This window comes from Pseudomonas oryzihabitans (assembly GCF_007665395.1).
Lineage (GTDB): Bacteria > Pseudomonadota > Gammaproteobacteria > Pseudomonadales > Pseudomonadaceae > Chryseomonas > Chryseomonas psychrotolerans_C.
This window is the reverse complement of record NZ_VDND01000001.1, coordinates 672519-730189: the sequence shown is the minus strand read 5'-3', so window position 1 is coordinate 730189 and position 57671 is coordinate 672519. Positions and strand designations below refer to the sequence as shown.

Below are 57671 nucleotides of genomic sequence, written 5' to 3'. Positions count from 1 at the left end.
CGGCCAGATGGCGATGATGGGATCGCCCGGCATCAGGGCATTGTCCAGCCCGGTCAGCGGCGGCAAGTCGAAGCGCTGGCGCAGTTCGTTCAGCTTGCCCACTGTCCGGGCGCTGGGTGGGCGCAGATAGCCGGAGAAGGCCACCACCTGGATGACCCCACCACTACGGGCGATGAGTTGTAGCTCGCGATCCGAGAGATTGCGTTTGATATCGACCAGCGCCCGCGGCGCCGAATGGGAGGCGACGAAGGGTGAACGCGACAGCTGAGCGACCTGTTCCAGCGCCGGGGTCGACATCTGCGAGACGTCGATCACCACACCCAGGTCGTTGAGCCGGGCCACAGCGGCGCGGCCCAGCGGCGAGAGGCCTCCCAGGGCGTCGGGTGAGTCGTTGAAGAAGGGCAGTGGGCGGGAGGAGTCGGACCAGCTGTTGTTGCCGGTATAGTTAAAACCGAACATCCGCATGCCACGGGCATACCAGACATCCAGGCGGTCGAGATCCTCACCCAGCGGATAGGCGTTGAGCAGGCTCATGACGATGGCGAACTTGCCTTCCATGGCCAGCCGCCGGACGTCGTCCGGGCTGTAAGCAAAGGCCGCACGCTCGGGGAAGTCACGCGCCAGGCCGCTGAGGATGCGATAGCGCGTCTCTTGCTGCTGCTGGGCCTCGGCGACGAAGCCGGGCGTAGGATGGTGCGGGGCGTTAGGGCCGTTCCATAGTTCCGGCCAACCGAAGATCGCCAGGGCCGCTCCCGAAAGGCGTCCCCGCGCAGCCTTGACCAGATCGAATTGGCCCGACCCGTCGCGATCCGCTTCCTGGCCGTGGGTGCCAAAATCCAGGGGCACCGTGATGCGGCTGTCGAAGGCGATGATGTGCTCGTGCAGCTCCCGGGCATGGGTCAGGACCTGCGGCGAGTAGCCCAGCGGCCCCATCCAGCGCTGCCAGCCGAGCAGCGCCGCAACTATCAGGAAGGCGAGCAGGGGCAGGACCACCAGCAGGGCTTTGACACGGTAGGACATGGGGCGTCTCGTTAGGCTCGAAAGACTCCCGCCGGCAGGCCGGCGGGTCGTCACGGAGAGACGAGACAACTGGCCTGGAATTTAGCGGCAACCACTCTGCGCCGGTAAATTTGCCGAAGGGCGTTACGTTCTAGCGGCATGTCATTCCTGGAACGTGTAGCTGGCCGATGAAGGTTTCCCGCAGACACCTATTGGGCGCCTTGGTCGTCACCAGTGCGGCCGTCCTGCCAGCGCGCGATCTGGCACGCTGGACGGCGCCCGGCGAGCCGCCACCGACGCCCGGGGAGGCGAGCCTGGACCTAGCGCCCAATGCGCTGGCTCGCTTTGGCGACCGGCTGCGCGGCCTGTGGGAGCTGGGTCCGCTGGCAGAGCCCCTGCCAGGCCTGCCGGCTGCTGGGCTGGAAATGGTGCTGGACGTCGGTGCCCAGGGGCGCGCAATCCAAGGCTTCCTGGGCTTGCCGGAACAGCTACGGGGCGCGGCTACGCCACCCTATCGCCTGCTCGGTGATCTGCGTGGCGATGCGGGAGGCCCCTTCACCTGTAGACTCTATCCAGGCGAGGCGTCCGTTCCTGCCTACGAATTCAGGCTGCTGTTTGACGAAGTCTGGGCCGCCGCGGCTGATACCGGTGCCGGCAGCCTGAGCGGCCGCCTGCTGCCCCTGGCGCTGCCACCCTCGGCGCCGCAGCCGGCGGGCACCTTCGTCGCCGTCAAGCGCGCCTTTCCCCTGGCGCGGGAGCGCTTGCAACTGCAGCCGGCTTTGCTGGCGATGCTGGCGGCCCCTGACCATCGGCTGTTCCATCAACTCTGGCATGCGACCCGCGACCGCTGGCATCGCCTGAGTGGGCGCCAGCGCGATGCGCTACGTAGTCTGAGTTGGCAGCCCGGTCCGCTGGACCGGGAGCGGGACGCTCGCGGCGCACACAAGGATCGCAATGGATCAGGCGTCGATTTTCTGTTCATGCACCGGCACATGCTGCAGCACACCCGCGCCATGCAGGACCTGCCCTCCTGGCCGCGGCTGCCCCGTACTGCGCCGGCACTGCAGCAAGATCGCCTGGCCTTTTTGCGCCAGCTCGACAATCTCGATGGCTTCGCCGTGCCTCCGGCCTGGGTGGCCGAGGATGACGAGGAATACAGCCTTTGGCTGCGCGGCCTGAAAAGTGACGAGGCCTATGAGAGCAACTTCCTCGCCTGGGAATCGCGCTATCAGGATCCCGAGTACCTGGCCCGCCTGACGCTGGGGCAGTTCGGTTCCGAGGTCGAACTGGGCATGCACGACTGGCTGCACATGCGCTGGGCCAGCGTGACCCGCGATCCCGCCAATGGCGCCGCGGTGATCGGCGATCGCGATCCGCTGGACTTCAGTCCGCGTTGGTTCGGTGCTGAGAACGACTTCCTCGGCGATCCCTTTTCCTCTCATGTCAATCCGGTGTTCTGGTACTTCCACGGCTGGATCGACGACCGTATCGAGGACTGGTATCGCGCCCACCAACGCTTCCATCCCGGCCAGGTCGAGCGGCGCCAGCAGCACGGCGTCCTGTGGTTCGCTCCGGGGCGTTGGGTCGAGGTGGACGACCCCTGGCTCGGACCCAGTACCCATGGTTGCGGCCTTTCCGCCGTGCAGGCCGCGAGCAACCAGCCGGTGCTGGACGTGGAGACTATGAAGCTGGCGCTGCGCACCGTCTTCAGCGAGACCGACCTGCTTGGACGCTGGCTCGACCGTACCCCGCCGCGGCCTTGGTACGCCAGACATGCCAAGTGGCCGTTGTCGTCCTGAGACGGATGACCGGCATACCTGGCCGGTAAATTTTCGTCCGGGTGTTTCGTAAGTTCAGCACAGGTGCGCGTTTCCGCGAGCGCCACTATCTTTCTCCAGAGGATTCCTGCATGACCGCCCACGCTGAACCCCAAGACCTGCTCGGTATCGGCTTCGGACCTTCCAACCTGGCCCTGGCCATCGCCCTGCACGAACTGGCGCCGGGCTGGGGTCAGCGGCCACGGATGCTGTTCCTCGACCGCCAGGAAGACTATCGCTGGCACGGCAATACCCTGGTCAACCAGAGCGAACTGCAGATCTCCTTCCTCAAGGATCTGGTGACCCTGCGCAATCCCACCAGCCCCTTCAGCTTCGTCAATTACCTGCGTGAGCAGGGCCGCCTGGTGGACTTCATCAACCTGGGCACCTTCTATCCCTGCCGACTGGAGTTCAACGATTACCTGCGTTGGGTCGCGGGCCACTTCGCGGGCCAGGCGGCTTACGGCCAGACGGTAGTCGCTGTGGAGCCGGTTCCCGGCGGGCAGGGCGTGGATACCCTGCGTGTACGAGCCCATGATGCCGAGGGCCGAGAGCAGGAATACCTGACGCGAGCCTTGGCCCTGAGCACCGGCGGAACCCCGCGGTTTCCAGAACAATTTGCCGCCCTGCGTGAGCATCCCCGGGTGTTCCATCACGCCCACTACCTGGAGCGGATGGCCGATCAGCCCTGCACCCGCCATCAACCCATGCGCATCGCCGTCATCGGTGGCGGCCAGAGCGCGGCGGAGGCCTTCATTGACCTCAACGACAGCTTCCCCTCGGTTCAGGTCGACATGATCCTGCGCGCCGCGGTGCTCAAGCCGGCCGACGACAGCCCCTTCGTCAACGACATCTTCTCGCCGAACTACACCGACCTCGTGTTCAACGAGCCGGCCAGCGAGCGGCAGAAGCTGATCGCCGAATTTCAGAATACCAACTACTCGGTGGTGGACTTGGACCTCATCGAGCGCATCTACGGCATCTTCTATCGGCAGAAGGTCGCGCGCCAGGCACGTCATGGCTTCCTCTGCCGGCGCCAGATCGATCGCGCCGAGGCCGATGCGGAGGGCGTCGAACTGACCCTGAGGGACACCGCCACCGGCCATGTCCATCGCCATCGCTACGACCTGGTCATCCTGGCGACCGGCTACGAGCGCACCTCCCACCAGCGCCTGCTCGCTCCACTGCGCGACTTCCTAGACGAGACCCCCAGCGTGGCCCGCGACTACCGGGTCCAGGCTGATCCGCAGCTGCGTACACCCATCTACCTGCAGGGCTTCAGCCAGGCCAGCCACGGCCTGAGCGATACCCTGCTATCGGTGCTGCCGCTGCGCGCCGAAGAGATCGCTAATTCGCTATTTTCCCACTGGCAGGGGGCGGGCGTTCACCGCCCTCAACTGGCGCAACGCACGGCGTGAACCGATCAGGGAGCCCGCTATCGAGCGCCGGCTAAATCCCGGCGCTTGCCCTTCGTCTAGCCAGGAGACCTCAACGTCAACTGGGAAAAACGGAGCTCCCATGTCGTCCAATCGCTTCAAGATCCCTGCGCTAGGTATAGTGATCGCCTCTCTCGGACTGGGTGGCTGTGCCTCGACCACTACCGCGCACGCCCCAGCACGTACCCTGGCCCACTCGTCTATGGCGTCCACCACCTTTTGGCGCCAGGACGGTTATCAGGGGCTCTATGAAATAGTCGGTGATTTCTCGCACGACGAGTTGTTCGTCGCGGCGAGTCCCTCGTTCGACGAGCAAAGCAGCGGGGTGGTCTATCGGCTGGATCCTGGCACGCTACGTGCGGTGCAAACCATCCAGCTCCTCGAACGGCCATTCGCCTTGGCCCTTGATGCCCGGACTCGCACCCTGTACGCCGGTCTCACCCTGGATGGTAGCCTGGCCGAACTCGATGCCGACAGCGGCCAGATCAAGCGCATCCTCAAGCTCACGCAACCCGAGCGCGATGCTGATGGCGTGGTCGCTACACCGCATACCCGCAAGGTGGTAGTGGACGAGGCCAGTGGGCTGATCTTCATCAGCAGCCCAGGCGAGCGTGGTCGGGTCTGGATCGTCGATGGCAAGACCTTCACCCTCAAGCATACGGTGATGACGGGGCTGTGGACGGCAGGGCTGGCGTACGACGCTGCCAGCGGATTGCTCTACGCCAGCCAGGGGGGGCGCGACGAGTTGGTGGCCATCGATCCGGCTAGCGGTCAGATCCGCACGCGCTATCGCACGGGCGACACCAACAGCGATGAACCCAAGGCGTCCCGTCACTTCCTGCTTAACATGGCGATGGACGCCAAGGCCCGCCGGCTCTACATGACCGATTCCAATAGCGGTGACATCCTGACCTTCGACCTGGCCAGCGGTCGCTTCGGCGCGCCCATCGCCACCGGAGTCAAGGGACTGCTGGACATCAAGGTACTGCCCACGACCGGTCGCCTGGTCGCTACCTACCGTGGCAGTGGTCACGGCGAACCCCAGGGCTCGGGCGGAGTCCTGGTATACGACCTCGCAAGCGGACGCCTGCTGCGCAACGTTGCCCTGCCGGTGCACCCCAACAGCATGGCCGTTGCCCCTGACGAGAAGGCCATCTACCTGACCGTGAAGGCACCCCTCGACCGCAAGCATGAGCTATGGCGGGAGAATGGGAGCGATGGGGTAGTGCGGTTGGGGCTTTGAGGCGTCGAGGTCTAACCACAGATTAAGGATGACCTCGTTGACGGCAGAACGTTTGCTTAAGCTCTGCCGCCTTAAGACCAGTCTATTTCCAACGACTTGCCGAAAATGCCGTTCGATCAAATAGTCTAGAACGACGGCTTGTAAAACGTTTCGAAAAAAGTTCAGAAATATTACTGGGCAGGTACGGCAGCAACACTTAGAGGGAGATGCCGTACTTGCCAGTATCAGGTTAAAAGTCCCAGCGGGTAGTGAGCATCAGGTTGCGCGGTTCGCCATAGAAAGACGTACCAAAGTTGCCGACGCCCAAAAGGTACTTTTTGTCGAACACGTTGTTCGCATTGAGTGTGAAGCTTAGGTGGTCGTCAAATTGGTAGCGTCCCATCAGGTTAACCAAGGTGTAGCCTTCTTGCTTGAGGCTCCGGTCAGCCTCTACCGCTGGGTCATAGGTATTGCCGTAGAAGGAGCTTTGCCAGGTCAGGCCGCCGCCCAGGGTGATGGGAGAGAATTGCCCAGGCAGACGATAGGTGCTGAAGAGTCGGACCAGATGCTCGGGCTTGGTTGAAGCCAGCGGGTATCCGAATACAGGCTGACCTCTATAGTCTCTGGTCCGCGCATAGGTGTAGCCTGCGCTGAGATTCCACGCCTCGGTCAACTGACCCGCTATCTCGAGTTCGACGCCCTTGGTGGTGGCCCCCTGGATGGCGCGGTAAACGTCTTCACTGGTCTGGGTGTCGGTCGTGACGTACTCGGCAAGGTTGTCCTGCTCGATACGGAAGAAGGCAAGAGTCGCATTGACTCGACCATTAAGATATTCCGCCTTCAGCCCAGCTTCGTAGCTGTCCCCTTCTACCGGATCCAGGGTTTTTCCTGAGGCGTCTTTATTGGTCTGCGGGTCGTAAATTCGGGTGTAACTTGTGTAGAGAGAGTAGGTGTCATCTAGGTCATAGACCAGCCCGGCGTAGGGGGTAACCACACCGTGCTGCTCGTAGCTGGTGCGACTGCTGGACCCGTTGTAATAGCTATAGGTCTGATCATATTTGAAGGTACTGACGCGAGTACCGAGGATGATCGAAAGATCATCTGTGGGCTTGAGGCGAGTAGCCAGATATGCGCCGTTTTGCCGCTGGTTGCTCTCGTACTTGCCGTTGCTTGGGAAATCCGGCATTGGAAAGTTGCCATTCCAATCCAGAATATTGCCTGGTACAGCGGCGGACGCTCCGTTATCGAACGTCGCGCCTGTCTGCCGTGAGGCGGCGTATGTGTAGCCAGCGACCAAGTCATGCTCGCGACCAAGCAGGGTGAAGGGGCCGGAGACATTGGCATCCAGGGTATTGATGATCCTGTGGCCTTCCCAACGCCCCCAATAGAAGAAGGCGCCTTCCCCGGTAAGGGGATCCGGATTGCCGCCGCTTGCGGAACCCAGGCGGGTATCGTGATCGCTGAGGAGTTGGTTTGCGCTGACCTTGAGTTTCCACTCACCATCCAGATTCTGCTCGACCGAGCCGAAGAAGGTCTGGTTCTCGAACTCGCGGCGGCTCCAGTCGGTACCCGGGTTGAAGTGGCGGGGTAGGTCTATGCGACTGCCATCGCTGTACAGCACAGGATTGCCGGTCCAGGAGGTCCCGCGCGGGGTGATGGTCTGGCGGTCATAGCCGAGGGTGACTAGCGTATCGGGGCTGACGTCGGCTTCGACGATGCCATAGAAGACGTTCTTTTTCTGCTTGTAGTGATCCAGATAGGATTGGCGATCCTGATAGGCACCCACCACTCGCCCGCGCAGGGTACCGGTATCGTTGAGACTACCGGACAGATCCGCCTCGGTTCGGTAGTTGTCCCAGGTGCCCGCGCTACCGCTGAGGTGTCCCTGGAAGTCATGGGTGGGACGCTTGCGTATAAGATTGACGGTTGCTGAAGGGTCGCCGGCACCGGTCATTAGGCCAGTAGCTCCCTTGATGATGTCGACACGGTCATAGGTGGCCATGTCGACCTGAGTAGTGCCGTTGTCATAGACGCCGTCATAGATCGTGTTGACGCCGTCGTATTGATAGTTGGTGATGGCCATGCCTCGTGTGGAGAACTCCAGCCGATCACTGTCGTAGGCTTGCGCGACAACGCCTGGTGTGCGGCCAAGGGCTTGGGCAATGTTGTCAACGGATTGATCATCGAGCTGTTGGCGCGTTACTACGGTCACCGATTGAGGAGTTTCCCGAATGGATAGTGGTAGGCGCGTAGCGGAGCCAGTGAGGGCCGTGGCGTAAGACCCTGTGCCTTCGGTAACCGACGTGGGCAGGCCCTGCGCGCTGATTTCCGTCACACCTAGTTCGTAGGGCCCTTTTTCCGTCGCCACCAGCACATATCCCTCGTCGCCACCCTGGGCCTCGAGCCCACTGCCTTTCAGTAGGCGGGCGAAAGCCTCATCGAGGCTGTAGCTACCCTGCAGAGCCGGTGCGCGGAGGTTGCGCACGCGGTTGGCATCGAAGGAGAGGGCGATGCCGGCCTGGCTGGCGAGGCGGTTGAGGGATTCGCCCAGGGGGCCGGCGGGCAGGTCGTAACGCTGGACGTGGCTCTGGGCCTGGGCAGGTGCGGCGGGGAGACCCAGGGCAAGGGGCAGACCCAGCTGCAGGGCGATGGTCAAGTGGGCGAGGCGAGGGTGGAAGAAGCGCATGGACGTACCTGTCTGGTTGGCGTGTGCTAACCAGGACGGATGAGCGCGCCAAAGCGGAACCGCCGGCGGCATTATTTTTTCTCGGCGAGGGTAACGCGGGTCAGCCAGGGGCCGTAGTGCTTCACGTTCAGGGGAAAACTGCGCGCCAGCAAGGTGAGGGCCGCCCTCGGGTCGTCCTGGGGAAGCACCGCGGAGATCTTGAAGGCGGCCAGGGCTTGGGCGTCGTAGCTGAGGTAGCCTGGTTGGGAGCGGGAGAGAGTCGCCAGCACCTCTGGTAGGGGGCGGTCCCAGACCACCAGTTGCCGTCGCTGCCAGGCCTGCTCCCGCGGCGTGACATCCAGGTGCTGGGGCGAGCCCGGTCCTTGGGCATCGAGGCGCAGGCGCTGGCCGGCGGCCAGGGTGACGCGGGCGCCGGTAACGGTGCTACGGATGTCGGTGCGGGACTCGAGCATGGTCACCCAGGTGGCCGAATCGCCTTGTTCGACGACGAAGCGGGTTCCCAGGGCGCGGATACTGGCGTAGGACGTCTCGACGATGAAAGGCCGGTCGCTGTCTTGGGCGACGTCGACCAGGATGTCGCCCTGGATGAGCCTCAGACGGCGTTGCTGGGTGTCGAATTCCAGATCCACCGCCGACTGGGCGTCGAGGAGCAGGCGGCTGCCGTCGGCCAGGCGCGTCTCGCGCCACTCGGCGGTAGCTGTCCTGAGGTCGGCCATTAGATAGGCAGGAGGATTGGCCTGGAGCCAGAGGGTCGTGGGTAGCAGCAGGCCCAGGGTGAGCGCCATAGCGGTGAGAGCGCGACCTCGACCGCTGTGCTCGGGCGCAAAACGTTGTGCCGCGTTCAGGGCCGCCTGGGCCGGCATGGCGGCCAGGGGCTCGAGGCGTTGCAAGGTGCGCTGCAGGCTGTCGACCGCTGCCTGGTGGCGCGGATCCTGAGCACACCATTCGCTGAAGGCTTGGTGGTGTTCAGGGGCGTCTTCCAGGCGTACGAGCCAGTCGGCCGCCCTGGCCAGGATGGCCGCTTCGTGACGGCTCATGGCGCCTCGCCCAGTTGCTGATGGCAATGCAGCAGGGCCTGCACCAGGTATTTGCGCACCATGCGGGTCGAGACGCCGAGCCGCGCGGCGATCTCCTCCTGGGCCAGCCCCTCCAGTTGCCGGAGCAGAAAGGCCGCGCGGACCCGGGGCGCCAGGCCCTGCAAGGCCGCTGCGAGCTGTTCGAGCAGCTGCAAGGCACTGGCCACGGCCTCGGCCGAGGGCATGCTGTGCCCGGCGTCCACTTGGCGCTGCAACTCCTCCAGGTAGGTGCGTTCAAGGACTTCGCGGCGGGCGCGGTCGACCAGCAGGCGGCGGGCGACGGTGCCCAGAAAGGAGCGGGGCTGCTGCAGTTCGAGTCGCTCGGGGGCGGAGAGGATGCGCAGAAAGGTGTCGTGGGTGACATCGGCGGCATGCTGTGGGCAGCCGAGGCGCTTGCGCAACCAGCCCTGGTGTTCGCGGTAGAGGTGATCGATAAGGGCGCGATCATCGTGGGAGGGAAGGGCGGGCGGTTGACTGGTCATGACCGTTATCGTCATTGATAATTGTTATCAACAATACGGGCGAGGCTCTAGGTCGGCAATCCTCAGCGAGTCTTTCCCTCCTCCCAACCCCCTCCCAATGCCTTGAAGAGCGCGACGCTGGCCTTGAGCCGCTGCAACCGCAGGGTTATGGCATCGTCCTGAGCCTGGTAGAGGCTACGCTGGGCGTCGAGCAGGGTCAGCAGGGTGTCGGCGCCGGCGCGGTAGCGGGTCTGGGCCAGGGTGAAGGCTTGCTGGGACTGCTCCAGGGCCTGCGCCTGCCAGTGCAGTTGTAGATCCAGCCCGCTGCTGTCGTTGAGCGCCCGGTCGACGTCGGCGAAGGCGTCGAGCAGGGCCTTGCGGTAGTTTTCCAGCAGCTCCTGCTGGCGTGCTTGGCTGGCCTGGTAGCCGGCCCGCAGGGCGCCGGCGTTGAAAATCGGTGCCAAGAGTGCGCCGCCCAGGTCGTAGTAGCGGTTGGCAACCAAGTCGGCCAGGTGGTCCGCGCCTACCGCCAGGTTGGCCTTGAGGGTCAGCCGCGGCAACATCAGGCTCCGCGCTACCTGGACATCGGCCTGAGCCGCCGCCAGGCGGGCTTCGGCACGGGCCACATCGGGGCGGCGGGCGAGCAGTTCACTGGGCAGGCCCGCGCCCGTTTCCGGTACCTGTAGTCGGGCGAAGTCACCGGCGGTCAGGTGCAACCGCTCCACCGGCTCGCCCAGCAGGGTGGCCAGTGTCAGCCGGGCATTGGCGGCGTCCTGCCGCAGGCTTTCGAGTCGTTGGCGCTGGCGGGCGACCAGCCCGCGCTGCTGAGCCTCTTCCAAGGGGCTGGCGGCGCCGGCGGCCTGGCGGGTGCTGACGAGCGCCAGCACCTGCTCGGCGTTGTCCAGGTTGCGCTGGGCGATGGCTGCACGCGCGTTGATGGCGCTGAGGTCGAGGTAGCTTGCGGCCACGGCAGCGACCAGGGCCAGTTCCAGGGTGTCACGGTCGAAGGCACTGGCCTGCCAGGTGGCCACGCCACTTCGCGCCCGAGCGGCCACACCGCCCCAGAAATCCACCTCATAACTGGCCGCCAGACCGAGGCTGAAGACTTCCAGGCGGCGATCATCGCGGTAGGTATCGATGCCGCTGTAGCCTGGACCGTGCAACAACCGTTCGTGGTTGCCGTTGAAGCTTGCCTGCAGGGTCGGCAAACGGTTGGCGGAGGCGACCTGCGCCTGGGCGCGCGCCTGTTCCACCCGGGCGAGGGCGGCGCCGAGATCGGGGCTATTGCGTCGGGCCCGCTCGATCAGGGGGGCCAGTGCGGGATCGGCGAAGCCCTGCCACCAGGTATCCAACCGCTCAAGTGGTGGCTGGGCGCCTGCCTGCCACTGGACGGGGGCTTCTGGGGTAGGGGGCAAGGGTGACGGTGGATTGGTGCAGGCGGTGAGCAGCAGGCACAGCGGTAGGCAGCGCGGCAGGATGGGATTCATTGGCTGGCCAGGGCAACGACGGGATCCAGGCGGGCCGCCTGGCGGGCCGGCATGAAGCCGAACAGCACCCCGGTGAGCAGGGCGCAGCCGAAAGCACCAAGCACCGCGGGAAGGGTGAAGACCAATGCCACGCCGGCCAGGTGCAGGGCAGCGCCTACGGCCAGGGCCAGGGTCAGGCCAATGAGGCCGCCGACCAGCGCCAGCAAACCGGCCTCGGTGAGGAATTGCCGGAGAATGTCGCGCTGGCGGGCACCCACGGCGACGCGAATGCCGATCTCGCGGGTGCGCTCGCGGACCGTCATCAACATCACGTTCATCACCCCGATGCCGCCCACCAGCAGGGAGATGGCGGCGATGGCGCCCAGCATCAAGGAGAGGGTGCCCTGGGTGCGCGCCTCGGCCTGGATCATGGCGGCATCGTTGGTGAGTTCGAAATCAGGACGACCGTTGTGCAGGCGCAGCATCAGCCGCTCGATGGCGGCGCCGGCGCGTTGCACCTGGCTGCCGTCGCTGGCAGCGATGATCACGTATTCCGGCTGATGGCGGCCGAACAGGCGGATGCTGGCGGCGGAGTAGGGGATGGCGATGCGATCATCGGCGTTCTGGTCGCCGGAGCTGGCACCCTTGGCGGCCAATATCCCGACTACGCGGAAGGGCACGTTCTCGATGAGGATCTGCTGGCCGATGGGATCGCGCTCCTCGAACAGGGTGCGGCGCACCCGATCGCCGATCACCGCCACGGTGGCGGCCTGGGCTTCGTCGGCCTGGCTGAAGTAGTGGCCTCGGACTACCGGCCAATTGAGGATCATGGGAAAGTCCGGGTTGTTGCCGCCCACATAGGCCTGCATGTCCTTGTTGCCATGGCGCACGATGAGTTCTGCGCCATTGACCGGCATGATCCGGCGGACCTGGGGCAGGGTCGCCAGGGCGGCTACGTCGTCCAGGGTTACTACGCCCTCGGGTGCCCGGGGCGCGGGCGATCGTCCGCCCAGGTAGATGATGTTGGAGCCGAAGGCACCCATCTGCGCCATCACTCGGCGCTTGCTGCCTTCGCCCACCGCCAGCATCACCACCACCGAGGCCACGCCGATGACGATGCCGAGCAGGGTCAGCACGGTGCGCACCCGGTTGCTCCAGAGGGTGCGCCAGGCACCGCGCAGGGCGTCGAGGCCTTCGGCGAGCAGCAGGCCGCGGGGTGCTTCCTGGCGACGCGTCGGATCTATGGCCGCACGTCCAGGCCGGCCTGCTGGCCGTGACCGGCGATCCGCGACGATCTCGCCATCGCTGATCTCGATCACCCGGGCGGCACGCTCGGCGACCTGGCGGTCGTGGGTGATGAGGATGATGACATGGCCCTCCGCAGCCAGTTCGTCGAGCAGGGCCATGACCTGCTGTCCGCTCTGGCTGTCGAGCGCCCCGGTGGGTTCGTCGGCGAGGATGATGTGTCCGCCGTTCATCAGCGCGCGGGCGATGGATACCCGTTGTTGCTGGCCGCCGGACAGTTGATGCGGTCGGTTGGCGGTACGCTCCGCCAGGCCCAGGCGTTCCAGCAGGGCGTTGGCGCGGCGACTGCGCTGGCTGGCCGAGGTGCCGGCATAGAGGGCCGGTAGCTCGACGTTTTCCTGCGCCGAGGCAGCGGGGATCAGGTGGTAGCCCTGGAAGACGAAGCCGAAGGCTTCGCGGCGCAGCCACGCCAGGGCATCGCGGTCCAGGGCAGAGACGTCCTGCCCCGCAAAACGGTAGTGGCCGCTGCTGGGGCGGTCCAGGCAGCCCAGGATGTTCATCAGGGTCGACTTGCCCGACCCGGAGGCCCCGACGATGGCGACGAATTCACCCGCGTCGATGCGCAGGGAGATACCCTTGAGCACCTCGATGCGCGGCGTCTCGCCGCCGCCATACGCCTTGCGTACGCTGTCCAGTTCGATCAGCGCTGCGCCACTCATGGCGTGGCCTCCTGGGGAGGATCCACCAGGACTCGTTCGCCCTCGACCAGACCGTTGCGAATCTGGATGCGTTGGCGATCGCTCAGGCCAACGTCCAGGCGCCGCGCTTCGGGCTTGCCATCGGTGTTCAGGACCCAGGCCAGGCGCCCACCCCGACCGTCGTCCTGGACGGCGGCAATGGGCAGGCTCGGTACCGCCATGGCCTGGTCCACCACGAAGGAGACCTGGGCGGTCATGTCGGCCATCAGGGCGCGATCCTCGTTGTCGACATCGATCAGCACGGTGTAGAGCACCACCCGGTGCTGGCCGCCCTGGCTACCGAGCGGACTGCCGCCGCCCTGGTTACTCTGCTCCAGCGGCCGGGGCGGGACAGGCAGTATCTGCCGCACCTTGCCTTCCCAGCGGCGCGGATCGCCACTCAGCAGGGTGAACCAGGTGGTCATGCCGGGCTTGATGCGCGAGATGTCGGCTTCCGAGACCTGGGCCCAGAGCGTCATCGGCGAGAGGCGGGCGATGCGCAGGATCAGCGGGGTCTGCTGCTGGGCGTTGAGGGTCTGGCCCTCACGGGCATCCACGGCCACCACGGTGCCGCTCAGGGGCGCATAGATGCGGGTGTAGCCGAGTTCGGCCTCATCGCGACGCAGTCCGGCGCGCGCCTGGCGGATCTGGGCCTCCAGGCCGCGTATTCGGGCGGCGCTGGCGTCCAGTTGTGCCTTGGCACTTTGCACGTCTTCCTCTCGCGTGGCGTTGCCGCGCGCGAGTGCCAACTGGCGGCGGTGCTGCTGGCTGGCCAGGGTCTGCAAGGCGCGCTGCTCGGCGAGTTGCGCCTGCAGGGCATCGATCTGGGCGTGACCTGCCTCGACGCGGGCGCGCTGGGTGGCCGGGTCGATTTCCACCAGCAACTGACCGGCTTCCACTTCGCTGCCCGGCTCGACGTGCAGGCGCAGGATCTGCCCGGAGGCCTGGGCACCGACGTCGACGTAGCGCCTGGGCTGCAGGGTGCCCAGGGCGGTTACCTGACTCTGGATGTCGGCACGGCTGACCACCACCGTCGGCCCGTGCTGACCGCTGCGTGGCAGCAAGGCCCAGGCGGCCAGGGCGCTTAGGGTGAGAGCCGCAGCCACGGCCACGGCGGCAAGGGGATGGCGAGAGGGCGTCATGGGTGTCCGAGGGTACCTTTCAGGCTATCCCCCTAGACGAGCGGCATGAATGCGGATTTAAGGGTTTTTCGCGGCTGGCGCACGCCGGGTGATCTTCAGCCGGCCGTCGGCCTCTGCCTGTATCGTCACCGGCAGGATCTGTGGCAGTCCCTTGACCAGGGCCGGCAGATTGCCGGTACCGAATACACCACCGACGCGCAATTGGCCGGTGGTGGCGTCTGCCAGTACCAGAGGACTATCCAGGTAGGGATTGATGAGGGGTAGTGCCTCGGCCAGCGTCAGGTCGTTGAGTACCAGCCGCCCACTGCGCCAGGCCAGGGCGGTATCCAGGTCCACCGCGCCGACCTCGGGCTCGGCCAGCCCCGCTCGGTAGCGGGCCTGGGTGCCGGGGGTGAGGATGGCATCTTCGCCATGGGCGCTGCTTGCCACCTTCACCGAGCCCTCAGCCACCGTCACCCGGACCTCATCGCCCAACTCGCGGACACTGAAGCGAGTACCGGTCACGGTGACTGTCACCTGGCCGGCTTGCACCTGGAAGGGGTGTTCCCGGTCAGGGCTGGCGTGGAAATAGGCGCTGCCCTGGCTCAGCCAGAGTTGGCGGCGGTCCTTGAAGTTGGCGAAGCTCAGGGTGGAGCGTTGATCGAGCTCCAGTTCGCTGCCATCGGGCAGGATCAGCCGACGTAGCTCGTGTTCGGCCTGGTAACGATGATAGTCGTTGGGCAGCCAGCCCAGTTCCCACCCGCCCCAGCCCGCCAGGGAGGTCCCCAGGATTACCAAGGCCACCGCCGCCAGCGGGCCGCGCCGACGTCGCCGGGTGCGCCGCGTGACCGGGCTGGCCTGCGCCGGAATCAGCCCACTGAGCTGCCAGGTGCGCTCCACCCGCTGGTATTCCTGGCGGTGCCGTGGATCCAGGGCGAGCCAGTGCTCGAAGGCCGCGCGGTCCTTGGCGGTGCAGTCGGCGTCGTGGAGCCGAATGCACCAATCGACGGCGGCGTCCGCGATGTCTTGCTCGGAAGGTCCGGCGGTAAGCGTCATGGTCGGAAAGGTCGGGTCGGCGAGGAAAGGGGGCAAGGCTAACCGGTTTCAGGGGGAAGCCGTAAAGGCCTTGTGGCTATTTTTCCGCTTCTTTACACCAGCGTTGCGCTAGAAACGCTAACCGGCTGGCCCAGTTTAAATTTTTCCAGCAAATGCTCGTTTGCTCTGCATCAAGTCGGGCTTTTGCAGGTGTCGCCTCCGTGCTTCTTTCATTTCGGTACCTCCCGCTGGCCGCGCTATTAGGCGTCGGATCCTGCTTCGCGCAAGTCGCGGCGGATCCTGAGGTAGAGATCCGCTGGACCCAGTACGGCATCCCGCACATCCGGGCGGCGGACGAGTACGGCCTCGGCTTTGGCATCGGCTACGCCTATGCCCGTGACAACGCCTGCCTGCTCCTGGACGAAGCCATGACTGCCCGCGGTGAGCGCTCGCGCTACCTGGGCGAGCAGGGGGCCAATTCGGCGGGGCTGCCTAATCTCGCGTCCGACGTCCTCTTCACCTGGGTCAACAGCGAGGCTCGGGTGCGGCGGTTCGACCAGGCGCAACCCGCTTCCCTGACCGCCCGCCTCGATGGCTATGTCGCCGGCTTCAATCGCTATGTGCGGGCGCCTGCCAGTCCGCTGGGCTGCGCCGACCAGCCGTGGCTACGACCGCTGGTGCGCGCGGATCTGCTCCGGTTGACGCGGCGCCTGCTGGTGGAGGGCGGGCTCGGCCAGTTCGGCGAGGCGTTCGCGACGGCGACCGTGCCGCTCGAAGCGGCACCAGTGCAGAAGGCCGTGGCCGATCTGCAGGCCGGCTCCCGTCGGCTGCGCCAGGAGCGCGGTAGCAACGCGGTCGCCGTCGGTAGCGACCGCGCTGCCGGGGCCCGCAGCCTGTTGTTGGCCAATCCGCATTTCCCTTGGCAGGGTGCATTGCGCTTCTATCAACTGCATCTCACCCTACCGGGGCAACTCGACGTCATGGGTGCCGCGCTGCCAGGTTTGCCACTGGTGAACATCGGTTTCAACCGGCACCTGGCCTGGACCCACACCGTGGATACCTCGGCGCATTTCACCCTCTATCGGCTTGCCCTGGATCCGCAGCGGGCACGGCATTATCAGGTCGACGGGCAGTCGCTACCCTTGCGCGAGGACCGGGTGAAGGTCGCGGTACGAGACCCCGGTGGCCAGATCAGCACCCTCGAGCGCAGCGTCTGGGTCTCGCGCTTCGGTCCGCTGATCCGGGTGCCGGGGCAGTTGGAAGAGACCGCGACCCAAGCCTGGGCGTTGCGCGACGCCAACCTGGACAACACCCGGGTGCTCGCCCAGTGGGATGCCATCAACCGCGCCGACAGCCTTGCCGCCTTGACCCGGGCGGTCGCCACCCGGCAGGGCATTCCCTGGGTCAACACCCTGGCGGCGGACGACCGTGGCCAGGTCACCTATCTCGATCTATCGGTGGTGCCCAACCTGGATGCCGCGCAGCTGCAGGCCTGCCTGCTGCCCGAGCTGGCGGCCCATGGCCTGCCGGGACTGCGCGGTGATCTCGCCGCCTGCGCCTGGCGCATCGATCCGCGGGCGCGTCAACCAGGGATCGTCCCGGCGGCCTTGCAACCGCAGCTGTCCGGCACTGGCGTCCTGCAGAACAGCAATGACAGCGCCTGGTTGACCGACCCGGCCCGCCCTTTGGACGGCTTTTCGCCGCTGGTGAGCCGCGCGGGTGAACCCCTCGGCGGTCGCACGCGCTATGCGCTGTCGCGCCTGGCTGCCATGCCACGGATCAGCGCGGCTGACCTGCGCCGACTGGTGACGGCCAATAACGTGGCCAGCCGGGATTGGGTGCTGCCGGATCTGCTGGTCTATTGTGCCCGGCCCGCCCGTGCGCCGGCGGTACGGACCGCCTGCCAGGAGCTCGCCAATTGGGACGGTACCGCCAATGTCACGGCCGGACCGGGGCTGCAGGTCTTCGTCGGCTTCATGCGGCGGCTGGCCGCGGATGCCAGCCTGTGGCGGCGTCCCTTCGACCCCGCCGATCCGCTGCACACGCCCGCCGGTATAGCGCTCGACCGCGCAGGGGCCGACGAGCGCCTGGAGCGCTGGCTGACGGAGGCGCTCGCCGAGCGGACGCCCCGGCCCTGGGGGGAGGTGCAGCGTAGCGCTGGTATTCCCATCCCCGGGGGCGATGGTCAGGTGGGCATCTACAACGCCATCCAGAGCGAGGCGCAGGGCGATCATCGCGAAGTGGTGTCGGGCAGCAGCTATATCCAGTTGGTGAGTTTCACCGCGGCCGGCCCCCAGGCGCGGGGTCTGCTGGCCTTTTCCCAGTCGAGCGATCCGCGGTCGGCGCATTTCCGCGACCAGACGCTGCTGTTCTCCCGCCAGGTCTGGCCAACGCTGCCGTTCACCGAACGCCAGATCCAGGCCGATCCTCAGCTCCAGTTACTTCGTCTCCAGCCTTGATCAAGGATTACCCCATGCTGCTCCGTATCCTCAGCCTCGCCGCCCTAACCACCTTCGCCCTGGGGGCCCAGGCCGCCTCTTGCGAGGCGACGATAGACGGCACCGACATGATGACCTACAGCGTCCAGACGCTCGAAGCCGGCCGCAATTGCCAGACCTTCACGTTGCACCTCACCCACTCGGGCAACATGCCCAAGAGCGTGATGGGGCATAACTGGGTGCTGGCCAAGGCCAGTGATGCCGAGGCGATCGATGTGGACGGCGGCAGCGCCGGGTTCGACCAGGACTATCTCAAGCCCAAGGATCCGCGGGTCATCGCCCATACCCGCCTGATCGGTGGCGGCGAAACCGACAGCGTGACCTTTTCCCTGGCCGCGTTGCAGAGCGACGAGGCCTACGAATTCTTCTGCAGCTTCCCCGGGCATCGCACCCTGATGAAGGGGGTCTTCAAGATCGTCGGCTAGGCGCCTGCCCAGTCTTTACCCGACCGATGTGGCGCTGCGGTTGGCCGACGGGGGAGGCGTTGCTGGGAGGCTGAAGAGGGATCGACGAGCCGACGTCGGCTAGATGACGAACTCAGCCACGACTTCTCTCAAACCAGCGGCGAGCCGGGAGACCTCGCCGCTCGCGCCCGAGGTCTGGCTGGCGCCGGCAGCGCTTTGATCGGAGAGGTCCTTGATACTGACCAGGCCGCGGTCGATCTCCTTGGCGACCACTGCCTGTTCTTCGGCGGCCGTGGCGATGAGCGCGTTGCGCTCGTTGATGCCACCCATGGCGCTGGCGATGGCCAGCAGGGCACCGTTGGCTTCCCGGGCGACGGCGAGGGAGTCTGCCGCCGTCTGGCTGCTGTGCTGCATGGAGGTCACGGCGTCCGACGAGTCATGCTGGATGGTGTTGATCATCGTCTCGATCTCCCGGGTCGACTGCTGGGTGCGATGGGCGAGGGCGCGCACCTCATCGGCGACCACCGCGAAGCCTCGCCCTTGATCACCTGCACGCGCCGCTTCGATGGCCGCATTGAGCGCCAACAGGTTGGTCTGCTCGGCAATGGCGCGGATGACATCGACGACGTTGCTGATGTCCTGGGCCCGGCCAGACAGCGTCTGGATCTGCCCGCTGCTTCGACCGACCTGCAGCGCGAGCTGCTCGATGGCCGCCAGCGTCGAGCCGACATGCTGCAGGCCTGCCTGGGTAAGGGCGCTGCTGTGTTGCGAGGCGCCCGCCGTTTCCTCGGCATTACGGGCGACCTCATCCACGGCGGCGCTCATTTCCGTCACCGCGGTCGCCACCTGGTTGATTTCGTCGTTCTGCCGCAGCAGTCCGCGGTTGCCGTCCTCGATCACAGCATTCATTTCTTCGGCGGCGGCGGCGAGTTGACTGGAACTGTCCGCCAGGTGAGCGACGGTGCCGCGCAAATTCTCCTGCATGCTGGCAAGCGCGGTCAGTAGGCCGGCGGCCTCGTCGCGACCCTCCACCTGAATGTCCTTGGACAGGTCCTTGCTGGCGATTCGCTGGGCGATGCGGAGGGCGTCGCCGATGGGCAGGGTGATGCTGCGGGTCAGCAGGACCGCCAGCAAGGTGGTGACGACCAGGGCTGACAGGATCAGGCCGCTGGTCCAGGCCAGTCCATGGTCGTAGATCCGACTCGCCTCGATTCCCGAGGCCGTGGCGCCCCTATCGTTCAACGCCGCGAGACTTTCGATCTGGTCCTGCAAGCGCTCTGCCGCCTCGCGCATGGCACCGTTGGCCACGGCGGCAGCACCCTGCAGATCACCGCGGCGGTGGAGGTCTTCGAAATTGTCCAGCACGGCGAGATAGCGGGAGGAGCCGGCTTGAACCGCCTGGTAGAGGCGCAGCTCTTCGTCGCTGGAAACCAGGGGAGCGTAGTCCGAGACCAAGCCGGCGAATAGGCGGCGTGAATCGTCCAGCGCCTGGTCCGTTGCCGGACGAAGCGCGGGATCGGAGGTGACGAGACCACGAACACTTTCCAGGCGAATCTTGAGCAGGGCCGAGGTCATGTGACCGGCTTGGCGGACGCTCGGCATCCAATCGGTTTCCACCTCGATTTCGGACTGCCGTAGCAGGCGCATCTGGGTCAGGGCAATGGAACCTAATGCGATTACGATTGCTACGATAATCGAAAAGGCAATGGCCGAGCGTCTACCTACAGTGAGCGTGCGCAGCAGCATGGCGTGTCCCTCGGGATAAGTCCGACCTATAGGTGGCATCGAGTGTGATGTGGGTCACACCTTATGGGGCGGCGGCTTAGCGTCGGCTTAAGACTGGCCTGGCCGCTTGGCCATTCGTCTGACGATGAGATGAAGGGAACCCGGAGCTGAGGATGGAAGTCGGTGCGGACTGCGGATCACTCCAGCTATCGCTAAGGGAGCCTAGCGTAACGTCACGGGTATCTTCGTTGGCCCGGCCCGGCCCCCGCGCTGAGCCAGGCAGGGGGGGGGCAGGATGACTTTTTGCTGGAGCCAGTGCCGGTTTTCGCCTCGGCAGCGCTTGGCCAGCGCCTGCTACCTAGCGAGGCGCCCTTAGAGTCAGCCTCCCGGTGACGGGACGTCACGCCTGACCTGCAGGGCTCAGTGGCTGGGCAGGAAGCGGGCCTTGTTGGCCTCAGCGCCTTCGTCGTCGGCTTGCAGATGCCGCCAGATGATGATGGCCGCGGTGTGGGTGAAGGCCGCGGCCAATTCCAGGTCGACGGCGTCCGGCAGTTGCGGATGCTCGAAATACATCGCCAGGGAGCCGAGGCTGTCGCCTTCCGCGGTCTTGACCGGAAAGGACCAGCAGCCACGGAAATCATAGCGGCGGGCCAGCCAGGACCAGGGCTTCCAGAGCGGCTCCTCCAGCACGTCGCGCGTGATCACGGGCTCGCCGCGGGCGACGGCGAGTCCGCAGGACAGGGAGTCCTCGGAGATGACGAAGCCCTCAACCGCCTGCGCATAGCCTTCTGCCATGCCCACCACGTGGGTCAGAGTGCCGCCTTGGGCCAGATAGAAGGCACAGCGGCGTTGGTCACCTGCCTCGGTCACCAGGGCGCGGACGAGAATGCCCAATGACTGACTCAGGCTTTCGCCTTTCATGGCGGACTGGAAGGCTTCCTTTTGTGCCGTGAGCCACTGCTGATTGCGTTTCAACTGGCGCTCGCGTTCGCGCAACGCCAGCTCCGCCTGGGTACGCAACGTGATGTCGGCGAAGGTCAGGGCGACGCCGATGAGGGCCTGATCGTCGCCGGGATCCGGGCAGATCCGCCGGAGAAACCAGCGCCCGTCGTGGGCAGACACTACCGCGGTGCGGGCTCCGCCGTCCTCCAGCACCTGGCGGATGTCGTCGAACAGCGCAGGGTCGAGAAATTTCGGCACCAGATCCTGCACCTGACGCCCGGTATCGGCCTGCCGCAAGGGCAGCAGCTCGCTCATCGCCGGGGTGAACCAGCGGATCCGCAACGTCACGTCCAGGCACAGGGTCATCACCGACCCCGAGGACAGCACCCGCCGTTGCATCTGCAACTGCTCGATATGTCCCTGCAAGGAGTCGTTGGCCTGGTTCAGGTCCTCGTTGCTCAGTTGCAGGTGTTCATTGGCGTCCTTGAGTTCGTCGTTGAGTGCCTTCAACTCTTCGTTGAGCGCCTGCAATTCTTCCCGCGAGGCTTCGAGTTCTTCCTGGGACAGGCGAATCGCCTCGCGCCAGTCCGCTTCCTCCACGTGCACGGCGTCGCTAGGAGTCGTCGCCAGGGCCGGCGACCCCGGCTCGCTGGTTTGGCGGATAAAGGACACCAGCACCTGATCGTGCTGGCCTGGGCCGTCCAGCGGCGTGAGGCGCAGGGTCACGCTCAGCCGGGGGTCGAAGCGGTCCGGCAAGCCGGCGATCAAGGAGGGTCGGCCACCGTGCAGGGCACGGGTGAGCTGGTGCCGCAGGTGTGCTACCCAGGGCTGCGGGACCAGATCGAGCAGCCGATAGCTCGGTTCTCCGGCGGGCAGGCCGAGAAAGCCCGAGGTATTGCCATACAGCCGGAGCACCTGGCCTTCGACATCGATCAGCGCCGACGGCAGCTTGAAGTGTTCCAGGGCATTGCGCTCGGCTTCGGCGGCGCGCGTCGTCCTCGCGGGTCGGACCGGGTGCGAGAGCGACCGCTGCTCGGCCAGGGAACCCGCCTTGCGATGGAGATTCCAGCGCAGGGACAGGGGCTCGAAACCGCGCCGATGCAAGGAATAGGCTTCACTCCTGCCCAGCAGCAGATAGCCACCGGGGCGCAGGGCGCCGTGCAGGACCTGGAGTACCAGGTCGATGGTCTCGGGCTCGAGGTAGATGAGCAGATTGCGGCAACTGATCAGGTCCATGGACGCGAGCGGCGGATCGAGCAACAGATCCTGGATGGCGAAGACCATGCTCTCGCGCAGGGCGCGCTTGACCCGGAAGGCACCATCCACCGCATAGAAGAATCTTTCCCGGCGCACCGGGGAGAGCGTCGCCAGCTCCGTGCCGCGATAGGCCCCGCGGCTGGCCCTGGCCAGCATTTCCGGGGCCGGCTCGGTGGCGAACAACTGGGCTTCCCTGGTATGGCCGTGAGCGCTGCGCAGCTCATCCAGCAGCATCGCCATCGAATAGGCTTCCTGGCCCGTGGAACAGGCAGGGATCCAGATGCGCAGCGGCTCGGCGTCCGTTTGCTCCAGCAGCGGCAGCAGCACCTCCTCGGCCAAGGTGTCCCAGGCCTCGGGGTCACGAAAGAACTCGGTGACGTGGACCGGGATGCCCTTGACCAGGGCCACCAGCTCGGCGGGGTCGTCCTCCAGCAGGGCGGCGTAGTCGTCGAAGGCCCAGACCCGGCGAACCTCCATGCGCTGCTGGATGCGCCAGAGCAGAGGGGACGTCTTGTAGCCGGTGAAATCGAAGGCGGCCTGGCGGCGGATCAGGTCCAGGATCTGCTTCAGGGTCTCCTCCAGCGCGGTCGGCGGCTGCGCGGCGGTCGGCCAGGCGTGGTCCGGCGCGGCGCATTCGCGTAGATAGCGGGCGATCCCCTCGACCGGCAGGGCCAACTGGTGCAGACCGCGCTGGGAGATGGCATTGGGCATGCTCTCGTAGGCGGCCGTGGCGGGGTCCTGGACGATGACCGTGCCGCCGCACTGGCGAATGTGGATGGCGCCGGCGGTGCCGTCCATACCGCTGCCGGAGAGGATCACCGTCACGGTACGGGCGGCTTCCAGGGGCGAGAGACTTTCCAGGAAGGCATCGATGGCATCCGTTCCCGGACGCCGTTGTCCGCCATCGGCGGGGCGGGTATGGAAGCGGCTATCCTCAAGGGTGAGGATAGCGTCGGGGGAGGGTAGATGGACCCTGGCGGGCCACGGGTGACTACCGCGCTCGGCCGCCTGGACCGGCATCGCCGTCCAGTGCTGGAGCAGCCCGGATAGGCCACTGGGACTGCCCGGTGGTAGGTGCTGGAGCACGATGAAGGCGAACGGCAGCTCAGCGCCCAGCGCCTCGAACAGCTGCTGGATGACGCCGATACCGCCGGCGGAGGCGCCGATCACCACGAGCGGGGGGAGCGGGACAGCCTCCGGTGGGGACTGGAGTCTGGTCATGAGGAATTCCTTGGCGGCGCGCGCGACGGGGCGCCGAAGCGAGGGGCAGCCGCACCGAAGGCGGCCGCGGATCTCTTCCAGCATAACGTGATCGGCCGCTTTCACCAGCGAAGCGGCCCGTCACCGTCCGCGGATCCCCCGCTAGCGTCGCTCGTACAGCAACCCATAGAGCACGGGAATCAGCCCCAGGGTCACCAGGGTACCCAGGGCCAGGCCGCCGATCATGCTAATCGCCATGCCAGTCCAGAGGGGACCGGCAAAGAGCATCAGGGGGATGAGGCCGAGGATGCAGGTGAGCTTGGTCATGATGATGGGTCTGAGGCGTTCGCCGGCGGCATCGAGCAGCGCGGGCGTGAGCGGCTTGCCGGTCTGCAGCTCGGTCTCGATGCGTTCGAGCAGCAACACCGCGTTGTTGACGATGATGCCGGCCAGCGACAGGAGGCCGAAGGTGGCCATGAAGCCGAATGGATGGCCGCTCAGCCAGAGCGCGAGGGCGACCCCGATGAGGATGAAGGGAATGCTGGCGACGATGATCAGTACCTTGCGCCAGGAATCGAATTGCCAGAGGAAGAGCAGCAGCATGGCGACGGCGGCCAGCGGCAGATAGCGCAGCAGGGCGTCGTTGGCCGCGGCGGAGTCTTCGATCTCGCCGCCCAGGTCCAGGCGATAGCCGGGCGGCAGCTGCAGGGTGGGTAACTGGGGCGCGAGGGTGGCGACCAGGGTGGCAGCGGTCATGCCCGGGTTGCGCGCGCTGACGGTGAGGGTCCGTTCCAGGTTTCGGCGCACCTTCACCCCGGCTTCGCTGGCCAGCTCGACCCGGGCGATCGCGGCCAGTGGCAGGGTTTCACCGCCGCCGTGGGGATAGACCAGGACACTGTCCAGCGCGGTGCCGGGCATCCGGCTGCGGGCCGCGATGTCGATGGGATACTGGCCATCGCGCAGCTGTGCGCCGACCAGTCCATCCCCGGCCAGCTGCAGCGCCTGGGCGATATCCCGGCTGTCGATACCGGCGGCACGGGCGCGGGCCTGGTCGACCTCCACCTGGAAGCGCAGCAGGCGCGGCCCCCAATCGTCCTGGATGTCGCGGGTACCGGGCACCGCGGCGAGCAGGTCTTCCAGCTGGGCGCCGAGCTGGCGCAGGACGGCCTCGTCCGGGCCGCTCAGGCGATAGACCGCCAGACCGCTTTCGGTGGTGCCCAGGGAGAAGCGCTTGGGTTGGGCGCGAACCTCGGGGTAGCGCCCTGACAGGTGGTCACCGACCCGGGCCATGACCTGTTGCAGGTCGGCGTCCGGGCGGACCGTCACGGTGAAGTAGGCCACGTTGGGACCGGGCAGCGGCGGATTCAGCCCCAGGACGATGCGGGGACCGCCGTCGGCGACGTAGCCGATGCTCTCGACGATGTCCGCCTCCGTGCCCAGCCAGCGGCTGAAATCCTGCATGAGTTCCAGGGTGCGTTGGGCCGGGGTGCCCGGTTCCAGCTGGATGGGGATCTGGAACTGTTGGCGATCCGAAGGTGGCAGGAAGTCGTAGGGCAGGCTGAGCACCTTGGCAGTGGCCAGGCTCAGGAGCAGCAGCATGGCCAGCAGGTAGGCCAGCTTGTGGCTCAGCAGGGTCTCCAGCAGCCGCCGATAGCCGCGATGCAGGGCGCTGCCGGAGGTCGGGCTGGCCTGGGTGGGGTCCGGCACCAGCCGCAGGCAGAGCAGGGGCGTCACCGTCAGGCTCAGTAGCCAGGAGCCCAGCAACGTGAGCGCCAGGACCACGGCCAGGGATCTCAGGTACTCGTTGGTACTGGTCTGGCCGAGAAAAAAGGGCGAGAAGGCCAGGATGATCACCAGCGAGGAGGTCAGCAGCGGTATGGCCAGGGTCCGGCCGGCCGCCTCGCAGGCGTCCCGCCGGGCTTCGCCGGCGCGCAGCCGCCGCTCGATGTCCTCGGCGATGACGATACCGTTGTCCACCAGCAGACCCAGGGCCAGGATCAGGGCCGCGATGGACACCGTCTGCAGCTCGATACCCAGGGCGCGCATGACCAGCAGGGTAGCCAGCACCGTCAGCGGCACGATGGCGCCGACGATGAGCCCCAGGCGCCAGCCAAGGAACAGCATCACCACGGCCATGACGATCACCATGGTCTCCATCAGCACGTGCTGCATGCGCTCCATGGCGTGGTGCACCACCTCGGGCTGGAAGGTCACCCGGTGCAGGGCGAAGCCGGTGGGCAGCGTTCCCTCGAGTGCCTTGAGCCGGTCGTGCAGCTCGGCGCCGAAGGCTTCGACGTTGCGTCCGGGCGTCATCGCGATACCCAGGACCAGGGCGCGCTCGCCGCGATAGAAGGCCGCGCTGCGCGGGGGCTCCTCCGCTGCGACGCGGATCTGCGCCAGGGCGCCCAGGGGAACGGCGGCGCCATCCGGCAGCTGGATCGGCAGCACGGCCAGCGCGGCGGGATCCGGCAGCTCGCCACTGATCGACAGGCTGAGGTCGCGCGCGCCCAGGTGGAGGGTGCCGCCACTGACCAGCAGGTTACGGGTGCGCAACTGCTCCAGCAGGGCCTGTGGCGGCAGCCGGAGACGAGCCAGCGTGGTGGCATCCAGGGCGAGCACGAGGCGTTCCTGTTGCAGACCGTAGAGGGCGATGCGTTCGACGCCGGGAAGCGCGTAGAGCGCACGGCGCAGGCGTTCCACCTCGGTACGCAGCTCGCTCGCGGAGAAGCCCGGCGCCGTCACGGCGATGGAGGCCACGGCGACGCGTCCGAAGTCGTCGTCCACGCTCGGGCCCTGGGTGCCTTCGGGCAGGCTGGGGGCGACCTCGGCCAGCTTGTTGCGCACCCGTTGCCAGAGGGCCGGCAAATCGGTGATCTCGTCCCGCGCGGTGAGCTGAAGGATGGCCTGGCCCGGTCTGAGGGTGGTGACCAGGGTCCGGAGTTCGGGCAGCTCGCGCAGCCGATCTTCCAGCGGCTTGGCCAGCAGTTCTTCCACGCGGTCGCTGGCCAGACCGGGCAGGGCGACGCTGACCAGGGCGTCGCGAACCGTCACGCTTGGCTCCTCCTGTGATGGAAAGCCGAGGAAGGCATAGAGGCCGCCCAGCAGCAGGGCCATGGCGACGAAGAACACCAGTCGCCCACGCTGCAGGGCGAAGAGGGTCAGGGACATGGCTTACTCCCCGGTCAGGACGGTGGTCGGCCGGTAGGGACGCACGTGTTCGCCCGCCCGCAGGAAGGCTGCGCCGGCCACGACGATCTGCTCGCCCTCGGCGAGGCCGCCGTCGATCAGGGCCTGGCCGTCCTGCAGACCGGCCAGGGTCACCCCGCGCGGTTTCACCTGCTGGGTGTCGGCCTGATAGACATAGACCTGGCCGGCCTTACCGGTCTGCCCTGGCAACAGGGCGCCCAGCGGAATGGCCAGGCGGCGGTCCGGCGTCTCTGGCAGGCGGACGTCCAGCAGACTGCCGCTGGGCAGGGCGGGTGCCGCGGCCTCCAGGGCGAACACCGCTTCCTGCAGCAGTCCCTGCTCCGCCCTCGGCGAGATCCCGACCAGACTCAGCGCCAGGGACGCGCCGCCGGCGCTGGGCGTGGCCTGAGCCCGGGCCCCCGGCGGGAGCCTGTCCGCCAGGCCGAGCGGGATCTGCACCACGACCTGTCGGCTACCGTCGGCCTGCAGGCCCAACAGGGGCTCGCCGGCGCTGACCAGGCGCAACGGCTCGGCCGCCCGGGTGACGACCTGGCCGGCGAAGGGGGCCACCAGGCGGGTCTGGGCCAGGGCGCGCCGCGCCAATGCCAGTTCGGCCTCGGCACCACGCTGTTGCGCCAGCGCCGTGCCCTGCGCGGCGCTGGCGGCTTCCAGCTCGGCTCTGGCGAGGTTGCCGTCGGCGAACAGCTGCTGGGCCCGTCGCTGGCCAGCCCGACGCTGCTCCAGCTCCACGCGAGCGGCCTGCAAGCGGGCGCTGGCCTGGTTCAGGCGCAGTTGGGCCGGCTCGGCGTCCTGCTCGGCGAGCAGCTGTCCGGCCTTGACCCGGGCGCCTACCTCGACCGCCATCCGCACCACCCGACCGCCATTCTCGAAGCTCAGCGCCGTACTGCGCGGCTGGCGGATGACGCCGGGTAGCACGGGGGACTGGGATTGCAGGCGACCGACCGAGGCGAGTTTCACGGTTCGCACGGGATCCGCTCCCGGAAGGGCATCGGGCGAGCAGCCGCTCAGCAAGGGGAGCAGCAGGAGCAGCGAGAAGGCTGAGGACAGGCGCGGGCCGGGCATGACGAGCTCCAGGATCAGAAACTGTAGGTCAGGGCGAGCTGGGCGGTGGTGGCGGTGGCCCGCTGGAGCAAGGGGCTGTCACGGACCTGGTCGGTGTAGTGGGTGGTGGTCAGGGTGGCCACCGAACTCCAGTGCGGGTCGAAGGTGTGCAACCAGTTCAGGGCCGCCGAATAGGCATAGAGGCCTCGATCCATCCGGGCCGGCGCGAACCCGCTGGCGCTACTCTGGGCGTCGGTGACGCCGAAGTAGGTCTGGTTGAAGCGGCGGTTGCCGGCGTGGGCGTCCAGGTCCAGGGCCAGGGTGTCGCGCTCGGTGTGTAGGCCGATGGCTTCCAGACCCAGGCGGTATCTGGTGCCCCGCTGGGCGCCGGCCAGGCGCCATTCGCCCTCGGCATTGAGGCTGAGCCAGGGGGCGAGCGCCTGGCTCAGGGTGAGATCGAACACCGTGGCGCTGTCGACCTCACCCATGCCCCTCAGGCGATCGGCGCCCGGACGCGAGGCGTTGTCGCGGTCGTCCCGGCCGAAGTCGTAGTTGAGGGCACCGCTCAGGGTCAGGCCCTGGGCCGATTGCCACTGCAGGCCGAGGCCGCGGGTGGTGTCGGCGAAGAACAGGCCGCGCTGCACGACCACCAGGGGTAACAGCTGCGGGCGGTAGTCCGCCGAGCCCATGTAACGACTCACGGCACCGGCCACTAGGCCGAGGCTGACATCGGTGTGATCGCCCCACGGCGAGACGTCGGCGGCCTGGGTGGCCAGCGGGGTCAGGCAGAGCAGGAGCGGGAACAGGGGCCGGGGATTCATGACGGGTCCTCAGGTAGCGGAAGGGTTGTCCAGCCCGTGCAGGGCGCGGTACAGGCGTAGACGGTTGAAGCGCAGCGCCTGGTCGGTCTGGCGCAGCGCGTCGCTGGCACGCAGCGCCTCGAGCCCGGCCTGCAGCCGGGCGGTGGGATCGCCGGCGCCGGCCTCCCACTGGCGCGCCAGGCGCTGCTCACGCTGGCGATTCAGCTGGATCTGGTCGTCCAGGGTCTGCCGCTGGCCGAGCAGCAGGCGGCGCTCTTCGAGGCCGTCCGCCAGCTGGCGAAAGGCGTCCTGCAAGGTGCGTTCGTAAGTGGCCAGCGCCAGGTCGCGAGCGCTGGTGGCGGCGTCCAGGTTGGCGCGGTTGCGACCCCCGTCGAGCAGCGGCAGCGACAGGGACGGCGTGAGCAGGCGCAGGCCGTGGCCGGCGCTGAGCAGGTCCTGCAGCTGCGGACTGGCCAGACCTACCGCGGTGCTCAGGCGGATGCTGGGAAAGAAGGCGGCGCGGGCCGCGCCTATGCTGGCGTTGGCGGCCTGCAACCGTTCTTCCGCAGCACGCACATCGAGGCGCTCCAGCAGCCGGGTGGACGGCAGGTCGGCCAGCTCGCCGGGGGGTGCCGGCGGTGTGCTGGCGAGGGCACGGACGGCAGCTGGGGTAGGTGTCAGGCGATAACCGGTCACCCAGGCCAGCGCCTGATAGGCGTCGGCGCGCTGGCTCAGGCGCTGGCGCGTGAGCTGACGGGCGTCGAGGGCGGTCTGGTTCAGTGCCTCCAAGGCGGCGGCCGGGAGGTCGCCGGCGGCGATGCGGGCGCGGGTCCGCTGCACCAGTTGCTCGCTGAGGGTCTCCATCGCCTGGGCGCTGCCGACCTGGGCGTCGGCCTCCCGGGCCAGCAGGAAGAGCCGGGCCACCTCGGCCAGCAGGGCGCCCCGCGCGGCCTGCTGGCCGTAGCGACTGGCCAGCAACTGGTGCCGCGCTTCCTCGCCGAGGCTGGCCTGCCGGCCGAAGAAATCCAGCTCGAAGGCGTCGACGCCCAGGGTCGCGGTCGCCAGGTCCTGTTGGTAGCGCTCGTCGAGGGCGGGATCGGCGAAGCGTTGGCGTGGGCGCTGGACGCCAAGGCCCAGGGTGGGCCAGCGTTCGGCCTGGCGCCCCGCCAGTTGGGCTCGCGCCTGCTCGACCCTGAGCTGGATTATCCGGTAGTCTCGGTTGCCCGCCAGCGCCTGGGACACCACCTCGGGCAACAGGGCTTCGTCGCTCACCGCCGCCAGCACCTGGCGCTCGTCGGCGCTGAGGTCGCTGGCCGTGGCGGGCGGCAGGAGCGGTCGCTGCAGCTCGCCCTGATTGGCCGGTATCGGCAGCGGCGGGCGCTGATAGGCGGGAATCAGCGAGCAGCTCGCCAGGCTCAGCAGGCTGCTGAACAGGAGCGAACGGCTGGCGGCGGCGAGGGTAGCGGGCATGGCGGTAAGACCGGGCTTCAGGCTCTGGTCACCAGCCTAGGAACGCCGGATCAAGATTCCTTCGGCGAATTGTCGAGATTCGATCAAGAGAGCGGACGTGAGCGACAAACTCATACTCATCGTCGAGGACGACCCCGACAGCGCCAGCGTGCTGGAGGCCTATCTGCTCCGCGACGGCTTCGCGGTGGTGCTCGCCGAGGACGGTCGCCAGGGGCTGGAGCTGTTCCAGCGTCGGCAGCCCGATCTGGTCCTGCTGGATATGATGCTGCCACGCCTCGGCGGCACCGAGGTGCTGGCCCAGATCCGGCGGGCGGGGGATACGCCGGTGATCATGGTGACCGCCATCGGCGACGAGCCGGAAAAGCTCGGGGCGCTGCGCTATGGCGCCGACGACTACGTGGTGAAACCCTACAATCCCAAGGAGGTGGTGGCGCGCGTCCATGCCGTGCTGCGTCGCTGCCACCAGGCCCCACGGGACGAGCGCTGGTTGCGGCAGGGCGCCCTCACGGTGGATCTGGAAAGCTTCAGCGCGCTGGTCGACCAGGCCGGGCAACCGCGCGCGCTGGAGTTGACGCCCACCGAGTTCGGTTTGCTGGCCACCCTGATGCGCACCCCGCACAAGGCCTTTACCCGCGAAGAGTTGCTGGAGCGCTGCCTTCCGGAGAGCGAGGCGCTGGCGCGGGTGGTGGACACCCACCTGCACAATCTCAGGCGCAAGCTGGAAGCCGCGGGCATTCCCGGGGTGCCGGTGACGGTGCGCGCCGTCGGCTATCGCTTCGCATGAACGGACGGCGCCCATGAAAGGGCAGGCCCCCTTGGGGCGCTGGGTCGGCTGGCGGATGAGTCTGCTGGCGCTGGGGGCGGTACTGCTGATCGCCGCCGGCATGTACCTCTGGTTCCTGTTCGGCGACTGGTGGGTATTGCGCCAGGTGCCGGAGCTCGCACGCGCCGAGATCCTGCAGTTGCGTGCCGATCCGCAGCAGAACGAGGCCCGGCTCTGGGAGCTGTTCAGTCATTACTACCCGGTGCGCTACTTCCTGCCCGGCATCGCCAGCCGCGATTGGTGGGTGCTGGTGGGCCTGGTGCTGGCCGCCGTGCCGCTCATCCTACTGGCGGGTTTCCGCCTGTCGCGACCGCTGTCGCGCGAGTTTTCCGCCATCGCCGCGGCGGCGCGCCAGGTCGCCTCGGGCAAGCTGGACACCCGGCTGGAGATGAGCGAGACGGCCCCCGCCGAGCTGCGGCGGCTGGCCCTCGACTTCAACAGCCTGACCGCGCGACTGCAGCAATACGAACGCGACGTGCGCGATTCCAGCGCCATCCTCGCCCATGAATTGCGTACGCCGCTGAACGCCGCCTCGGTGCGGGTACAGGGCATTCTCGACGAGGTTTTCCCCGCCGATGCCCGCCAGTTGCAGATGGTCAAGCGCCAGCTCGATCTGCTCAATACCCTGGTGGGTGATCTGCACACCCTGTCGCTGGCCGAAGCCGGGCAACTGGCGCTGGACCAGCGGCCCTTCGTGCTGGCGGCGCTGGTCGAGGAACGGCTGGCCTGGTTCGCCCCCCAGCTGCAGGCCGAGGCCATCCAGGTACGACTGGACCTGGATCCGCGGCAAGCGCTGTTCGCCGACCGGGATCGGCTCGGCCAGTTGCTCAATATCCTGTTGGAAAACTTCCTGCGCTATGGCGCGGCGGGCGGCGAACTGGACATAGTCCAGGCATCGCTGGCGGAAGGGGTGGTACTGGAGTTTCGCGACCGCGGTCCGGGCATTCCGGAGGCCGATCGCGAGCGGGTCTTCCACCGCTTCTGGCGTGCCGACAGCTCCCGCGCGCGGCACCTGGGCGGAAGCGGGCTGGGTCTTTCCATCGCCCGCGCCATCTGCGCGGCGCATCAGGGACGCATCGTCGCCCTGGGACGCGAGGGTGGGGGCACGGTCATGCGGATCGAGTTGCCGGGCCGCCGCTCCTAGCGCGGCGGCCGTCTGGAACGGCTGTCCCTGTCAGGGCGACAGGGGCAGAGTGCCTCAGGCGGAGGCGTCGTCTGCCGGGGCGGCGACGGCCTCGGCCGCTGCCGGCGCTTCAGCGTCGACCGGGGCGGCGGTTTCCGCCTTGGCCTTGGCCTGCTCACGACGGGCCTGGGCGCGTTGGCGGCGAGCCTGCTGCTTGGCATAGACAGCCTGCGAGGCGGTCACGGTGCCGGCCGGCTGGCCCTGCAGATCCAGCCGCGGCGCATTTTCGGTCATGGCCGCCCAGTAGCGGGTGCCGCGGCACCAGGTCGCGATCGCCTGCTTGAGCTGCTCGCCGGTGATGCCCAGGCGCTCGAGGTGCTGCTCGGCGTCCTTGAGGATGCCTTCCTTGAGCGGCACCTTGGGGGCGGGATTCACCGGGAAGGCCAGCGGGAACTGCTTCTGCAGCCGGCGGATGCCTTCGACCACCGGATCCTGCTCGCGGGGCTTCTGCTCGCGGGTCTTGGCTTTCGGTGAAGGTCTCCGCGCCGGCCGCTCGTTGCTCTCGGTCTTTACCTGCGCTTTTTCGGCCCGCAGGCGGTCGCGTAGTTCAGCTAGTTGCTCAAAGCCCATCGTTCAGCTCACCGCTCCAAATAGAATTCACGTGCAAGGGTAACCCATGCCGGGCTTGGACCGCGCCTGTGGCGAATCGGCACGGCCGCGGCCGCCAGCCCGGCCATTCTAAGGGTTGCTGCGCCGGTCGTGCATCCTTGGAAGCGTCATTCCCGGCGGATGGTGCGCCCGGTCAGGCCTTCCCTAGCCGCCACCGGTCAGCCGCGACACCCATTGCGCGAGGCGCAACTTGAGCGGCGAGTAGGGCGGCAGCAGCAGGCGGATCGCCAGCAACGGACCGGCGGCGAGCACGCTGCGCTCGTGGGAAAAGGTGCGGAAGCCGGCCTGGCCGTGGGCGCTGCCGCTGCCGGACTGGTTGACGCCACCGAAGGGCAGATGGAGCTGGGTGTACTGCTGCATGCACAGATTGAGGCCGACACTGCCGGAGCTGGTGCGGGCGACCACCCGTCGTTGCACCCCGCGATCCCTGCTCCAGAGATAGAGCGCCAGCGGCTTGGGGCCGGCGTCGATGCGCTGCAGGACCTCGTCCAGGTCATCGTAGGCGATCACCGGCAGCAGGGGGCCGAAGATCTCCTGGCTATCCAGGGCGCTGGGGGTGTCCGAGCAATCGAGCAGGGTCGGTGCCAGGTAGCACTGGGCCACGTCGTGCGCGCCGCCGTGCACCAGCTGGGCACCGGCTGCCTGGGCCTGGCTCAGCAGCGTCGCCAACTGCTGGGCATGGCGGGGGTGGATGAGGCGGGCGAAATCGGGGCTCCTGGCGGGATCCTTGCCGTAGCGCTCCAGCAGCAGCGCGCGACAGCGCGCGTTGAAGGCCGGCAGCAATGGGCGCGGGACGAAGACATGATCGGGGGCCACGCAAGACTGCCCGGCATTGAGGAACTTGCCCCAGAGCAGCAATTCCGCGGCGGCGTCCAGATCGGCGCTGGCATCGATGATCGCCGGCGACTTGCCGCCCAGCTCCAGGGTCACGGAGGCCAGGTGCTGGGCGGCGGCCTGCATCACCAGGCGGCCCACGGCGGTCGAGCCGGTGAAGAAGAAGTGGTCGAAGGGCAGGGCCAGCAGGGCCTGGGCGGTCTCGACGTCGCCCTCGCAGAAGGCCACGGTGTCGGTGTCGAAGGCCGCGGCGAGCAGGTCGCGGAGTACCGCATTGACCGCCGGGGTGAATTCGGACGGCTTGAGCATGACGGTATTGCCCGCCGCCAGCGCCGACACCAGCGGGCCGAGGAGGGTGGAGACCGGGTAGTTCCAGGGGCCGATGATCAGGCAGCGGCCGCGCGGCTGGCTATGGACATGCGCTGGGCAACCCAGCGAGGTCAGGGTGGGCCTTGCCCGGCGCGGTCGCATCCAGCGGCGGAGATGCCGTCGGGCATGCTGGATTTCCTCCAGCACCGGCATGATCTCGGAGAGCTCGACCTCCACCTCGGGTTTGCCGAAGTCTTGGCGAAACGCCCGGTAGAGGTCCTGGCGCCGGCGTACCAGGGCGCCGTGCAGGCGTTGCAGCAGGACCCGCCGCTCCGCCGCCGTGGAGGTGCGCAAGGCCAGGGCGCGCGGGCCCTGGGCGGCGAAGAGGCGTTGCAAGAGCTGGCTTTCGCCAGGGGGCGACGGCTGGGTGGCAAGGGGCGCGTGCATGGCGGAGCTCCGCAGGGCGAAGGAGTCGACGAGAGGGGTGGGCAAGGGTCAGCCGGGACGCTGCCAGCGCCAGGAGGTGGCCGGCCGGGCGTTCCGCGCACTGATGGCCAGCAGCGCGGACAGCCCCAGCGCGCTGAGCGCGAGCAGGACACTGGTCAGGGCGGCGGGGCGGACGTCGGCGCCCTCCAGCCAGAGCGAGGCGAGGGCCGGACCGGCGGCGCTGCCGAGCAGTTGCAGGGAGGGCACCAGGGTGGCGATGCGCCCGCTGGGGTCCAGGCGCAGGGCCAGGCTGATCTGGAAGGGGGTGAGGGTCTGCCAGATGAAGGTGAAGACCAGGCAGAGCACCGCGAAGGTCAGGTACGCGCCGGGGGCGAGGCCGTAGATCAGGGCCGCCAGGCTGCCGAGCAGCAGGGTGGCCAGGGCCAGGGTGGTCGCTGCCGGCAGGCAGGTCACCAGGGCCGCGCTGGTCAGGCCACCGAGCAGCTGGGTGCCGAAGCTGGCCGCGATGAGCAGCTGGGCCTCGGCGGCGCGCAGCCCCAGTGCCTCGCCGTAGGGTTCGAGATAGGCCCAGAGCGCGCCCACGGCGGCCAGTTGCACGCCGACGAAGGCCAGCAGCAGGGCCTGGGGCGGACTCCAGCCGCGGCGCGGCGTGGTCGTCTGGGAGACCTCCACCGCGGCCAGACGGCGAGGGAGTACCGCGGTCAGCGGCATGGCGAGCGCGGTCACCGCGGCCAGCAGCACGAAGCCACCGGCACTGCCCAGATGCGGCAGGACCCACAGCGCCAGGACCGCCGCCAGCAGGCCCTGACACAGCGTCTGCAGGGCCATGAACAGCCCCGATAGCCGCTCCGCCGCGGGTTGGCGGACGATCAGGGCCACCGCGGCCCACAGCAGCAGGCCTTCGCCCAGCCCGGCCAGGCCGCGCAGGCCGAGCAGCAGCAGGTCGCCACTGGCCTGGGCACTGGCGAGATCGGCGGCGATCGCCAGCAGGCTCGCCGGGACCAGTACCCGCGGGAGCCTCAGGCGTGGCCCCAATGCCTCTCCCGCGATCACCCCCAGGCCCAGGGCGACGATCTCGCCCATCGCGACCAGGCCCAGGCCGTCGAGGGTGGCCCGTCCGCTGGTGAACAGTTCGCCCAGCAGCAGGGGTTGCAGGCCGAGAATCAGCAATGCCAGGGAGCCCAGCAGCAGGGCGGCGCAGACCTGGCGCGCCGGCGACGGTGGGAGGGTGCTCATGCCGGTGTACCTCGATTGGACAGCTAGTAGCCGCGACTTTCCGCGGGCAACCGGCCCTGGGTGAAGGCCTGGGCGGCAGCGCGCTGGTCACGGTGCAATCGACGAGTGGCGATCAGCACCACCCACCAGGGTAGCCGGGTAAGGTTCGCGCCCGTGGCCCGGGCGAGGGTGTACGCCTTGGCGCATTTCTCGAACAGGTCGGCGTTGAGTGCCACGCGGCTGGTCGTGGTACCCAGGCAGAGCGGCTGGCCAGCCAGCAGCTGCACGTTGCCCTGTTCGGCCAGGGCCTCGGGCAAGTCGCTCGCGCGTTCTACGGCCGGTGCCATGCGGCCCAGGTGTCGCGCCTGTTCGTCGAACAGCTCCGGCAGGCGACCGCCGAAGTCGACCACGTGCTGGCCGTAGCGACCGCCGCCCTGGATGATCGCGCCGATGTCCGCGCGCTCGCGGTAGACGAGGGCGTGATCCGCGGCGAGGCCGGCGGTCCGGTCGAGTCCGATCTCGCAGGGGGCGGCGTCGGTCAGGGTGCCGTACCAGAGCGTCGCCGCCCCTGGCACCCGGACGGACAGGGCCAGGTTCGCGCGCTCGCCCTGGCGCGTCAGGCGTTGCTGCAGGTCCAGCCATTGCTGGCGTAGTTCAGCTCTCATGGTCGGCCTCATACCAGTTGGAAGACCTGGTCGAAGCGCTCCAGGGCGTCGTCGATCACGGCGTCGGTATCGGCCAGGCTGGTGTAGATGCGGCTGCCGGCCAGGGTGATGAGGCCGTGGGCGGTATAGGCCGCCCCCATCTCCTCCATCATGTGTTTGCGTGCCTTGGCTTCGTTGCGCACGCGCAGCAGCTTGAGCGGATTGCTGGTGTCGAGCAGCAGTACCCCGGAAGTCTGCAGGTGGACGATGGAGCCGAGGTTGTAGGCGACATAGGGCAGGTTGCGGCGCTGGATGATCTCGTCCAGCCCCTGGCGCAGGCGGTCACCCGCGCGGCCGGCCTGGCCGGCCGCGTCCAGGCGCTGGATCTCCTTGAGGGCGTAATAGCCGGCCACGCAGCACAGCGGGTTGGCGGACAGGGTGCCGCCGACGAAGGCGCGCTTCGACGAGGTGCCGATCCCTCCCACCAGCAATTGCATGACGGCGGCCTTGCCGCCCAGGGCGCCGGCCATGGGGTAGCCACCGGTCAGGCACTTGCCCAGCACGGTCAGGTCCGGGAGCACCTTGAAGTAGCCCTGGGCGCCGCCCATGCCGGCGCGGAAGCCGGTCACCACCTCGTCGAAGATTAGTAGGGCGCTGAATTCATCGCAGAGCTTGCGCACCTCGCGATTGAACTCCGGATGTACCGGGCGGGTGCCGCTCTCCGGGCCGAAGGGCTCCACCATCACCGCTGCGGTACCGCCACGCAGGCGATTGAACTGCAGGCGCCGGCGCAGGGCGTCGAGGTCGTTGGGCGGGCTTTCCTGGGTGTGGGCGGTGGCGCCACGCGGGATGCCGAGGGCTTCCATCCGGCCGGTCCCGGGCAGGCGCATGCCATAGACCAGCTGGTCGCTCCAGCCGTGGTAGGCGCCGCCGATCTTGATGATCCAGCGGCGCTCGGTGTAAGCCCGCGCCAGGCGCACCGCGGCCATGGCCGCCTCGGTGCCCGAGCCGAGCAACCGCACCTGGTCGATGCCGGGCACGCTCTGACAGACCAGTTCGGCGAGCTTGACCTCGTATTCGTGCAGCAGTCCGGTCACCGGCCCGCACTCGGCGAGGATCCGCTGCACCTGGTCGCGCACGCCGCGATGATTGGAGCCGAGCAGGGTAGGGCCACCGGCCTGGAGGAAGTCGATGTATCTATTGCCGTCGACGTCGGTGAGGTGGGCGCCTTCAGCCTGGGCGATGGCCAGCGGGAAGGGATAGTTGAATGCCAGGTTGTGCTGGATCCCGCCCGGGATGAAGCGCTTGGCCTCCTCGCCCAGCCGCCGAGAGCCTTGGCAACGCTCGTCGAAATAGCCCATGACCTTGGCCAGAGCGTCTCGCCGCAGGGGGCGCATGGGTTGCTTGACCAGCGCGTCGAAGCGTTGGTAGAGGGTGTCGGTATCGGGCCAGGCGGAAATGGCCGGCGGGGTGGGGACGATGGGCGGCGGCGTGGTCAGGGGCTGGTTCATGGCGGACCTCAGGACGGGGAGGAGGCGGACAGGGTGGCCAGCAGGCGCTGGCGAGCCAGGCTGTCGGCGGCGGGGATACCAGGACGATTGGCGATGCGCTGGGTGAGGTGGTGCTGGCAGAAGCCTTCCAGCTGTTCCAGCACCGCCAGGGTCTGGCTGGCGGTGACGCCGTAGCAGAGCACCCCGTGGTTGCGCAGTAGGTAGGCCGGACTCTCGGCGGTCAGGGCACGGTCCAGCAATCGGGCTAGCCAACCGGTGCCCGACGGCGCGTAGCCCACCAGCGGAAGATGCCGGCCCAGGTCGGGCCAACGCTCGGGGTCGTCGACGGTCAGGGCGCCCCCCAGCAGGGTGCAGGCGCTGGCCAGCGGCTGGTGGGTATGCAGGCTGCACCCCGCCGCCGGAAAGCGCCGCAGCACCCGGGCGTGCAGGCCGGTTTCCACCGAGGGCGCGCGATCGCCCTCGAGTTGCTGCAGATCCGCCAGGCGCAGGATGCAGACGTCCTCCGCGCGCATCTCGTAGTAGTCGAGCGCGGAGGGGGTCACTGCGATACGCTCGGCGTCCAGGCGCAAGGCCAGGTTGCCGCCGGTGGCGGCGAAGAAGCCGCGGCGCACCAGGTGCAGGCACAGGTCCACCACCTGTTCGCGTAGGTCGAGGGTATCGCTCATGGTCGGGCTCCCTGGTTGGGATTGAGGCGCCGGTAAAGCGGTGCCAGGCGGCGGCGGACTTCGAGGAAGGTGGCGTAGCTGTCGTCGTAGCGGGCCCGTGCCTGGGGACAGGGCTGGTACAGCCGCGGTGCGCGTTGCAGGTCGGGCACGTCGCTGAAGGCGAGGGCACCGATGCCGGCGGCGGCGATATAGGCCGATCCCCGGGCATTGGCCTGGATGGGCGCGTCGGGCTGGGCGATCACCTGGCCCGTGACGTCGGCCATGATCTGGCACCAGAGATTGGACTGGGCGCCCCCGCCGACCGCGGTGATCCGCTCCGGGCGACGGCCGAGGAAACGGTCGAAGGGCTCGAGCATCCAGCGGGTATTGAGGGCTACCCCTTCGAGGAAGGCGCGGATGATGTCCTCGCGGGTATGCTCCAGCGACAGATTGATCAGGGCTGCGCGCAGGCTGGGATCGTCCACCGGGCTGCGCTCGCCGTAGAGCCAGGGGGTGTAGAGCAGGCCGCGGGCGCCGGCCGGCACCCGGGCGGCGATGCGGTCGAGCAGGGCATAGAGATCCGGGTGCTGTTCGTCACTGAGCAACTCGTCCGGGTGATAGAGCACCTTGTCGCGCAGGAAGGACAGATTGGCGCCCGCCGCGGTCTGCAGCGCCATGGCCAGGTAGCGGCCCTTGACCGCGCTGGGTACCGCGGCCATGTGACGCAAGACATCGGATTTCTTGAAGGGCACGTGGGCGCCCAGCCAGGAGGAGGTGCCCAGGTAGAGGTGCGGGGCGAAGTCCTCCACGGCCGAGCCCACCGCCACCGCCGAGGTATCGACCGAGCCGGCGACCACCGGGGTACTGCGCGGCAGGCCCAGTTGGTCGGCCACCGTCGTCCTGAGGGTCCCGATCACCTCGGCCGAGTCCACCAGGTCGGGGAGCTTGTCGCGATCGAAGCCCAGGGTGCGGATCAGCCCGGCGTCATACTTCACCTGGCGCGAGTCGCGGTTGTCGGTGATCCAGGCGGTGCAGATGGAATCGGCGGTGGCGCAGCAGCGACCGGTCAGCCGCAGGTTCATGAAATCGAGGACGTTGAGAAACTTCACCGTGCGCGCGTAGCGTTCCGGCTGGTGGTCTTGCAGATAGGCGATGTGGCCCGCGCAATCCTTGCCGGACAGCGAAGGCGCTCCGCCGGTGAGGCGGATCCAGCGCCACAGCTTGAACGGCGAGTAGCCGGCCACCTTCAGCCGGCCACCGCCGACCCGCCGCGCCACCGACTCGGCGCCGCGCATGTCCAGCCAGAGCAGGGCCCGACCCAGCGCCTGGCCCTGGGCATCGACGCACACCGTGCCTTCGGTCTGGGTGGAGCAGCAGACCGCCACCACCCGCCGCCGCCGCGCCGGATCCGCGCTCAAGAGTTCGCCGGCACCGCGCAGGAACGCCTGCCACCAGTCCTCCGGATCCTGTTCGGCGCTGTGGCCCTCGACGTGCAGGGTGACGCCATGGAAGGTCCAGGCGACCACCTCGCCGCCCAGGGTGACCAGCGCGCTCTTGCAGCCCGAGGTGCCCAGATCCACCACCAGCACCAGCCCGTCGAGGGCGGTGGCCTGGGTGGGGGCCGGTGGTGTGGCGAAGACGTGCGGTTTCATGGGCGGCGACTCAGAAGGGGCGGGCCACGGACAGCACCCAGCGGGCCTCGTCCGTCGCGCGCTGATGGTCGCCGTCTTCGGCGATGTAGAGTTCGCGGGCGCGGGTATGGGGACTCACATAGTCCAGCCCGAAATCGAAGCCCCAGCGTTGGTGCACCAGGCCGACACCGTAGTCGCTGAAGTTGGCTTCGGAGAAGTTGCGGATCTGCTGGTAGCCGGCGTGCAGCTTGAGGCTGGTGCGCGGCGTCAGCTCGTAGCGATAGTCGAGGTCATAAAGCATGCTGCCGCGGGAGTCATGGTCACCCTTCGCGTAGCATTCCAGGCCCTTGGTGGGATCCGGGTTGAATTGCAGCTGGGCGCCGCAGACGCCGGGGGTGTTGGCGCCGCGGTAGTTTTTCGACAGGACGTTGAGGATCCGGCCTTGCAGGGCGCCGTAGCCGATCTCCAGCACGGCGAACTGGCTGTTGTAATTGGTGCTGCGATAGCCGTCCGGGGCGCCGGTATCCGGGTCGATGCGGCTGGGCGCCTTGAAATGGGCACCCGGGAAGAATTCTCCCGCCAGGCCCACGCCGAAATGCCAGGCGTCGGGATCGCCGAAGCGGTAGCCGCCGGCCAGCAGCACGTTGGCGCCGTCGCCGTCGATGAACTGCTTCTTGCTCACGGTGCCGAATTCGGCCAGGCCGATCAGGCCGCTTTCGTGGGCGAATTCCACGGTGACCTTGGCGCCCGGCTGGTTGAGCGAATCCGAGATGCTGCGGTTACGGACGTCCGAGAGCAGGCGCGGGGTGACGGTCAGGGCGTAGCTGGCGAGGTCGTCGTCGGCCTGGGCCGTGGCGCTCAGGGTCGCCAGGCACAGCAGGGCCGCCGCCGGGGCGCGGTGCGTGATCAGGTTCATGAGGGTCGCTCCTTGCGAGGGTTCAGCTGCAGCGCGGGCTGGCGGGCAGGGTGCTCAGGGGGGTGAGCTGTTCGGTCTTGCCGAGCACCTCGGTGCCGACATAGGCGCGGATGTTGAGGTCGTCGCCCTTGCGGCGGACGTAGCCCTTGTATTTCTTGCCATCGCGCGGATCGAATACCCAGCCGTCGCGCCAGGTGCCGCCGTCGTCCCGGCTCATCTGGAAGATGCGGGTGCCACAGGTGTCATGGGCATTGCCGGCGTCCTTGTCCCAGACGATGGTGCCGCACAGGGCGTTGGCGTTGTCCGGACAGGGCATCACCTTGACCGCGGCGTCCTGGTCGGCGCTGAGCCAAAGGCCCTGGACGCTCGCCGCTTCCGCGGCCTGCACCAGGGCGGCTGGCAAGGCCAGCAAGGCTATGACGAGTGCTAGAGAGGTTTTCATGGTGGAGGCTCCTGCTGTTTGTTCTGGTTGTGGCTGGAGGCAGAGAAAGCATGGGTGATGCTGTTATGATAGTTATCGCTACACGATAGTTATAACTATCATTCTGCCGCCTATCAAGGTGTTTTTTCGTCCTGCCAGAGAGCTTTTCATGGTCGCCAAAGAACCTGTCTCTCCCTCCCGCGCCACACCCAAGGCCCGCCCTAGCCAGCAGCGTGCGACGGAAACCTACGAACGTATCCTGGCGGCCGCGGCGGAGGTGCTTTGCCAAGTCGGCATCGAACGCCTGTCGACCAATCTGGTGTGTGAATGCGCGGGGCTGACGCCGCCGGCCCTGTATCGCTACTTCCCCAACAAGTACGCGCTGCTGGAGGAACTGGGGCGGCGTCTGCTGGAAAAGCAGAATGCGCAGATCGCGATAAGGATCAATGCGGAACTGCTGGCCGGTCCTTTGGAGAGGGTGGAAGACGCCTTGACCGGCCTGCTGCTGGATACCTACGGGGTCACGGCGGAAACCGCGGGGGGCATGTGGATCCTCAAGGCGCTGCGCGCGGTACCCTCGCTGGAGCACGTGCGACTCGACTCGCACCGCCGCGTGGCCGCGCAGCAGGCCGAGTTGCTGGGCGCGCTGCTACCTGACGTGCCGCCCGCGGAGGTCGCCCAGGTCGCCCGTATCGTGGTCGAGTTCTTCCATTCCACCGTGGAGCTGCTGTTCGATGAACCCCTGGCGGCCGAGGACACCTGCCGCACGGTGGCGGCCATGCTGACTGGGTATCTGGGGCGCCTGCGCGACGGCTGATCGGTCCGCCCGGCGGAGCAGCCTCCGGCCGCGGCCTGGGGCAGAATCTACAGCGCCGCTTCCGCCCTTGCCGAGGTCTGTCATGCCCGTCGTGGATATCGCTACCTTCATCGCCGCCTGGTCCGTGCTGGGCCTGGAGCGCGCCCCGCCCTGGACGATCACCCGCGAGTGCGAGGCTCAGGTCAGGACACTGCTGGAACGCCTCGGCCCTGGCTACCGCCGCCAGGGCGACAGCGCCATCCATGACTCCGCGGTGGTGGAGGCGGGCGCCGTACTCAAGGGACCGGTGATCGTTGGCCCCGGCAGCCTGGTGGCCGCCGGCGCTTATCTGCGCGGCGGCGTCCATCTCGGCGCCCACTGCGTGGTGGGGCCGGCGTGCGAGCTCAAGAGCAGCCTGTTGCTGGACGGCAGCAAGCTCGCCCACTTCAACTTCGTCGGCGATTCGCTGATCGGCAGCGGGGTGAATCTGGAAGCGGGAGCCATCGTCGCCAACTAACGTAACGAATGGGATGGCGCGCCCATCCGCATCCGTCATGGCGAGCGGGTGATCGACACCGGGGTAACCAAGTTCGGCGGCCTGATCGGCGATGGTTGTCGCCTCGGTGCCAATGCGGTCATCGCGCCCGGAGCGCTGCTGCCCGCCGGTACCCGGGTCGCCCGCCTGGGGCTGGTCGACCAGGGCGTACCGGCCGGCGGCTGAACGGGCAGGGCGCGTTCAGCCCGCGAGATAGCCGGCGGTCGATTCGAGGGTGGCATAGGCGAACGCCAGGGCCGCCATCTGGGTGGCGTGCACCTGCGCCGCCGGTACCCGGACGCCGGCGAATTCGAGGTCCAGCGTCGCGCAGGCATCGTGGATCACCGTCACCGCGTAGCCGAGGTCCGCGGCGGCCCTGACGCCGGCGTCCACGCACAGGTGACTCATGGCGCCCACGACCACCAGCGCCGTTATCCCCTGTTCGTCCAGCAAGGCCTTGAGCGGGGTGTCGCGAAAGGCATTCGGGTAGTGCTTGATCACCACCGGCTCACCCGGCTGGGGCGCCACGGCGTCCTGGATCTCGACGCCCGTGCTGCCCTGGACAAAGATCGACGCCTCGGCGCTGCGCGACAGGTGCTGCACATGGACCACCAGCAGGCCTTGGCGGCGCGCAGCGGCGATCACCCGGGCGGCATTGGCGACGGCGCTGTCGATGCCGCTCAGCGGCAAGTTGCCGGTGGCGAGGTATTCGTTCTGCAGATCGATGACGAGGACGGCGTGCTTGCTCATGTTCAGCTCCTGGGAAGCGGCTTCAGCGGTAGGAAGGCCTATGATTGGCCATCCGCGACCGCTCGCTCAGAGGCGGGGCCGACAATTTCAGGGGTGCTATCGACACATGCAGCGTCAAACGGCGGTCGAACTGGGTCTGCTGCTCTATCCCGGCGTGCAGCTGGCGGCGGTCCATGGCCTCACCGATCTGTTCGAGATCGCGAGCCGCGGTGAAACGGACAGGGACGCCGAGGGCCCGCGCTTGCGCATCAGCCACTGGCGGCTGGAGGACGGCGAGGAGACCCCCCGGCGCGTCTATGACTCCCTTCCGGACGCCGGTGTCACGCCGAGTGTCCTGATCCTGCCGCCCAGCCTGGGGGAGCCGATCTCCACCGCGGCCGCGGCGGTCTATCGCGACTGGCTCCGGCAACAGCACCGCGCCGGCGTGCGCCTGGCCTCCATCTGCGCCGGGGCCTTCCTGCTGGGCGAAACCGGCTTGCTCGCCGGCCGTACCGCCACCACCCATTGGCGGCATGCCGAACGCTTTGGCGCGCGGTTTCCCGAGGTGCGCCTGGACACGGACCAGCTCATCGTCGAGGGTGACGATCTCATCACCGCGGGGGGCCTCATGGCCTGGACCGACCTGGGGCTGCGGCTGGTGGATCACTACCTGGGCGCCGCGCGGATGCTCGACACCGCACGGGTGCTGGTCGTTGATCCGCCGGGACGGCAGCAGCGCTTCTACAGCGCCTTCGTGCCCCGCCTGAACCATGGCGACAGTGCGGTGCTCGGCGTCCAGCAGTGGCTGCAGGAGACCGGCGCCCAGGACAGCGCGCTGGAGTCGCTGGTGCGCCGGGCCGGGCTCGAGGAACGAACCTTCCTCCGGCGCTTTCGCAAGGCCACCGGGATGACCACCACCGCCTACTGCCAGCAGGTTCGCGTCGGCCGGGCGCGCGAGTTGCTGCAGGCGAGTCGGCTGCCCCTCGAGCGGGTCGCCTGGGAGGTCGGCTACAGCGACCCGAGTGCCTTCCGCAAGGTGTTCACCCGCATCGTCGGCTTGAGTCCGGGCGACTATCGCCGCCGTTTCAGCGCGGCGTCGCTAGGCTGAAGGCAGCGCCCAGGCACGGCTACCTTCCCCTGACGCGGCCAAGAGGCCGGCAGGGCCCCGTGGCCGGCGGATCGCCCGGCAGGAGCAGCCCCCCGCCATCAGCCTGGTTTCGCGTGGATACCGGCGGACGCTGGAGCTCGGCGGGGTGGCGCGGCGGCTCTCGGACGGGTGGAGGCTGCCCGGGCGACTCGTCTCCTGGGTTGAACTGAGCCCGACGCCTGTCCTCACAGCAAGACAAGAGCAAGCGACACGTTGGACGCTTCGCCTGGCAGCGATCCGCTCGCTGCTCGCCCGGCGCTGACGCCATCCCTGCAGGTGATCATGAGTCAGGATCCAGATTTCCAGCTGTTGTTCGAATCCCTTCCCCATCTGGTTCTGGTGCTGTCTCCCGGCCCCGATTTCATCATGCTAGCGGCGAACGAGGGGCGACTACGCGGAACCAATACCCGGCGCGAGGACTGCATCGGGCGCTCGGTGTTCGAGGTGTTCGGCCGCAATCCGGAGGAGCAGGCGGAGTTCGGTGCAGGGGTCCTGAGGGCATCGCTCGAACGCGTCATGCAGACCCACGAACCGGATCGCATGGCGATCACCAAGTATGACATTCCGCGGCCCGCCAGCGCCGGGGGTGGCTTCGAGGTGCGCTACTGGAGTCCCTTGAACGTCCCGGTCCTGAATGACCGGGGCGAGCTCAGCTACATCATCCATCAGACCGAAGACGTCACCGAACAGGTGCTGGCGCAGCAGCGCTCCAGCTCCACCCTGCAGTCGACCGACGAACGCTTTCGCTCCGCGCTGCTGGCCTCCGAGGCGGGAATCTTCGACTGGTACCTCGATGAGCGGCAATTCTATTGCGATAGCGTGCTGCAACAGCTGTTCGGCCTACCGAACGTCCTGACCGACGACCCCATCCCGGGCTTCCTCGAGCATGTCCATCACTCTGACCAGGGGCGGGTGCGGACTGCCCTGGCCGCGTGCGCAAAGGGCCAGGACTTCGCGGTGGAGTTCAGGCTTCGCCGAGGCGCGTAGGCCCAGTGGCTGCTGAGCAAGGGCAAGGTGTTCCGGGATGCGGCGGGCAGACCCTCCTATGTCACCGGGACCTGTGCGGATATCACCGCGCGCAAAGAGGCGGAGCGGGCACTGTCCGAACTCAACGAGACCCTCGAAGCCCGGGTGCTCGCAGAGGTGGCGGAGCGCTCCCGGGTCGAAGATACCCTGCACCAGGCGCAGAAGATGGAAGCGGTCGGTCAGCTCACGGGCGGGATCGCGCACGACTTCAACAACCTGCTTACCGGTGTCATCGGCAGCCTGGAGCTGATGCAGCGGCGGCGTCGCCATGGCGAGGCGCTGGATGACGAGCGCTACATCACGGCCGCGGTCACCTCGGCCCAGCGCGCCGCGGCGCTGACCCAGCGCCTGCTGGCCTTCTCCCGGCGCCAGACCCTCGACCTGAAGCCGCTCGAGGTCAATCCCCTGGTGGCTTCGCTGGAGGATCTGCTGCACCGCACCACCCGGGAAAACATCACGATCTGCACGGAACTCGCGGCGGGCCTGTCGCTGGTGCGCATGGATGCCAACCAGCTGGAAAGCGCAGTGATCAACCTGGCCATCAACGCCCGCGATGCCATGCCGGACGGCGGTACCATCACCATCACCACGGCCGCCGAGCACCTGACGGCGGAGCAGGGCGCGGCGCTGGACCTGGCGGAAGGCGACTACGTGACGCTGACCGTCGCCGATACCGGCGTCGGCATGACCGCCGACGTCCTGGCCAAGGTCTTCGAACCCTTCTACACCACCAAACCCATCGGCCAGGGTACCGGGCTGGGGCTATCCATGGTGTACGGCTACATGCGCCAGGCCAGTGGCGCGGTCCGCATCCTGTCCCAGCCGGGCAGGGGTACCAGGGTGCAGCTGTACATGCCCTGTTATGGTGGCGACCAGGGCATCCTGGTGGTCGAAGAGCCGAAGGCCGCACCCCTGGGAGGCGGTGAGGTCGTGTTGGTGGTGGAAGACGAAGGCGTGGTTCGCTCCCTGATCGTGGAGGTGCTGGGTGAACTCGGCTATCAGACGTTCGAGGCCGCCAATGCCCAGGAAGCCATTCCCCTGCTGGAAAATTGCCCGCGGCTCGACCTGATGATCTCCGATGTGGGCCTGCCCGGCATGAATGGTCGACAGCTGGCCGACCTGGCCCAGGCCCAGCGTCCGGGTCTCAAGGTGTTGCTGGCCACGGGCTACGCGGAAGGCTCCCACGTCAGTGGCTATCTGGCAGCCAACATGGAGATCATCACCAAGCCCTTCGCCATCGATGCACTGGCCAACAAGATCAGCGAAATGCTCGCAGCGAAGGACTGACGGGCCTTTGGCGGATAGCAGCCTGCCCAAATCGCCTGATAGGGGGCTGCTACTGGGAAGGGTCCCACGGCCGGGCGCGGGGAGAGCGCTGACCAGGCTTGGCACCTGCGGCGACAGGACTTCAGGGCGCCTGGCTCGCCATCAGGGGCGGCGTTCCCCAGGCGGAGTAACTGATGCTCGCGGTTGACGATCGCACGCGCCGTTCAGCAGTAGATCCGCTTGAGGTTGCTGAAAAAATCCTTGCCGAGGCATTCCCGTTCGAAGTCGATCGCGGGGATGGGTTTGCCGAAGAAATAGCCCTGTCCCTCCTGGCAGCCGTTGCGCTGCAGCTGGAAGAGCTCCGCCGAGGTTTCGATACCCTCCGCCAGGACACTCATGCCCAGGCCCTTGCCCATCGCCAGGATGGCCTTGATGATGGTCGCATCGTCCAGCGACGACACCATGTTCATGATGAAGCTGCGATCGATCTTCAACTTGGTGATGGGAAACTGCTTCAGCAGGCTCAGGGACGCGTAGCCGGTGCCGTAGTCATCGAAGGCGATGCTGACGCCCAGGGCCTTGAGGCGTTGGAGCCGGGGTATGGCGTCGGAATCCGAGGGCAGGCTGATGTTCTCGGTGATCTCCAGTTCCAGCGCGCTGGCGGGCAGGTTCGCCCGCGCCAGCGCGCTGTTGACTTCCTTTTCCAGGTCCTTGGCGTTCAGCTGCGCACCGAACAGGTTGACGGCCATGCGAAAGGACGGGGACGCCAGCCCGCGCCAGCGGCTGGCGTCCTGCAAGGCTCGATTGAGGATCCACCAGCCGACGCCGACGGCATCCGGCATCCTTTCCAGATCGCCGATGAAGTCCCCGGGATAGACGAGGCCCCGCGTGGGGTGGTTCCACCGGAGCAGCGCCTCGGCCCCGATCAGCTGTCCGGTCGTCAGGCTCACCTGGGGTTGATAGTGGAGCTCGAATTCCTCACGTTGGACGGCGAGGCGAAGTTGCTGTCTCAGGGTGCGGGCCGTCGAGGCGTGCAGTCGCAAGGTGGCGGCGTAGCGTTCGAATCGGTTGCGCCCGGCGATCTTGGCTTCATAGAGCGCCATATCGGCATTGGAGATGAGCTCGTCCGGCTCCTGGCTGTCTTCGGGGCACAGGGTGATGCCGATGCTGGCACCGAGATAGAGCAGCTGCTCTTCGTGATTGAAGGGCTCGGTCATCAAGGCGATGATCTTGTCGGCCTTGGCCGTTGCATCGTCGATGGAGCGGACGTCGGTGAGGATGATGGCGAATTCGTCACCGCCCATGCGGCACACGGTATCCGCCGGGCGCACGCACTCCAGGACGCGTTTCGCGGCGGTCCGCAGGATATCGTCCCCGGCTGGATGGCCGAAGGAGTCGTTCACCTGCTTGAATTCGTCCAGGTCCAGCATCATCACCGAAAATGGCCGCCCGGCGGCCGACAGCTCGGCGATGCGCTGCTTGAGCACGCTGCGATTCGGCAGCTGGGTCAAAGGATCCAGATAAGCCAGCTTGAAGAGCTTTTCTTCGTTCCGGCGGCGTTCCCGGACGTCCCGGAAGATGGCGCCGAAGGCCGCCTCGTCCTGCTCGAACCAGGTGGAGAGCGACAGCTCGACGAAAATCTCCGTGCCGTCCTGGTGCAGGGCGGGTAGTTCGATGGTCTTGCCTATCAGCCGCGGTTCTCGCCCGCGGGCGACCTTCTTCAGTCCGCTGCCATGCTGGTTGCGCATGGCCGGGGGAATGATCAATTCGATGTCCTGCCCCAGGGCTTGCGCGGGGCTGTAGCCGAACAGCGTCTCGGCGGCCTTGTTCCAGAAGGTGATCCGGCCCTCGGCATCCGCGCAGACGATGCCATCGGGCGAGGTATTGGCGATCTGTTCGAAGCGGGTCTGCCCGATCTTGCCGGCCACCTCGAGGCGCCGCGCTTCGAAGGCGTCCATCACCAGGCGCGCCAGGTCCTTGAGGGTTTGCAGGTCGGCGGCGCTGAATTGATTCCTCGGCCAGCTATCCGCCACACAGAGAGTGCCCAGGGCCTGCCCGCTCGGCGTCCGCAGGGGGACACCCGCATAGAAGCGAATATGGGGTTCGCCGCGGCTCAGGGGGTTGTTGCAGAAGCGCGGATCGAGATGGGCATCCAGGATGACCAGGGCCTCTTCCTGCTCGATGGTGTGCGAGCAGAAGGCGATGCCGCGATCCGTTTCGCAGGCCACGATGCCAACCCTGGCCTGGAAGACCTGGCGCTCCTTCTCGACGATGGAAATGAACGCCATGGGGACGTCGAACAGCCGGGACGTGATCTCGACGAGGTGATCGAGGGACTGGCCGAAATTGCCATTCGCCAGGTCATATTCGGCGAGCGCTCGTAGTCGTGCCTCCTCGTTGGTGAAGAGTTTCAGGCAGGGCATGCAAGGGCCTCCGGAAGGCTGTGAAGTTGAAGGTCGGTCCGGGAGGGGATCGATGCATGGGAATGGGGCGGTATCCGGGCGCAGGCTGAACCGGCGTCGGCCATCCGCAGGTGCGGGGCTGCCAGGCGGCTATCGGTTCGCACCCTTTCCGCCCGATGAGAGATGACTGGCATTCAACGCTCCTGCTCCGGGTATCGGCCTCGGGCTACCCGGCTTTAAGTCCTTTACGGTTCATCGCCGTGGCTAACGCCTCCACGGAGACCTGGCCGTAAGGGGCGGCTGTCCGCGAAGTGGCCGGGCGCGGGCCTGCCGACTTGCACGCTCCCGGCTGGGCCGTCGTCGCCTGGCGGGTGCCGTGCGACATCAGGCGCCGAGCCGAAAACGCGCGACCACGCCGCGCATTTCCTGGGAGAGCGCGGCCAATCGATCCGCGGTGCCGGTATCGGACTCTATGCCGCCCAGCACCTGGAGGGTGCTGGTGCGGATCTCGGTGGTGTTGCGGTTGATGTCCTCGGACACCGCCGCCTGTTGCTCCGTGGCACTGGCGATCTGGACGTTGATGTCGACGATGCGGCCCACGGCCAGACCGATGCTCGCCAGACTGGCGCTCGCCTGGGTGGCGGCTGCCACCCCACCCAGGGCGTGGGTTCGACTGGCCTGCATCTGGGCGACGGCGGCGCCGGTGGCGTCCTGCAACTGTTCGATGATCCCGCGGATCTCTTCGGTGGAGGTCTGCGTCCGGGAGGCGAGGGTCCTGACCTCGTCGGCGACCACGGCGAATCCCCTACCCTGCTCACCGGCCCGGGCCGCCTCGATGGCGGCGTTGAGCGCCAGCAGGTTGGTCTGTTCGGCGATTTGCCGGATCACCGCGATGACCCCGCCGATGGCCTGGCTGTGGGTGGCCAGGTCCGCGACCCTGGCCGCCGTGAGGTCGACTTCGGCGGCGAGGACGTCGATGGTGGTCTGGGTCTTCTGCATCACCAGGGAGCCCTCGCGAGTTGCCTGGTCGGCCTGCTGGGCGGCGGCGACCGCGCCTTCGGTGTTGCGGGCTACCTCGGCCACGCTGGCGGTCATCTCGGTGATGGCGGTCGCCACCTGGTCGGTCTCGGCCTGCTGCGACTGCAACGTCCGCCTGGCCGTGCCGATGGACGTCGCCAGTGCCCCGGAGGCATTCGCCACGGCGTCGGAGGCCTGGTTCACTTCGCGGAGCGAATGCCCGAAGGCGTCCAGCATCGCATTCAGGCTACGACCGATGTCGGCGACCTCATCCCGGCCACGCAGCGTCACGCGACCGCTGAGGTCGCCCTCGGCGGCGGTAGCCGTCACCGTCACCAACGCGGTGATGCCCTGGCGCAAGGCGACGTAGATGCTGATGAGGGTGTAGCTCAACAGCAGCAGCACGCCGAGGATGCTCGCTACCACGAAGTCGCGTAGCCAGGTCTGTTGGGCCAGGCGGGTTTCCAGCAGCTGGGTGAGCAGCCGTTGCGCCTGCTCCTGTACCTCGAAGTAGCGCGCCACGACGGCGTTCCCCTGGGCAACCAGCGCCCGTCCTTGGTCGGCGCTCATGCCGCCTGCGGCCGCCATCAGGCCTTGCCGGAACTTGGCGTAGTCACCCTCCACCTGGCCCAGGGCCGATTTCAGCTGTTGGGTAAGCTCAGGGCCCTGCCGGGCGAGGAGGGTGAGGCTCTGCCCGAGTTCATCAGCGCTCTGGCGTTCCTGGCGTGACACGCTGCGCACGAGGCTCAGGGTCGCGCTGTCGAAGGTGCCGGTGGCGGCCAGGCTGGACGTGGCGCTGCGCAACTGGCCGAGCAGGTTGATTTCCCGCGGCAGGCGCAGCGAGGTGAAGTCGACGAGGAAGAAGCTGTTGTAGTCCGTGTCGAGGATGAGTCCCGAGGTGGCCGAGACATAGTAGAAGAGATTCAGGACGTCGAGGATCTGCTCGCTCCACGCCTCGAAGACCTCGGTGGGCGTTCCCGCCACCGCCGTGGCGAGCCGGTCGGAGGCCGCGCGCAGTTGCGTCAGATGATCACGCGTTTCCAGGGCATCGCCCTGGGAGCCCTGCAACCGGGCGAGCTCATCATAGGCCGCCGCCAGGCCATCCTTGCTGGTTTGCCAATCGGCTCGCGCTGAGGCGTCGCCTTCCGCCAGTCGCTTGCCCAGGGCGCGCTGCTGCATGCTCAGGCGCAGGACGGGGACCAGCGCCGTCATGAAGTCCTGACCCTTGACCTCCAGCACCAGGCCGGTGCGCTGCTCCTGGATATCCTGGTACAGGTAGCCACTGAGGGTGAGCAAGGGCACCAGCACGATGATGGCCAGGCAGGCGAACTTGGCGGAAAACCTGAGACGATTGAGCACGCGAACGGCGGGTGTGAGAAGGTTCATTGCAGGGTCTCAATACGAAAGAAGTCGCATGGAATGGCAGCTGATGTGTGGCGAAGTGCTACGACATCGGGGATTGCGATATCTTTCGAGTCGCTCTTATAAATAGCGCCTGTAGAGTGCCGGGCGGTAATAAAACAGCCTTGAGCGGTCAGTTAATATTGAGTGCTGAAATCGCCTTATAATTAAGTATTACTATATTATTAAAATGCCGGCGATTGCTGGGCTGATGGGCGCTCCATGCTAGCGTTTGGCGCCTGCGCCGGGCGTAAAGTTTCTATAAAAAATAGCAAAGCGTCATGCTATTGCCATGAATGGGATGATAGGAATTTTTATTTAGATTCAATAAGCGGCATGCCGCAAGTGTTATTTAGGCTGGCGTTCAAGTTCAGGTTTTATTGCGCGCTGTCAGACAGCCCTATTCCACTTGTTTTGCTCTTTCAACTAAAACTGAAACAGTGCCGGCCGCGTTGTATCGCGGGATGAATCTTCCTTCCCTGCTGAATTTGAAGTGATCGCCTCGACGGAAAGCCGATGCCTTGACGGCTGGGCTCACCCACCGGCGATCTCCGTATCCTCGATCGGAGGCGTCGGTCGACCTGGTTTGGGCGCAGCGGACTGCCGAAGAGTCAGGTGTCGAGACGTCCGGCCCAGCTGATTCCCTGGGTGCTGACGCTGTTCCCACCTCGGCGCTCGGCGCTCGGCAGCGCGGTAAGCGGCTGGCTAAGCACTGGTGGGTCATGATCCGCGCCAAGGGCCGCAGGGCCGCTGGCTGGCTCGCGGTGCCTCGGGCGCTGCTGTCCGTGGCGCAACAGCAATGGGACAAGGTGTTGCGCCAGGAACTCTGCGATCTCGCGGAAGGCTTCCAAGTGCCTGATTTGGCTGGGCTTGGCGGGATGGCACGCGCCGTGCTCTGGCTCAAGGGTTTCCTCATGGGAGTCCTTGCATGGCCGTTGCCCCCTCGCTCACCGCCGTTCCCCGCGCTGCCCCCGCGCGTCCCGCCACCGTCTTGCGCGACGCCGCAGAGGCGCTCGATGCCGCCGCCGCCCTGGCGGAGGATTTCGCCCAGGAGGCGCGTAGTCGTGATCAGGAGCGGCGGCTGCCCTGGGCCGAGCTCGACCGCTTTTCCGCCAGTGGCCTCTGGGCCATCACCGTCCCACGAGCCTTCGGCGGCGCCGGCGTGGGGTTCGGAACGGTCGCGGAAGTCATCGCCCGTATCTCCGCCGCCGATCCGTCCCTCGGGCAACTGCCGCAGAACCACCTGGGCGTGGTGAACAACCTGTTGCTGACCGGCAGCCCCGAACAGCAACGCCACTACCTGGGCCTGGTGCTCAAGGGTTACCGCTTCGGCAATGCCTTTTCCGAGGCGCGCAGCAAGACCGTCACCCAGTTCGAGACACGGATCCGCTTCACCGGGGACACGGCCTGGATCGATGGCGAGAAGGCCTATTGCACCGGCGCATTGTTCGCCCACGTGGTGCCGACGGTCGCCCTCGACGAGGCCGGCCTGGCGCACCTGGCACTGGTGCCCCGCGAGGCGGGCGGCCTGACGGTGATTGACGATTGGGACGGCTTCGGCCAGCGCACCACGGCGAGTGGCCGGGTGCTGCTCAAGGGCGTGAGCGTGCCACGCAGCGCCGTGCTGCCTGCCTGGAAAGCCTTCGAACGCCCCACGGCGGATGGTCCGGTGTCCCAGATCATCCAGGCCGCGGTGGACGTGGGCATCGCGCGCGGCGCCTTCGCCGCGACCCTGGCCGCCGCCCGGCTGGCCCGACCCTGGACCGACAGCGGCCTCGAGCATGGCTGGCAGGATCCCCTGAGCCAGGCCCTGATCGGCGACCTCAGCTGGCGCCTGGCCGCGGCCGAGGCGCTGCTGGAAGAAGCGGGCCTCGCGGTGGACCGGGCCCTGGCGGCGCCATCGGCGGACAGCGTCGCCGAGGCCTCGGTGGTGGTAGGGCAGGCCAAGGTGGCCTCGACCGAGATCGCCCTGGCGGCGGCCAATCGCCTGTGCGAGCTGGGCGGGACGCGCAGCGTGTCCCAGCGCTTCGGCCATGACCGTCACTGGCGCAATGCCCGCACCCACACCCTGCACGACCCGGTGCGCTGGAAATACCACCTCATCGGCAACTACGTGCTGAACGGCGTCGAGCCGAACCGTCACGCCTGGAACTGACGCCATGACCGATCTCGCCTTTGCCACCCAAGAAGAATTGACCTTCGCCGAGCAGGTTTTCCAGCAACTGCGCCAGACGCTGCCCGTGGCAGCGCGCGCGCGCGACCCCCTGGTGATCGCCGCGGTCGGCGACCTGCAGGTACGCCTGGCCGCGGCGCGCGCCCTGCAACGTGCCAGTGCTGGCGATGACGGACCGGTGCGGCAGATCCAGGCGCGCCTGGCGGCCGACAGTGCCCGCCAGCTCGCTGCCGACCTGCAGCGCGAATGGCTGACCGACACCGCCGTGCAGCAGCGCGCATCCGGCCCGGCCCCCCGCGACCTCAAGCGCCTGCTCGGCGAGCACCACCTGACGATCACCGACTGAACAGAAAGGACTTACATGGCTCTTCGCAGACTGCTTCGCTCCCTGCTGCTGTTGCCGCTGCTGGTGACCACCGCCTTCGCCTCCGCGGACGAGATTCCCTCGCTGGCCGGCAAGCGCATCGCCATCAGCATGACCGGCACCAGCCACTACTTCGACCTCAAGGCGTTCCAGGCGCAGGTGGAAGAGGTCAAGCGGCTGGGTGGCACCCCCATCACCCTGGACGCCGGGCGCAACGACAAGAATCTGGTGACCCAGTTGCAGACGCTGGTGACCCAGAAGCCCGACGCGGTGATCCAGACCCTCGGCACGCTGAGCGTGATAGATCCCTGGCTGAAGCGCATCCAGGCGGCCGGCATCCCGCTGTTCACCATCGATGCGCCGTCCCAATACAGCCTCAACAACACCACCTCGGACAACGCCGCGGCCGGCCGTGAACTCGCCGAGCAGCTGGCCAAGGACACCGGTGGCAAGGGTGACATCCTGGTGTTCAACGGCTTCCAAGGCGTGCCCGTATGCGCCATCCGCTACGCCGAGCTGCGCAAGGTGCTCGAGGCCCATCCGGGGCTGAAGATCATCCAGCCCGAGCTGCGCGACGTGATCCCCAACACCGTGCAGGACGCCCGCGGCCAGATCGCGGCGCTGCTCAACAAGTATCCCAAGGGCAGCATCGCCGCCATCTGGTCGGCCTGGGACATTCCCCAGCTCGGCGCCAGCCAGGCGCTGATCGAGGCCGGGCGGACCGAGATCAAGACCTATGGCGTCGACGGCACCCCCGAGGTGCTGGAGCTGCTCAAGCGTGACGACAGCCCGGTGGGCGCGGTGGTCGCCCAGCAACCGGCGCTGATGGGGCGCACGGCGGTGCAGAATGTCGCCCGCTACCTGGCCGGCGCCCGCGACCTGCCCAAGGAAACCCATGTACCGACCCTGCTCACCACCCAGTCGAACCTGGACCAGGTCGCGGCGCTGCGGGGTGATCAATGAGCACGGCGGTGCTCGAATTGCGCGGCGTCGCCAAGCGCTACGGGGCGACCCAGGCGCTGGCGGGCGTCGACCTGACCCTTCGGGCCGGCGAGATCCACGGCCTGATCGGCGAGAACGGCGCCGGCAAGTCCACCCTGATCAAGGTGCTCGGCGGACTGGTGACGCCTGATACCGGCGAGCTGCGCCTGGATGGCCAGTCGCTGCTCGGCGCGGGACCGCGCGAATTGGCCCGGCGCGGGATATCCATCATCCACCAAGAGCGGCTGTTGCCGCCCAATTTCACCCTGGCCGAGGCCTTGTTCTTCGGCCAGGAGCGGCGCCTAGGCCCGCTGCTGGATCGTCGCGGCCAGGAGCGGGCGGCGGAGCGGCTACTGGCCGAGCGCTTCGGCCTGGACTGCCGCGCGCGGACCCGGGTGGCGGAGCTGAGCAGCGCCGAACAACAGCTGCTGCAGATCAGCCGGGCGCTGCTGGGCACGCCCAAGGTGCTGGTGCTCGACGAACCCACGGTCGCCCTGGCCCACGGCGAGGTGGAGCGCCTGCTCAAGCTGCTGCGCGAGTTGCGCGATCAAGGCCTGGCCTTGCTCTATGTCTCCCACTACCTGCAGGAGGTCGAACGCCTCTGTGACCGGGCCACGGTGCTGCGGGGCGGCCAGAAGGTGGCGGAAGTCGAACCCCGGGTCACGCCCGCGGCGGCCATGGCGCGGCTGATGATCAACCGCGAACTCGGCGAGGCCTATTCCAAGGCGCAGGCACAGCCTGGCGAGGTGCTGCTGGAGACGCGCCGGCTCGGTCGACCGGGAGCGTTCGCCGCGGTCGACCTGCAGGTGCGCCGCGGCGAGGTGGTCGGCGTCGCCGGCCTGGTCGGCTCGGGCGCCAAGGAGTTGTTGAAGACGCTGTTCGGCCTGCTGCCAGTGGCCGAGGGCGAGTTGCTGCTGGAGGGACGGCTGCACCGGTTCGCCCACCCCCGCGCCGCGGTGCGGGCGGGACTGGCGCTGTTGCCGGAGAATCGCCGGCAGCAGGGCGTGGCCCTGGATCTCACCGTGACCGAGAATCTCACCCTGGCCGCCCTGGAGCGTTTCAGCTGGTTCGGTCTCCGTCGGCCAGGCGCCGAGCGCCAGACGGCACTACGGCTGCGCGAGGCGCTGGACATCCGTACCCCGGACCTGGAGACGCCGGTGCGCCACCTCAGTGGCGGCAACCAGCAGAAGGTCGCCCTGGGCAAATGGTTGGCCCGCGACGCCAGGCTCTACCTGCTGGACGAACCCAGCGTGGGCATCGACCTCGCCGCGCGGGCCGAACTCTATCGCCAGGTCGCCCGGCTGGTGGAGCAGGGCGCCGGGGTGTTGATCCTCTCGGTGGACTTGCCCGAATTGCTCAACCTCTGCGACCGCATCCATGTGATGCATCGCGGACGATTGCTGCCGGCGCGTCCGGCCAGGGAGCTGAGCGCCGAAGAATTGCTGGCCACCGCCACCGGCGCGGTGGCACCGGTGGCGGACGCGACGGGGAGGGCGGATCTTGGCCTCGCCTCCTGAATCTCTTGCGGCGCCGGCCCTGGCCTGGCGGCTGGACGTCTGGCGCCACGGGGCGTTGCTGGCCTTCGTGCTGATCGCCGCCCTGTTCGCCTGGCGGGCGCCGGGGTTCCTGGGCGCCGGCAATCTCGCCAATATCCTGGCCCAGGCCGCCATCCCCGGCATCCTGGCGCTGGGCCTCACCCTGGTGATCGTCGGTGGGGGTGGCAACGTCCTGGCCGGCGGCCTGGATCTGTCGCTGGCGGCCAATCTCGGCCTCTGCGCGGCGGTCCAGGCGAGCCTGGTCAACGCGGGATACGGCGCGCCGCTGGCCATCGGCCTGACCCTGGCCTGCGGCCTGGTGGTGGGGGCGGTCAACGGCCTGGCGGTGACCCTGCTGGGCCTGCCGCCGCTGCTGACGACCCTGGCCAGCCTCAATGTGGTGGCCGGCCTGGAACTGGTCCTGAGCGAAAACACCGTGCTGCCCGCGAGTGCGCCCTGGCTGGATCTGCTTGGGATGGGCAGCCTGCTGGGCATCCCGGCCGCGGGTTGGGTGCTGCTGGCGACCGCCCTGGTACTGGCGGTCCTGTTGCAACGTACCCGCTATGGTCTGCGGTTGGCGGCGGTGGGCGATCATCCCGAAGCGGCGCGGGCCGCCGGCCTGCCGGTCCGGACGCTGGTGTTTTCCAGCTATCTGCTGGCGGGCGGTTGCGCGGGCCTGGCCGCGCTGCTTTCGGTGGCCTGGTTCAGTGGCAGTACCCCCGGATCGGGTGAGTTGCTGCTGCCGGTGGTGGCCATCGCCTTTCTCGGGACGGTGTTCTCCTGGCGCTCCCTGCCGAGCGTCGGCGGCACCCTGCTGGCGGCGTTGCTGGTGGGCATGCTCGGCAATGGCTTCCAGTTGCTCGGGGTGAGCAGCTTCCTGGTCAATGGCGTGCAGGGCACGCTGATCCTGCTGGTGGTAGCGGCGGCCAGTCTGCGCAAGGAGGGTAGTCTATGAACGCGACCCTATCCCTTGGCCGTCCCAGCCTGCGCCTGGCGCTGCCGCTGCTGTTCCTCACGCTGGTGGTGGTCTTCGCCCTGGCGGCGCCCGGCTTTCTCAGCCAGGGCAATCTGCTCAGCCTGCTGCTCAACAATGGCCTGGTGCCGGCGCTGATGGCCCTGGGACTGACCTACGCCATCGCCGCGGGTGGCATCGACCTCTCGGTGGGTATCGCCCTGGACCTGGCGGCCTTTGGCTGCATCGCCCTGCTCAATGCCGGTTGGCCGCTGGCCGTGGCGCTCGCTGGTGGACTGGGGCTCGGGCTGCTGG

At 67.5% G+C, this 57671-nt stretch carries 43 protein-coding genes and 2 pseudogenes (2 of these 45 cut by a window edge); 18 read left to right on the top strand and 27 right to left on the bottom strand.

The annotated features are described in order from the left end of the window. Positions 1-1020, bottom strand: partial view of a pyoverdine-tailoring dipeptidase-like protein PvdM gene (gene pvdM / locus FSV73_RS03295; RefSeq protein ID WP_145003771.1) — the 5' portion only. The gene continues 339 nt to the left of window position 1, outside the view; 1020 of the gene's 1359 nt are visible here — the first part of the coding sequence; its start codon is at positions 1018-1020; the stop codon falls past the left edge of the window. A gap of 167 nt (positions 1021-1187) precedes the next feature. On the opposite strand from pvdM, the gene pvdP reads away from it, so the two are divergent. From pvdP to FSV73_RS03280, 3 genes are all read left to right on the top strand, one after another. Continuing rightward, positions 1188-2798, top strand: a complete 1611-nt coding sequence (pvdP, locus tag FSV73_RS03290; RefSeq protein WP_145003768.1) for a pyoverdine maturation tyrosinase PvdP — start codon at positions 1188-1190, stop codon at positions 2796-2798. A 110-nt stretch (positions 2799-2908) separates the two neighbouring features. Beyond that, positions 2909-4234, top strand: coding sequence for a lysine N(6)-hydroxylase/L-ornithine N(5)-oxygenase family protein (locus FSV73_RS03285; RefSeq protein WP_145003765.1), 1326 nt, complete (start codon positions 2909-2911; stop codon positions 4232-4234). Positions 4235-4454: 220 nt separating this feature from the next. Further along, positions 4455-5495, top strand: a complete 1041-nt coding sequence (locus tag FSV73_RS03280; protein WP_145003762.1) for a YncE family protein — start codon at positions 4455-4457, stop codon at positions 5493-5495. Positions 5496-5724: 229 nt separating this feature from the next. On the opposite strand, the gene FSV73_RS03275 is transcribed toward FSV73_RS03280, so the two are convergent. From FSV73_RS03275 to FSV73_RS03245, 7 genes are all read right to left on the bottom strand, one after another. Further along, the gene (locus FSV73_RS03275; protein WP_145003759.1) at positions 5725-8160 is read right to left on the bottom strand and encodes a TonB-dependent siderophore receptor; all 2436 of its coding nucleotides are present in this window, start codon (positions 8158-8160) and stop codon (positions 5725-5727) included. Positions 8161-8231: 71 nt separating this feature from the next. After that, positions 8232-9197: a FecR family protein gene (locus tag FSV73_RS03270; RefSeq protein ID WP_145003756.1), complete on the bottom strand. Its 966-nt coding sequence runs from the start codon at positions 9195-9197 to the stop codon at positions 8232-8234. Continuing rightward, positions 9194-9718, bottom strand: coding sequence for a sigma-70 family RNA polymerase sigma factor (locus FSV73_RS03265; protein WP_145003753.1), 525 nt, complete (start codon positions 9716-9718; stop codon positions 9194-9196). Before FSV73_RS03265 ends, FSV73_RS03270 begins: the two co-directional genes overlap by 4 nt. A 62-nt stretch (positions 9719-9780) precedes the next feature. Beyond that, positions 9781-11184, bottom strand: coding sequence for an efflux transporter outer membrane subunit (locus tag FSV73_RS03260; protein WP_145003750.1), 1404 nt, complete (start codon positions 11182-11184; stop codon positions 9781-9783). After that, entirely contained in the window at positions 11181-13127 is a 1947-nt protein-coding gene (locus FSV73_RS03255) for a MacB family efflux pump subunit (RefSeq protein WP_145003747.1), read from the bottom strand. Before FSV73_RS03255 ends, FSV73_RS03260 begins: the two co-directional genes overlap by 4 nt. Then, positions 13124-14287 carry an efflux RND transporter periplasmic adaptor subunit gene (locus FSV73_RS03250; RefSeq protein WP_145003744.1) on the bottom strand — a complete coding sequence of 388 codons (1164 nt, stop codon included), beginning with the start codon at positions 14285-14287 and terminating at the stop codon, positions 13124-13126. The genes FSV73_RS03255 and FSV73_RS03250 overlap by 4 nt, the downstream gene beginning before the upstream one ends. A gap of 57 nt (positions 14288-14344) precedes the next feature. Beyond that, on the bottom strand, positions 14345-15322 hold the full coding sequence (locus tag FSV73_RS03245) for a FecR family protein (RefSeq protein ID WP_145003741.1): 978 nt from the start codon (positions 15320-15322) through the stop codon (positions 14345-14347). Between the two features lie 152 nt (positions 15323-15474). Here FSV73_RS03245 and pvdQ point away from each other — a divergent pair, with 152 nt between their 5' ends. Beyond that, positions 15475-17760, top strand: coding sequence for a bifunctional acylase PvdQ (pvdQ, locus tag FSV73_RS03240; RefSeq protein ID WP_145003738.1), 2286 nt, complete (start codon positions 15475-15477; stop codon positions 17758-17760). A gap of 14 nt (positions 17761-17774) precedes the next feature. Next, the gene (gene azu / locus FSV73_RS03235; protein ID WP_145003735.1) at positions 17775-18224 is read left to right on the top strand and encodes an azurin; all 450 of its coding nucleotides are present in this window, start codon (positions 17775-17777) and stop codon (positions 18222-18224) included. Between the two features lie 99 nt (positions 18225-18323). Here azu and FSV73_RS03230 read toward each other — a convergent pair whose 3' ends face one another. The 6 genes from FSV73_RS03230 to FSV73_RS03205 form a co-directional block, all read right to left on the bottom strand. Beyond that, positions 18324-19949, bottom strand: coding sequence for a methyl-accepting chemotaxis protein (locus FSV73_RS03230; protein ID WP_145003732.1), 1626 nt, complete (start codon positions 19947-19949; stop codon positions 18324-18326). Between the two features lie 399 nt (positions 19950-20348). Beyond that, the gene (locus tag FSV73_RS03225) at positions 20349-23348 is read right to left on the bottom strand and encodes a CheR family methyltransferase (RefSeq protein ID WP_145003729.1); all 3000 of its coding nucleotides are present in this window, start codon (positions 23346-23348) and stop codon (positions 20349-20351) included. A gap of 141 nt (positions 23349-23489) precedes the next feature. Further along, positions 23490-26495, bottom strand: coding sequence for an efflux RND transporter permease subunit (locus FSV73_RS03220; RefSeq protein WP_145003726.1), 3006 nt, complete (start codon positions 26493-26495; stop codon positions 23490-23492). Between the two features lie 3 nt (positions 26496-26498). Next, positions 26499-27596, bottom strand: coding sequence for an efflux RND transporter periplasmic adaptor subunit (locus FSV73_RS03215; protein ID WP_145003723.1), 1098 nt, complete (start codon positions 27594-27596; stop codon positions 26499-26501). Positions 27597-27610: 14 nt separating this feature from the next. Continuing rightward, a complete protein-coding gene (locus tag FSV73_RS03210; RefSeq protein WP_145003720.1) occupies positions 27611-28396 on the bottom strand; it encodes a MipA/OmpV family protein in 786 nt (261 codons plus the stop codon). Positions 28397-28405: 9 nt separating this feature from the next. Further along, positions 28406-29845 carry a TolC family protein gene (locus FSV73_RS03205; RefSeq protein WP_145003718.1) on the bottom strand — a complete coding sequence of 480 codons (1440 nt, stop codon included), beginning with the start codon at positions 29843-29845 and terminating at the stop codon, positions 28406-28408. Between the two features lie 97 nt (positions 29846-29942). Here FSV73_RS03205 and FSV73_RS03200 point away from each other — a divergent pair, with 97 nt between their 5' ends. Both FSV73_RS03200 and FSV73_RS03195 read left to right on the top strand, forming a co-directional pair. Next, a complete protein-coding gene (locus FSV73_RS03200; protein ID WP_145003715.1) occupies positions 29943-30629 on the top strand; it encodes a response regulator in 687 nt (228 codons plus the stop codon). A 13-nt stretch (positions 30630-30642) separates the two neighbouring features. Next, on the top strand, positions 30643-31812 hold the full coding sequence (locus FSV73_RS03195; protein ID WP_145003712.1) for a sensor histidine kinase: 1170 nt from the start codon (positions 30643-30645) through the stop codon (positions 31810-31812). Positions 31813-31866: 54 nt separating this feature from the next. Here the strand turns inward: FSV73_RS03195 and FSV73_RS03190 are convergent, their stop codons facing one another. The 9 genes from FSV73_RS03190 to FSV73_RS03150 all read right to left on the bottom strand — a co-directional run bounded on the left by FSV73_RS03190 (position 31867) and on the right by FSV73_RS03150 (position 41053). Then, positions 31867-32421 carry a ProQ/FinO family protein gene (locus tag FSV73_RS03190; protein ID WP_145003709.1) on the bottom strand — a complete coding sequence of 185 codons (555 nt, stop codon included), beginning with the start codon at positions 32419-32421 and terminating at the stop codon, positions 31867-31869. 183 nt (positions 32422-32604) lie between these two features. Next, on the bottom strand, positions 32605-34050 hold the full coding sequence (locus FSV73_RS03185) for an aldehyde dehydrogenase family protein (RefSeq protein ID WP_145003706.1): 1446 nt from the start codon (positions 34048-34050) through the stop codon (positions 32605-32607). Between the two features lie 48 nt (positions 34051-34098). Next, on the bottom strand, positions 34099-35286 hold the full coding sequence (locus tag FSV73_RS03180; RefSeq protein WP_145003703.1) for a hypothetical protein: 1188 nt from the start codon (positions 35284-35286) through the stop codon (positions 34099-34101). Between the two features lie 23 nt (positions 35287-35309). Continuing rightward, positions 35310-35930, bottom strand: coding sequence for a hypothetical protein (locus FSV73_RS03175; RefSeq protein ID WP_145003700.1), 621 nt, complete (start codon positions 35928-35930; stop codon positions 35310-35312). Positions 35931-35938: 8 nt separating this feature from the next. Then, positions 35939-37420, bottom strand: coding sequence for an aspartate aminotransferase family protein (locus FSV73_RS03170; protein WP_145003697.1), 1482 nt, complete (start codon positions 37418-37420; stop codon positions 35939-35941). An 8-nt stretch (positions 37421-37428) separates the two neighbouring features. Beyond that, the gene (locus FSV73_RS03165) at positions 37429-38085 is read right to left on the bottom strand and encodes a class II aldolase/adducin family protein (protein WP_145003694.1); all 657 of its coding nucleotides are present in this window, start codon (positions 38083-38085) and stop codon (positions 37429-37431) included. After that, positions 38082-39716: a xylulokinase gene (locus tag FSV73_RS03160; RefSeq protein ID WP_145003691.1), complete on the bottom strand. Its 1635-nt coding sequence runs from the start codon at positions 39714-39716 to the stop codon at positions 38082-38084. Before FSV73_RS03160 ends, FSV73_RS03165 begins: the two co-directional genes overlap by 4 nt. Before the next feature lie 10 nt (positions 39717-39726). Next, positions 39727-40611, bottom strand: a complete 885-nt coding sequence (locus FSV73_RS03155) for a TorF family putative porin (RefSeq protein ID WP_145003688.1) — start codon at positions 40609-40611, stop codon at positions 39727-39729. A gap of 22 nt (positions 40612-40633) precedes the next feature. Next, on the bottom strand, positions 40634-41053 hold the full coding sequence (locus FSV73_RS03150) for a DUF2147 domain-containing protein (protein WP_145003685.1): 420 nt from the start codon (positions 41051-41053) through the stop codon (positions 40634-40636). A 148-nt stretch (positions 41054-41201) separates the two neighbouring features. Between FSV73_RS03150 and FSV73_RS03145 the strand changes: the two genes are divergently transcribed. The 3 genes from FSV73_RS03145 (at position 41202) to FSV73_RS25915 (ending at position 42549) form a co-directional block, all read left to right on the top strand. Next, positions 41202-41849 (top strand): TetR/AcrR family transcriptional regulator, encoded by a 648-nt coding sequence (locus tag FSV73_RS03145; protein WP_145003682.1) that lies wholly within the window; start codon positions 41202-41204, stop codon positions 41847-41849. Between the two features lie 82 nt (positions 41850-41931). Next, the gene (locus FSV73_RS03140) at positions 41932-42345 is read left to right on the top strand and encodes a hypothetical protein (protein WP_313955120.1); all 414 of its coding nucleotides are present in this window, start codon (positions 41932-41934) and stop codon (positions 42343-42345) included. A gap of 48 nt (positions 42346-42393) precedes the next feature. After that, the gene (locus tag FSV73_RS25915) at positions 42394-42549 is read left to right on the top strand and encodes a hypothetical protein (protein ID WP_313955119.1); all 156 of its coding nucleotides are present in this window, start codon (positions 42394-42396) and stop codon (positions 42547-42549) included. Positions 42550-42564: 15 nt separating this feature from the next. On the opposite strand, the gene FSV73_RS03135 is transcribed toward FSV73_RS25915, so the two are convergent. Then, entirely contained in the window at positions 42565-43113 is a 549-nt protein-coding gene (locus FSV73_RS03135) for a cysteine hydrolase family protein (protein WP_145003679.1), read from the bottom strand. 106 nt (positions 43114-43219) lie between these two features. On the opposite strand from FSV73_RS03135, the gene FSV73_RS03130 reads away from it, so the two are divergent. Both FSV73_RS03130 and FSV73_RS03125 read left to right on the top strand, forming a co-directional pair. Continuing rightward, positions 43220-44200, top strand: a complete 981-nt coding sequence (locus tag FSV73_RS03130; protein ID WP_145003676.1) for a GlxA family transcriptional regulator — start codon at positions 43220-43222, stop codon at positions 44198-44200. Between the two features lie 321 nt (positions 44201-44521). Next, positions 44522-46552: pseudogene (locus FSV73_RS03125) on the top strand (ATP-binding protein). A 203-nt stretch (positions 46553-46755) separates the two neighbouring features. Here FSV73_RS03125 and FSV73_RS03120 read toward each other — a convergent pair. The 3 genes and pseudogenes from FSV73_RS03120 to FSV73_RS26025 all read right to left on the bottom strand — a co-directional run. Beyond that, a complete protein-coding gene (locus tag FSV73_RS03120) occupies positions 46756-48954 on the bottom strand; it encodes a putative bifunctional diguanylate cyclase/phosphodiesterase (protein ID WP_145003673.1) in 2199 nt (732 codons plus the stop codon). Between the two features lie 363 nt (positions 48955-49317). After that, on the bottom strand, positions 49318-50028 hold the full coding sequence (locus FSV73_RS26030) for a methyl-accepting chemotaxis protein (protein ID WP_437179259.1): 711 nt from the start codon (positions 50026-50028) through the stop codon (positions 49318-49320). A gap of 159 nt (positions 50029-50187) precedes the next feature. After that, a pseudogene (locus tag FSV73_RS26025) lies at positions 50188-50520 on the bottom strand (HAMP domain-containing protein); the annotation flags it as partial. Between the two features lie 1759 nt (positions 50521-52279). Between FSV73_RS26025 and FSV73_RS03110 the strand changes: the two are divergent. The 6 genes in view from FSV73_RS03110 to FSV73_RS03085 are tightly spaced (at most 15 nt apart) and all read left to right on the top strand, a layout consistent with a single transcriptional unit that may run on beyond the window. Beyond that, a complete protein-coding gene (locus FSV73_RS03110; protein WP_145003668.1) occupies positions 52280-53506 on the top strand; it encodes an SfnB family sulfur acquisition oxidoreductase in 1227 nt (408 codons plus the stop codon). Positions 53507-53510: 4 nt separating this feature from the next. Beyond that, complete coding sequence (locus FSV73_RS03105; protein WP_145003665.1) at positions 53511-53870, top strand: hypothetical protein; 360 nt, start codon at positions 53511-53513, stop codon at positions 53868-53870. A gap of 15 nt (positions 53871-53885) precedes the next feature. Beyond that, complete coding sequence (locus FSV73_RS03100; protein ID WP_145003662.1) at positions 53886-54851, top strand: sugar ABC transporter substrate-binding protein; 966 nt, start codon at positions 53886-53888, stop codon at positions 54849-54851. Then, a complete protein-coding gene (locus tag FSV73_RS03095) occupies positions 54848-56386 on the top strand; it encodes a sugar ABC transporter ATP-binding protein (protein WP_145003660.1) in 1539 nt (512 codons plus the stop codon). The genes FSV73_RS03100 and FSV73_RS03095 overlap by 4 nt, the downstream gene beginning before the upstream one ends. Then, positions 56370-57359, top strand: coding sequence for an ABC transporter permease (locus FSV73_RS03090; protein ID WP_145003657.1), 990 nt, complete (start codon positions 56370-56372; stop codon positions 57357-57359). The genes FSV73_RS03095 and FSV73_RS03090 overlap by 17 nt, the downstream gene beginning before the upstream one ends. Beyond that, positions 57356-57671, top strand: partial view of an ABC transporter permease gene (locus tag FSV73_RS03085; protein ID WP_145003654.1) — the beginning only. The gene runs 638 nt beyond the window's last position; 316 of the gene's 954 nt are visible here — the first part of the coding sequence; its start codon is at positions 57356-57358; its stop codon lies off the right edge, out of view. Before FSV73_RS03090 ends, FSV73_RS03085 begins: the two co-directional genes overlap by 4 nt.

What these genes read in the sequence shown, in the direction of transcription:
- FSV73_RS03155 (WP_145003688.1), bottom strand. Translation starts at nt 40,611, where the DNA reads ATGAACCTGATCACGCACCGCGCCCCGGCGGCGGCCCTGCTGTGCCTG.
- FSV73_RS03270 (WP_145003756.1), bottom strand. Translation starts at nt 9,197, where the DNA reads ATGAGCCGTCACGAAGCGGCCATCCTGGCCAGGGCGGCCGACTGGCTC.
- FSV73_RS03265 (WP_145003753.1), bottom strand. Translation starts at nt 9,718, where the DNA reads ATGACCAGTCAACCGCCCGCCCTTCCCTCCCACGATGATCGCGCCCTT.
- FSV73_RS03210 (WP_145003720.1), bottom strand. Translation starts at nt 28,396, where the DNA reads ATGAATCCCCGGCCCCTGTTCCCGCTCCTGCTCTGCCTGACCCCGCTG.
- FSV73_RS03220 (WP_145003726.1), bottom strand. Translation starts at nt 26,495, where the DNA reads ATGTCCCTGACCCTCTTCGCCCTGCAGCGTGGGCGACTGGTGTTCTTC.
- FSV73_RS03175 (WP_145003700.1), bottom strand. Translation starts at nt 35,930, where the DNA reads ATGAGAGCTGAACTACGCCAGCAATGGCTGGACCTGCAGCAACGCCTG.
- FSV73_RS03245 (WP_145003741.1), bottom strand. Translation starts at nt 15,322, where the DNA reads ATGACGCTTACCGCCGGACCTTCCGAGCAAGACATCGCGGACGCCGCC.
- FSV73_RS03275 (WP_145003759.1), bottom strand. Translation starts at nt 8,160, where the DNA reads ATGCGCTTCTTCCACCCTCGCCTCGCCCACTTGACCATCGCCCTGCAG.
- FSV73_RS03190 (WP_145003709.1), bottom strand. Translation starts at nt 32,421, where the DNA reads ATGGGCTTTGAGCAACTAGCTGAACTACGCGACCGCCTGCGGGCCGAA.
- FSV73_RS03260 (WP_145003750.1), bottom strand. Translation starts at nt 11,184, where the DNA reads ATGAATCCCATCCTGCCGCGCTGCCTACCGCTGTGCCTGCTGCTCACC.
- FSV73_RS03160 (WP_145003691.1), bottom strand. Translation starts at nt 39,716, where the DNA reads ATGAAACCGCACGTCTTCGCCACACCACCGGCCCCCACCCAGGCCACC.
- azu (WP_145003735.1), top strand. Translation starts at nt 17,775, where the DNA reads ATGCTGCTCCGTATCCTCAGCCTCGCCGCCCTAACCACCTTCGCCCTG.
- FSV73_RS03100 (WP_145003662.1), top strand. Translation starts at nt 53,886, where the DNA reads ATGGCTCTTCGCAGACTGCTTCGCTCCCTGCTGCTGTTGCCGCTGCTG.
- FSV73_RS03130 (WP_145003676.1), top strand. Translation starts at nt 43,220, where the DNA reads ATGCAGCGTCAAACGGCGGTCGAACTGGGTCTGCTGCTCTATCCCGGC.
- FSV73_RS03105 (WP_145003665.1), top strand. Translation starts at nt 53,511, where the DNA reads ATGACCGATCTCGCCTTTGCCACCCAAGAAGAATTGACCTTCGCCGAG.
- FSV73_RS03180 (WP_145003703.1), bottom strand. Translation starts at nt 35,286, where the DNA reads ATGAGCACCCTCCCACCGTCGCCGGCGCGCCAGGTCTGCGCCGCCCTG.
- FSV73_RS03170 (WP_145003697.1), bottom strand. Translation starts at nt 37,420, where the DNA reads ATGAACCAGCCCCTGACCACGCCGCCGCCCATCGTCCCCACCCCGCCG.
- FSV73_RS03205 (WP_145003718.1), bottom strand. Translation starts at nt 29,845, where the DNA reads ATGCCCGCTACCCTCGCCGCCGCCAGCCGTTCGCTCCTGTTCAGCAGC.
- FSV73_RS03145 (WP_145003682.1), top strand. Translation starts at nt 41,202, where the DNA reads ATGGTCGCCAAAGAACCTGTCTCTCCCTCCCGCGCCACACCCAAGGCC.
- pvdQ (WP_145003738.1), top strand. Translation starts at nt 15,475, where the DNA reads ATGCTCGTTTGCTCTGCATCAAGTCGGGCTTTTGCAGGTGTCGCCTCC.
- FSV73_RS03165 (WP_145003694.1), bottom strand. Translation starts at nt 38,085, where the DNA reads ATGAGCGATACCCTCGACCTACGCGAACAGGTGGTGGACCTGTGCCTG.
- FSV73_RS03095 (WP_145003660.1), top strand. Translation starts at nt 54,848, where the DNA reads ATGAGCACGGCGGTGCTCGAATTGCGCGGCGTCGCCAAGCGCTACGGG.
- FSV73_RS03185 (WP_145003706.1), bottom strand. Translation starts at nt 34,050, where the DNA reads ATGCACGCGCCCCTTGCCACCCAGCCGTCGCCCCCTGGCGAAAGCCAG.
- FSV73_RS03135 (WP_145003679.1), bottom strand. Translation starts at nt 43,113, where the DNA reads ATGAGCAAGCACGCCGTCCTCGTCATCGATCTGCAGAACGAATACCTC.
- FSV73_RS03250 (WP_145003744.1), bottom strand. Translation starts at nt 14,287, where the DNA reads ATGACGCCCTCTCGCCATCCCCTTGCCGCCGTGGCCGTGGCTGCGGCT.
- FSV73_RS03215 (WP_145003723.1), bottom strand. Translation starts at nt 27,596, where the DNA reads ATGCCCGGCCCGCGCCTGTCCTCAGCCTTCTCGCTGCTCCTGCTGCTC.
- FSV73_RS03140 (WP_313955120.1), top strand. Translation starts at nt 41,932, where the DNA reads ATGCCCGTCGTGGATATCGCTACCTTCATCGCCGCCTGGTCCGTGCTG.
- FSV73_RS03280 (WP_145003762.1), top strand. Translation starts at nt 4,455, where the DNA reads ATGGCGTCCACCACCTTTTGGCGCCAGGACGGTTATCAGGGGCTCTAT.
- FSV73_RS03225 (WP_145003729.1), bottom strand. Translation starts at nt 23,348, where the DNA reads ATGACCAGACTCCAGTCCCCACCGGAGGCTGTCCCGCTCCCCCCGCTC.
- FSV73_RS03285 (WP_145003765.1), top strand. Translation starts at nt 2,909, where the DNA reads ATGACCGCCCACGCTGAACCCCAAGACCTGCTCGGTATCGGCTTCGGA.
- FSV73_RS03195 (WP_145003712.1), top strand. Translation starts at nt 30,643, where the DNA reads ATGAAAGGGCAGGCCCCCTTGGGGCGCTGGGTCGGCTGGCGGATGAGT.
- FSV73_RS03255 (WP_145003747.1), bottom strand. Translation starts at nt 13,127, where the DNA reads ATGAGTGGCGCAGCGCTGATCGAACTGGACAGCGTACGCAAGGCGTAT.
- FSV73_RS03110 (WP_145003668.1), top strand. Translation starts at nt 52,280, where the DNA reads ATGGCCGTTGCCCCCTCGCTCACCGCCGTTCCCCGCGCTGCCCCCGCG.
- FSV73_RS03120 (WP_145003673.1), bottom strand. Translation starts at nt 48,954, where the DNA reads ATGCCCTGCCTGAAACTCTTCACCAACGAGGAGGCACGACTACGAGCG.
- FSV73_RS26030 (WP_437179259.1), bottom strand. Translation starts at nt 50,028, where the DNA reads ATGACCGCCAGCGTGGCCGAGGTAGCCCGCAACACCGAAGGCGCGGTC.
- FSV73_RS03150 (WP_145003685.1), bottom strand. Translation starts at nt 41,053, where the DNA reads ATGAAAACCTCTCTAGCACTCGTCATAGCCTTGCTGGCCTTGCCAGCC.
- FSV73_RS03230 (WP_145003732.1), bottom strand. Translation starts at nt 19,949, where the DNA reads ATGCTGCTGCGCACGCTCACTGTAGGTAGACGCTCGGCCATTGCCTTT.
- pvdP (WP_145003768.1), top strand. Translation starts at nt 1,188, where the DNA reads ATGAAGGTTTCCCGCAGACACCTATTGGGCGCCTTGGTCGTCACCAGT.